Genomic DNA, 45,129 nt, shown 5'->3' with positions numbered 1-45,129 from the left:
CTTTGTGGCGCCAGGGCCGGACCGGCAAAACATCCGAGTAGATGCGAAGAGGGAGACAGTTGTTATCCTTTTTCGCCTGGCCGGGGCATGCGCTCAGGAAGGGAGACGAAAGGCTTTGTGTCCCGTTGTGGTGGCCTTTTCCTCTTTGAACAATCAACAGGTGTAATTTTAATATCGTTGCATACATATGTGATTGATGGTAATATAAATACGAACACGAGTTCTTGTGTGGAGTTGGATGTATTTAATAAACGAAATATTAAAAAAGAGGTGTCTTGATGATTTTAGGAATTTACCCTTATTTAGTTTTAGATGGTAATGGACAAGAAGCTGTTAAATTTTATGAAAATGCATTGGATGCAAAAATTCTTGGACTGCAAACTTTTGGAGAAATGCCTGAAAATCCAGATTACCCCATTCCTGTTGAAGCAAAAAACCGTGTATTAAATGCACATTTGAAAGTTGGTAATACAGACTTAATGCTTTCTGATACATTCCCAGGTCAACCATATCAAATTGGCTCACAAGTGACGGTAGCTATCACTATAAGCGATGTAGAAAAATCAAGAGAAGTATTTGGAAAACTGCAAGAAGGTGGTCAAATTATTATGCCGCTTCAAGAGACTTTTTGGAGTCCATCATATGGACAAGTAACAGACAAGTTTGGTGTAACCTGGCAAATTTCAACACAAGTTGCTAATAATGAATAACTTGATTATCAATGTTTTCAATTAAAGGATAGCATTGGTGGAAGAGGGCCTTTATCAACTTCTGTTGATGAATGGCCCTTTTGAGATAAATCATGTGCGGAATATCGAGGTACGTCAATCCTTGATTATACAGAGAGCTTCCAACCGTTTGTTTTAGTCTGCAAATTCCAAAGCTTGACGTAAAGTCCGCCGCTTTTGATTAGCTCCTCATGCCGACCCAGCTCTATGATTTTGCCTTTGTCCAGCACGATGATGTTGTCTGCCTTTACAACGGTTTTCAGCCGATGGGCGATCATGATCACGGTGCGCCCCTTAATCAGGTCGCTGATAGCCTTCTGCATTTCAACCTCATTTTCCGGGTCAAGGGAGGAGGTGGCTTCGTCCAGCAAAATCACTGGAGCGTTTTTGAGCATGGCCCGGGCAATGGAGATGCGCTGGCGTTCCCCGCCAGAAAGGGTGGATCCACCTTCGCCAACCATGGTGTCATAACCCTGTGGCAATTTCATGATGAAATCATGACAGCAAGCTTTTTTGGCAGCCGCCTCAATTTCCTCTTGGGTAGCGTCCTCCCGTCCATAGCGAATATTATTACGTATGGTGTCTTGGAATAAGTAAACATCCTGAAACACCATGGAAATTTTTTTCATTAGTTTTTCCGGATCCATTTCACGCTCATCCCTGCCGCCAAACAGCACTTTCCCTTCCTGTGGGTCGTAAAATCGTGCAATCAGGCGCAGCAGCGTGCTTTTTCCGCTTCCTGAAGGGCCAACAATTGCGGTAAGCGTCCCTTCTTTCATTTCCACGGAAACATTGTGCAGCACGATGTTTTTGTCGTAACTGAAGGTCACATTTTCAAGTCGGATATTGTGATTCTCCGGCGGTTCTTTCTCCCCTGTCATGACAGGCTGATTCAGCAGGCTTACAATGCGTTCACCTGCCATGGCGTCATATTTAAACGCAGGCAGGCGCATAATGGCAACTGATAGTGGATCAAAAATACGAGTGCCTACTAGCAAAAACATGGCAAATAAAGGAACCGTGATTTCACCACCTAATATGAGATAAACACCCACGATTGTCATCAAAGATAAGCCTGTTTGTGTAAGGGCAATTGCGACTAAAAAGAAAGGACCGAGTACGCCTTCCAGTTTGATGCTTTCTTTCATATAACGATAAAAGGCCTGCTCCAATCTTTTGAAATTTTCACCTCGCAGGTTGTAGGCTTTGATGACCTTCATGCCAAGGAGGTATTCCTGCAAACAATTTGCCTGAACGATTTTTGCTTTAGAATGACTTTTGCCGAGTTTGTGTTCCAAGCCAGAAACTCCCCATAGCAACAGCATGGATATAGGAAATCCTGCAAGCATGGCTACAGCCATTCGCCAGTCCATAAAAAGCAGACCAATAAAAGCCAGGATGGGTATAATAGTACCACTTACGAGTTGTGGTAAAAGGTTTGTCATGGCATTTTCTAAATGGGTAAAATCATTCATCATCATGTGGCCCAGTTCTCCAGGGTCCTTTTTCATGAGGAAGCCAAGAGGGAGTTTGCGCATATGCTCGGCTAGATGTGTTCGTCCTTCAGCAGAGGACTCGTACGCACCCCGGTAAGTGGCACGGTAAGACATCCGTTCGCATAGAAACACAAGGACAAGGAATAATACCATGCCTCCCCACGCCAGCCACAAACCTTGTGTATTCAAAGAAGGCTGTTCTTTTGCGTAGTATGCGTAAATCATGCTCACCGCCGCGGCCATACATCCGAACGGAAATATGTTGGCCAAATTGGCTAAAACCGCCCAAAGAATAGGCTTCAACATTTTTTTGGGGTCGCCTGCAGTGATGTTGCGCAGTTGCTCCATTATCACGCGAATTCCTCCTTCTCCTGTAAAATATCGATTTTCCAGTCTGTAGAAGATGTGTAGGCGTCCCACATGTTTTTATACAAACCGCCGTGAGAAAGAAGCTCGTTATGGGTGCCTATATCGTCGATTTGCCCATCCTTTAATACAACGATCTGATCCGCCTCACAGATGGTTGTCAAACGATGAGCGATGATGAGCACCGTTTTGTCCCTGATAAGTTCCCGTAACGCAAGCTGCATTTGATATTCGTTTTCTGGATCAGCATAAGCTGTGGCTTCATCCAGTATAAGAATGGGTGCATTTTTCAATATGGCTCTTGCTACGGACACCCGCTGTTCCTCACCACCGGAAAGATATACCCCGCCCTCGCCGATGAGCGTATCGTAGCCCTCGGGCAAACGCTCAATAAACTCATGGCATTGGGCTGCTCTTGCCGCTGCGTGTACTTCCTCTTTCGTTGCAGTCGGCCTGCCTGCCAGAATATTGTTGTAGAGTGTGTCTGAAAACAGGAAGGTATCCTGAAATACAAAGGAGAGGGTATCCATCAAATCGTGCATTCTCATGTCGCGAGTATCCACACCGCCAATAGCGATGCTTCCGTTATGCACATCCCAAAACCGGGGGATGAGCTGGGCAACGGTAGATTTTCCAGAGCCGGAGGGACCAACCAGCGCGGTGATTTTCCCCTGAGGTGCAGTAAAGCTGATTCCTTTTAATACCTCTGCGCCACTCCCGCCACCGTAAGAAAAGAAAACATCATGGAACCCGATGTCATAAGAAGAGGGGATTTGCCGAGATTCAGTCTCTTTTATGGTCGGTTCCTCGAATATTTCGTCGATGCGGTTGACCCCTTCGACAATGACATTAAGGGTGGAGGCAAAGCTGTTAAGTTTGAAAATTGGTGTGGAAATGCCTGGTGTTAAAACAAGAAAAAACAGCAGTGTTGCAGCAAAGGCCACATTATCAGGATCGTTGCTGATAAAAAACAGTCCGACAGGCAGGAAAAAGGTTGCCAGCGATAAAATGATGACCTTAAAGGATACATAACCGTTTTGAAAATTGTCCGTATACTTGACACTGAAATTACGGTAATGAAGCATGTCGTTATGGAACTTTCGAAACGAGTGAACTGTTTGCCCGAAGATTTTGATGGAGGGCATGCCTCGCACATACTGGATGGATGAGGTATTAATGTTTTCGAGTGCGTTAAAATACTCCCTTAGCCCCTCTTTTGCTTTTTTGCCGGCCATCATGGAGTATTGGGAGGCAAATCCGATCAGCATAGGAATGACGCATGCCAGGGCAAACCAGATATTCAATGAAAACATGATTATAATGATTGCCACGATCATGACGGCTGTGTTAATCAGATCGGGTAGCTGATGGGCGATAAAAAGCTCAATTTTCTCCACATCCTGCTCGACGATTTTTTTTATTTTTCCCGTGGCATTTTTATTGAAATAGCCAAGAGGGAGTGCTCCTATGTGATCCGATAGTTTTACCCTAATACCATACAGAATACGAAATGCGGCAATATGCGAGCACATCCCCCCGACATACATAAAAAAATACCCTAACACTATTCCCACAACACCCCAAATGGCCCACCGCAAAACATACGCAGCATCCACGGCTGAAATATCCGAAGCATGAGTCAAAAGCTCGACCATTACATAGTATACGGAGATATATGGAACCAGCATTAAAAATACGCTTACGGTAGACAAAATCCCCGACCACACCATAAGCGACTTCTTTTCACCTGCAAGCTCCAACAGCCTTGGGATTCCTTTTTTTCTTTTATGTTTCAACGGTGCTCACTCCCTTCTGCTGATTTTTCAGCTCGATAACTTGATCACATGCAAGTTTGGAAAGGATATCATCATGCGTAATCATGACAACGGTTTTTCCCGCCTGTGCAAGCTTTTTCACCCATGCAGCAACGTTAAGGACGCCGTCGCCGTCAAGTCCGCTGGTTGGCTCATCGAGTATAATCAATTCCGCGTCTGAGCAGTAAGCCGCAGCCATGGTAACCCGCTGCTTTTCACCGCCGGATAGGGACGCCGGGTGTCGTTCCCGCAACTTTTCCAGATCGAACGCAGCCATCGCTTCATAGGCTCGTAAGCGAAGTGCATCATGCAGACGCCTGCCCAAAACAATTTCATTCCCCACACTGTCGGCGTAGAGCTGGTAATCTGCATCCTGCATGACTAGATAGCTGGAGGCGCGTCTCTGGCTTGCAGACATGCGAATTCCCTGGTTAAAGATTGTTCCCTTGTGCTGGCGGAGAAGACCACAAAGAATTTTGCACAGCGTGGTCTTGCCTGTTCCGTTTTCTCCCGTCAATGCAGTAACGCTTCCCTTAGGAAATGTGATGTCCAAATTTTTAATCCCGTCGCCGTTCCTTTTGTAATGATAAGTAAGCCCTTGACCTTCCAGCACAGGTTTTATGGAAGGTATTTCTGCTGATTTGCTCATTGATTGGCTTTTTACCATATCCGGATGGCGCAGACCATACGGACGAACGTCTTCATAGGCAAGCCGGGAAAATTCCTCTTTTGTCCAGGTGCGGACGATTTTACCCTTTTCCATACATACAAAGAGATCGGCAATAGGTAATAGAGGGCGCAGCCGATGTTCGCTGATAAAGAGGGTAGTACCGTTTTGCTTGAACCTGCCGAGGATATCAATTAGGCTTTGTGTGGAACGATGATCCAGATTGGCAGTAGGCTCATCTAGTATGAGTAGCGGTGGTGAAAGAACGGATACGGCGGCAATGGCCACCCGCTGCTTCTGCCCACTGGACAGCATATGCAACGAGCGGTTGAGCAAATGCGAAATGCCAAGCTCTTTCGACTGCTTTTCAATCCGGTTCATAATCTTATCCGGCGAAATACCGAGGTTTTCGGCTGAAAACGCAAGCTCGTCCCGGACGTTATCCATAAAAAATTGGCTGCGCGGGTCCTGAAACACGACTCCCATCAGCCTCGTACGCTCCTCCGGACAAAGGCTGGAGGGACTTCTTCCGCCTATGTTTACCTGACCGGTGAGGTTTCCGACATAAAAGCTGGGTGCAAGTCCGTTGACAAGGCGCATGATCGTGCTTTTGCCGCAGCCTGAACGACCGCATAGTACGACGCATTGCCCGGCTTTCACAGATAAACTGATATTTTCCACACCGCTTTCATTCTCGATATCTCCGTCTTCATGACCATAACGGAAGGTAACATTGTTTAACTCAATCATAGGTTCAGGCCTCCCGTCCAATAAATGGCTGCTCCGATCAGTGCGTATAGTCCTATCGCCATGCCGTCTGCAGCCCTGAATTCTATAGGATGGATGGAGGTTCTGGCACAGCCGCACTCAATTCCTCGCAGTTCGGCAGACGAGGATAGTTCTGCCGACAGTTTCAGGCACCGGACGATCAGCGGCATAAAAAAGCATTCATAGGACATGGCTGGATGCAGCAGGGCGCTGTACCATTGCGGGAAAATGCCCCTGGCCCGGATGCCATCCCGAATGGCTTTCATTTCAAGCAGGACGACGGGAAAGAAACGGATTAGGATGCAGATCATAATCAGAACAGGTTTTGGCACGTAAACTCTCTCAAAAGCACACATGATGCTGCTAGGAGTCGAATGCATCAACACCATCCCAATCATAATCATTGGAATCATTCTGGCAAACGTATAAAGAATGATGGTCGCTGTTCCTGCGCCATTCGGTAAAATGGATAGAATCGCCATTAGAGCTATGTACAACAGCACAAAAGAAAGCGACTTTTTGGACAGTTTGTTACCTAGCATATACAATGCGCTTGCAAGCACCATCAAATGTGCTTGTAATTGATTGCTCACAAGCGTGGAAAGGATGCTTGCCAAAATCAGCACAAACAAATGTGTTTTGGGACCAAGTCTGTTCATACGAGCTTTGCCTTTTTTACATGTTTTTTCATTAGTAAGTTCCCGATAAAGCAACCAGCTAACCCACCGACCGCGGAGATGGCGCACATGAGAAGAATCATGCTTGGGGTATCAAAATAATAAAGCATTGTTTCAAGCTGCTCTGGCGAATAGCCTTTCTTTAAAATAGCCAAATACTGTTCCCGGAAGAAGATAAGCGGTACAACGCCGCAAAGTGACCAGCCCACATAAAAAATAGCGTAGCCGATGGCATTGCGGACAGGACTCTTATAGGAATCGCCTCCCCATAAGACAAGCTCGCAAATAATCCCGATTACAGCCAGTGTAAGCAGGTAATAGGCATAGCCAAAAGCTACAAAATACAAACCTGTAATGATGCACGTAAAAAACAAAACCCCGCGTTTGTCGATTTTATTGGACATAACCATATAAATAGGTCCATTGAATAGCGCAGCAGCTCCCCCTACAACCAGATAAGAAACAATTGTAAAAATCGGACAAATCGTCATAATAATGAGCATTACTACATTGAAAATGGCAAGTGTAATAAAATCTCGCATTTTCCATTTGTTTTGGATGGTTGCTATTTGTGTTTGCATGATAATACCTCCTTGTTTGCTATATAGCCTCTCGTTATTCGCTGATGCGTATATGAATACAAAAATGATAATGATAATCATAATCATTGTCAAAGTTTACTAAAGATGAAATTGCCTATATTTTGGTAAACAGTACCGCTATTTCTTTATTTATCTCAATTTTTCTTCGTTTTTCTTACTTGTGATCCATAATTTTACATTTTATTCTCATAAAAGCATATTTAACAACCTAAAAACACAGAATGGCGAGGGGCTACAAGGATGAAGGGGGCTCTTCGCCTGCTCAGCAGCTTGTATTTCAACAAATACGATTGCCTACTATATGGAATTTACTTAACGTAGTAACAAAAATTTAAGTGGTTTGAAGTAGGAGATTCGAAAAAATCATTATTACAGACCTTGGAAGAGATAATCAAAGAAATAACATTTATATTTACCAAAATTTTTAAAAAACAACCTATAGCATTATTTGTAAATGATTATCATTATCATTATTATATTTCTTATGAAGGAATAAGCGAAAAAGGACAGTGAAAAGTCACCTGCTGGAAGTTTAGGAGCAAAGAGGAGCAAAATACAGCGGAAACGATAAGGCAACATAGTTGTTGTTCAATAGGCTTTTCCAAAGTAGACTCGATGAAATAGCATGACTTATGTAGGAACGGAGGAATTTATAATGGGAACCCCAAAAATAGTTACGCCATGGCTACTAACCTGTCCCGAAGCTAAAGATAAAATTCGCCTTTTTTGCTTGCCCTACGCGGGCGGAGGCGCTTTTGTTTACAGGGAATGGATGAAGGCTTTTTCCGATGATGTAGGCGTATACCCAATACAGCTTCCAGGCAGGGAAAACCGGATAACGGAACCGCCTTTATGTGAAATGGGAAAGCTGGTGGATGCAATTTCCGAAGCGATCATTCCATATTTGCAGCGCCCCTTTATTTTTTTTGGACACAGCATGGGAGCACGAATTGCCTTTGAACTTGCACGAAGTCTTCGAAGAAAACGGAAGCCTCAGCCTTGCTGCTTAATCGTTTCAGGAAGCCGTGCTCCCCATATACCGGAACCAAAACCTCTTCATCATCTGCCGGATGATGAGTTTGCAAAGGAATTGCGTCGCTTTTCAGGCACACCTGAGGCAATTTTGCAAAGCAGAGAACTCATGGAATTTTTCATTCCGATTTTACGTGCGGATTTTACTGTTGACGAAACGTATGTTTATTTGGAGGATATGCCGCTTGATTGCCCGATTGTAGCATTTTGCGGTACAGAGGATATAGAAGCAAACCGGGAAGAGATTGAAGCATGGATACATCATACAAGCTGTGATTTTATGATTGAAATGATGGAGGGGGATCATTTTTTTCTACAAACGCGAAGGGAGCTTCTTTTGCGCTCCGTCTCACAAATCATTTCCCAGCAATTAAAACTATCACTATGAATAATGAGCCATCCTTTTTCTCTTTTTTCACCTCCATAAGCGGATGTATATACATCTGATTTGATAAATCGGCACATTTTTGCGTTTACCAAAATATTGGTAATGTATCTTCTGAAATATGTTGACAATGATTATCATTATCATTAATATGTGTTTATGCGCATCAGTGCGATGAGCTAAAAAATTGGAATTAAACAACAAGATCCGGCTTTAGCTATATGATGATTTCATTCGTATTTATTTAGGAGGAGGATAGAATGAAAGCAAACACGGAGTGGCTTGAACATGCTGTAACAAAATACGAGCAACTTGGCTATTGGGAACCGTTAACCCTTGGGCAACAATTAAGAATATGGGCTGAAAAATACCAGAACAGGGTTGCGTTTGTTGAAGATGATGTCAGACTCACATACATGGAACTTGACCACAAGGTCGATAAGCTTGCTTCTGGCTTTGTCAATATGGGAATCAAGAAAGGCGACAATGTAGTTGTACAGCTTCCGAACAGCATATCCTTCGTGCTCACTTGCTTTGCCCTGTTTCGTATTGGAGCTTTACCGGTTCTTGCATTACCCGCTCATAGAGAGGCCGAACTGGACGGAATTTTTAGCCTTGCTAATCCGGTTGCATATATTATTCCTGCTGCATTTCTAGGTTTTGACTACAAAAAAATGGCGGATCAATTAGTTAAAAAACATTCTTCTGTAAAATTCGTCATTACAGATGGTAAAACCGAAAGCGGCATCAATCTTGCTGATATCAGCATGCCCCCAGTGGATTTGGAATCGCCTTCATACAAAGATACCGCTCTTTTGCTCTTATCCGGCGGAACGACCGGTACTCCCAAGCTAATTCCAAGAACACACGCCGATTATGCATACAATGCAAAAGCATCTGCAACACGCTGCAAACTGAACTCACAAAGTGTCTATCTTGCCGTTCTTCCAGTTGCCCACAATTTTCCGCTCTGCTGCCCTGGAATCCTTGGAACTTTATCAGTCGGTGGCAAGGTCGTTATGTGCAAAACCACAAGCTGCGATGAAGCTTTTCCACTTATTGAAAAAGAGAGAGTGACCATAACCGCTCTTGTTCCTTCCGTTGTGACTTTATGGCTTGAGGTGCTGGAGTGGGATACCACAAGTGACATTTCAAGTCTTGAAGTTCTTCAGGTGGGCGGTTCTATGCTGGATGAAAATCTTGCAAAACGTATCATACGGGAAATGAAATGTAGACTTCAACAGGTTTTTGGTATGGCGGAGGGCCTCATTTGCTGCACTTCGATTAGCGATCCTGATCCGATTATTTATAGCTGCCAGGGACGTCCGCTTTCGGATGCTGATGAAATAAGAATTGTTGATGCGGATGGGAACGATGTCGCGGAAGGAGAATATGGAGAACTGCTTGTGCGAGGTCCCTATACAATAAGCGGTTACTACAAAGCGCCCGAACAAAATCGCAAGGATTTTACTTTTGATGGGTTTTATCGTTCAGGGGACAGGGCGAGAATCACACCGGATGGCAATATCCAACTTGGGGGGCGCATCAAAGAGCAAATCAATCGGGCAGGCGAAAAGATCATGCCTTCTGAGGTAGAATCTTATCTACGTTCACATCCGGATATAAAAGACGCTGCCTTGATCACCCTTCCTGATAAAACCCTTGGAGAGAAAAGCTGCGCATATTTGATAACTGATAATAGGGAAATCAGCCTTTCGGATATTCATAAATTTTTTAATGATATGGGGGTTGCACGCTATAAAATGCCGGATCAAATCAAATTCATAGATTTCTGGCCGCTTACTAGCGTTGGCAAAGTCAATAAAACAAAACTGAAAGAGATGGCGGTAGAACTTGATCGCAAAGAAGAGGATTACCAGACATCCTACCTTGAAGAAACTATCAATTTTGGGGGGGATGCTCATTTTGCGGCATCACAAATAGTAGAACTAGGCCTTTTTGAAAACTACCTTCTTTACGAAAACGGGGAAGAGTTGTCTTTGGGGATGGGGGTTCATGCCTTTTTATCCGTTGATGCTGAATATACAACACTAAAAATAGACAGTAGGACGCTTCAGTTTGAAAATAGCATATTAAGTGAAAACATTGATAGAGCCTTTTCGTCAATTATGCTCAAAAACTGGCGTGCCTATGGAACAGCTAATTTCGGATTGTCCCGTTATAATCATAAACTACCGCTTCTATCTGAAGATAATTGCCTGCTGAAACTATTCATTCCTGAAGTTGAAGTGCGATTTACGAAAGGCTCTATCCTTTTGAGAGTCTTGGGAGGGGAGCGATTCAAAGAGTTTAGCAAACTAGTAAGGAATATATTGGATATTGGTCATAACGAGGGCGCTGAAAATAGTCTTGCGAAAAGGGTGGACAAGAAAAAGCTGGAGGTCCCAGAGGTAAATACTTATGATTCTAAAACGTATATGAAGAGCGTGGCGGATGCTGTGAAGGAAATTCGGGGGCGCAAATATCATAAAGTGATTTTATCCAGAAAAATCCCGCTTCATCAAGAGCTTGATATGGTTGCCAGTTATATTGCAGGAAGAAAGGTCAACTCTCCGGCAAGATCATTTCTTCTCAGTCTCGACGGCTTGAGCGCGGCCGGCTTCAGTCCTGAAACGGTTGTCGAAGTCGACAGCCAGGGATGGGTAAGCACTTTTCCGCTTGCAGGAACACGCGCAAGCGGCTGCAGTGAGGAAGAGGGGAACAAGCTCAGGGATGAGCTGTTGAATGATCCAAAGGAAATTGCTGAGCATGCGGTTTCCGTGAAACTGGCGTTTGAAGAGCTGATAAGCGTGTGTGATTCTGAAACTATTGCTATGAGCGATTTCATGTCAGTTGTAAATAGAGGAACTGTTCAACATATTGCTTCAAGATTGAAAGGGAAACTTAAACCTGGCTACAACTCATGGCATGCATTTAATGCCCTTTTCCCTGCTGTAACAGCTTCAGGTATTCCAAAAAAAGAGTCCATTGATGCCATAGGAAAATTTGAATCCCATCCCAGAAATCTCTACAGCGGATGTGTCATAACTTTTGACAGCGACGGTACTATGGACGCCGCCCTTGTGTTACGGACCATTTTTCAGAAAGATAAGAGCGCATGGCTTCATGCTGGAGCAGGTGTAGTTGAGATGTCCGTACCATCCAGGGAGCTGGAAGAAACGTGCGAAAAGTTGAGTAGCTTCTCCAGGCAGTTGGTCATCTCCAGCCGTGAAACGGAATACGAGAGGCAAATATAGGGTCACTATCAGGGAAAGGAGTTGTTGTGATGAAACGTACGCTAAATGGTACTCAATCTTCAACCTATATATCCTCATTAAGTTATGAGGAGGTGCGGGCGCAGATTAAGGCCGTGCTGCCTTCGCCTGTAGAGTTTGATGATGATCAGAATTTGATCGAGCTTGGCTTGGACTCATTACAAATGATGAGGCTGGTCAACAAGTGGCGACGGGATGGCTCCACCGTTACGTTCGCTGAGTTAATTACCGCGCCTCGCCTGAGTGAATGGTGGCCTTTATTGAACAAGGACAACACAGCAAATTCAGGGGCCGATGAGTGTACAAAAGGGATTGAAAGGTATGAGAATGTACAGGGCCCCTTTCCACTTACAGATGTCCAATATGCATATTGGATTGGACGCCGGGACGATCAGCCTCTTGGCGGAGTCGGGTGTCATGCCTATTTGGAGATAGATGGAAAGGACGTTGAGCCTGAGCGCCTAAGGGCGGCATGGGAGCAATTATTGATGCACCATTCTATGCTTCGGGCGAGTTTTCTGGCTGATGGGCAACAAGAAGTGCTGGATTTCCCTTTCACAAAAGCAGTACCCGTACATGATTTGCGTCTTTATATGGAGGATGAGCTCACACTAGAACTGGATCGTATACGTAATCGGTTATCGCATCGTCGTTTGGCTGTAGAGGCGGGAGAGGTAGCTGGTCTTGAATTGAGCCTATTGCCAGGAGGACGTACTCGACTTCATTTTGATATTGACTTGCTTGTAGCTGATGTGCAAAGTTTGCATATTATTTTACGAGATTTGGCTGCAGCTTATGCCCGTGGTTGCCGGCCTGCAGCGCCGCTCAACTGGAGCTTTGCCGAATATGTAGAGCAAGAAGCACGACGTCGGATTTCAGACAAAAAACGGGCCGCTCAATATTGGAGTGAACGTCTGTCAACAATGCCTGCGGCCCCGGGATTACCATTAAAGGAAAAACCGGAAACGATAAAAACACCGATTTTTAATAGAAGAAATTATTTCATAAAAAGAGCGGATTGGATTCTTTTGCAAAAACGGGCCGCAGCTTATCGAGTCACACCAGCGATGGTGCTATTAACCGCTTATGCGGAAGTCCTAGATCGATGGAGCACTAATTCGCAATTCCTCATTAATATGCCATTATTTGATCGTCAAACCGGAAAAGCCGGCATTGAAGACGTTGTAGCCGATTTTACAAACTTGCTTTTGTTGGCTGTTGACTGCAGTTCCCAGCAATCCTTTTTAGAACGGGTACGCAGCGTTCAGGCACAATTTCATCAGGATGTAGCTCATGCGGCGTATTCCGGAGTGCAGCTTCAACGTGATCTGGCGCGTGTCCGCCAGGGAGAACGAGATTTCGCGCCTGTCGTTTTTGCATGCAATCTAGGTACCCTACTTATCAATGATGAATGCCGTAATACCTTGGGTAAGCTGTCTTACATGATCTCGCAAACGCCTCAGGTATGGCTTGATTTTCAGACATATGAAATGGATGACGGCCTCTTGCTGGCATGGGATGCCATTGATCAGTTGTTTCCCGATGGTATGATTGATCAAATGTTTACCGCATATATCCAGCTTATGAATTGGCTGGTGGCGGATAACAATGACTGGCAATCTTCGCCGAATATTCTTCTCGCTTCGAAACAGAAAAGCAGGGACATGGCTGCTGAATGGTCGCCTTCACAGCCAGCCCAATGTTTACATACATCCTTTTTTGCTGTTGCCGCTGCGAATCCGCAAGCAACGGCACTTATAGACAGTTATTCGAATACGTATTTTTCGTATGGCGAACTATCCAGCTACGCATTGCGGGTAGCGGCATTCCTCAAGGAAGAAGGGGTAAAGGAGGGCGATCCTGTTGCCATCACCCTGCCGCGAGGAATAGAACAAATAGCCGCAGTGCTTGGCATATTGGCAATCGGGGCTTGCTATGTTCCGATCGGCATTGAGCAGCCAACTGCCCGTCGGGAGCGTATTCACAAAAAAGCGGACATCCGTTATGTTCTTACCGATTATGAACGAGCCCAAACCTTGGACTGGCCTGCCAACACCGTCGTACTTCATATTGCCGATGCAGCGAATATAGCCCCCTTAGCCGAACCTGTTGAAATATCTGCGGAGCACTTGGCCTACATCATATTTACTTCAGGTTCCACAGGAGAACCAAAAGGGGTTGAAATCAGCCATTCTGGGGCATGGAATACTATTTCAGATATCAATCGACGCTATAAGGTCGGCTCAGCCGACCGCATTTTAGCAGTTTCATCCCTTGATTTTGATCTTTCCGTCTATGACATATTCGGGCTGCTAAGTGCGGGAGGCTCACTTGTGCTGATGACGGAAGACACACGCCGTGATGCAGTACATTGGTTAAAGCTGCTAAATAAGCATGAGGTTACGCTATGGAATTCAGTGCCTGTATTGCTCGATATGTTGCTGACAGTTGCGGAAAGCGGGCGGCACAATATGTTGCCGCTTCGCCTAACGATGCTTTCCGGCGACTGGATTGGCCTGGATTTACCATCGCGGTTGAAACGTGTAGCCGAGCATAGTCATCTGGTTGCAATGGGGGGAGCCACAGAGGCTTCTATCTGGTCGAACTTTTTTGATGTTGCTTTGCCACTGCCTGTGCAATGGAAATCCATTCCATATGGTCGCCCGCTAGCCAACCAGGTCTATCGGGTTGTGGATAGAAAGGGGAGGGATTGCCCCGACTGGGTAGCCGGAGAATTGTGGATTGGCGGGGCCGGTGTCGCGCGAGGGTATCGGGGAGATCCAGAGCTTACCGCAGATCGTTTTGTAAGTTGGAATGGTTCCCTTTGGTATCGAACTGGCGATCTGGGGCGATATTGGCCGGATGGCAATATTGAATTTCTGGGTCGTGAGGATTTCCAGGTCAAGATCAGGGGTCACCGTATTGAGTTGGGCGAGATTGAAACGGCATTGAGGCAACATCCAGGTGTACGTGATGCTGTGGTTTCAGTGGTGGGCGATCCCCGGGGAAATAAGCATCTTGTAGGCTATGTGGTTCCTGTGAGGGAAAGTGAATTATCTTTGTTTGACAGCGAAAATATTGACCTGGAAAGGGCAAAAGATTTCTGGGCCGGTTTGGTGAGTACGGGCCGCAAGCAGGTACGGCAGGCTATGCCTCAAGGGATTAACTTCGAGGATTTTTCTGTGTTTTGGGAATATATAGAACGCTTAAGTGTTTGTTATATTTGCCGTACTTTGAAAAAAGCAGGTGCTATCCTTCCGCCGGGGGAGAGGTACACCCTTGAGACTCTGATGCATCGTTGCGGAATTCAACATCGTTATCGTGAGCTGATTAAACAGTGGCTTGGAATCCTGGAAGGTGAAGGATTATTAAGAAAAGAAGAAATAGATACCTTCGTTAACATCAGTATTTTACCGACAGAGCTATTCGAAATGTTAAAAGAAAGCAGGGCATATCCTGCATGGGAACAATATACTCAGGGCCTTTTACGCTACTTACAGCAGCTCGACAATGTCAACATGAATCTGCTAACTGGTGATATTGAACCGCTGGAGTTTTTCTTTTCAGATGACCTTTCTCTGTCTCCGACTGATCTTATGCAGACTCTCCCCGGAGTGGATTACAGAAACAGCATTGCAAGAAGAATTATGGAAACAATCGCTCACGGGTTCCCCAGGTCTGGACCGATACGCATATTGGAAGTCGGCTCAAGGAGCGGGGATTTAACTGAGTCTTTGTTATCCTTACTAACGCCTGACAGGGCCATTTATACTTACACAGATAATTCTACCTTCTTTACGAATGCGGCTAAAAACAAATTCAAGAATTATTCGTTTGTTCAATATCAACTGTTGGATATAGACCAAAATCCGCAAGCCCAGGGATATGATACTCATTGTTATGACGTCATTATTGCATCCGATTCCTTGCACCGTGCGCGGAATATTGAAACCGCTCTGGCGCATACACAATCCCTTTTGGCTCCCGGAGGCCTGCTGATTCTGCTGGAGATGACCCGCAATAGCCGTTTGCAACAAATAAGCACAGGATTTCTCGAAGAAGGCTTTACCCGTTTTGAAGACAAAAGATGTGCAGAACACCTTCCACTTCTTTCGACGGAAACATGGCAGAACGTTTTGCAGTCACAAAAATTCGCTGAAGTTGCATCCTTCCCCGAGCACGGCGATCCGACAAGCATATTTGGCCAGCATGTCATAGTAGCTCAGGCGCCTTATCATATAAAGCGCTTCAAGCCGGAAGAACTTTCCGTTTTTTTGAACCGGAAGCTGCCTGCTTACATGCTTCCTTCTGCCTTTATACCTTTGAACGAACTGCCGCTTACTTCTAACGGTAAGGTTGATCGACAAGCGTTGCCGACTCCTGACAATCTAATAAAGGCTAAGTCAAAAAAAGTCTTTACAGCTCCGCGGACGCCGCTTGAATCATCTCTTGCGGCTATCTGGTGCCAGAGTTTTGGAATGGATCAGGTAGGGATTACCGACAACTATTTCGAGCTGGGAGGAGATTCGTTACTCGCCACCAAGCTAAGTGTTATGGTACGCAAAAACCTTGGGGTGGAGCTATCGTTGGGGAGTATATTTGAAAGGCCAACTATCGCTGAATTGGCTGAACATGTTCAGATGCTTATGGAAAAGAAAGTGGAAACTACCGATTCTGCCGTCTGCTTGCCTCAAATCGTTCCAGTTCCCGAGCAGCGCCACCTTTCTTTTCCACTGACCGATATTCAACAGGCCTACTGGGTTGGCCGAAGCGGAGTTTATTCGTTAGGCAATGTAGCCACCCATTGCTATTTTGAGATTGAAGGTACGGATTTGAACCTTGAGCGGATTAATAGAGCCTGGCAGCGTCTGATTGATCATCACGAAATGATGAGGACTGTAATTATGCCTGATGGTCAGCACCAGAGAATTTTGGATCAGGTCCCCTCCTACCAAATCAAAATCAAGGACTTACGGGGGAAAGATCCTGAAAGCGTTGAGGCTGAGCTGAAAAAAATTCGTGAAGAAATGTCCCACCAGGTTCTTTCTACTGACGAGTGGCCGTTGTTTGATGTTCGGGCATCCCGCTTTGGAGAACAATATGTTCGCCTTCATATTAGCTTTGATAACTTGCTTTTTGACGGATGGAGTATGTTTCATCTTCTCAGTGAATGGACCAGGCTCTATCATAATCCGGATATTTCTCTGTCTTCCCTTGAATTATCATTCCGAGATTATGTCTTGGCCCTGGAACGACTCAAAGAATCCGATGTATACCGGCGTGACAAGGAATATTGGGTTAACCGTCTGCCTGATTTGCCACCAGCTCCAGAATTGCCTCTGGCTCAAAATCCAGAAGCTATTTTCGAGCAACGCTTTAGTCGCTTGGATGCAAGGCTTAGTTGCCAAACATGGCAACAGCTCAAGAAGCGAGCGGCGGAGATGGGCCTGACCCCTTCTGGAATACTGCTGACAGCGTATGCCGAAGTTCTCGGTGTTTGGAGCAAGCGCCCTAGGTTTACGATTAATCTCACACAATTTAATCGGCTGCCATTGCATCCTCAAGTTCATGATATTATAGGTGATTTTACTTCGTTGACTTTGCTGGCTGTGGATCATTCATCAGGAAAGACATTTCTTGAACGGGGCCGGAATTTGCAGCAACAACTTTGGCAGGATTTAGATCACCCTTATGTTGGGGGGATACAGGTACAGCGCGAATTAGCCAAACAAAACGGGGAACACCATGGTGTAGCGATGCCGGTCGTGTTTACAAGCGCTTTGGGGGTCGACCAGTGGAGTGGAGAGGATTCCGACGAAAAGTGGCTGGGAAAACTCGTCTACAACATAACACAAACACCGCAAGTGTGGCTTGATCATCAAGTCGTAGAACAAGATGGGGAACTACTGTTAATTTGGGATGCGGTAGAAGGGCTTTTCCCGGAGGGACTTCTTGCTGACATGTTTGAAGCCTATTGCCATCTTTTGCAGCGTCTGGCCGATGAAGAAGCGGCATGGCGGGAAACAGTACCGAACCTTGTTTCCGTTCCTTGGCTTGAAACAAGAATTGAAGCCAACCATACGGATGCGCCTGTATCTTCGGAAACGCTCACCCGTTTATTCGGTAAACAGGCTGCCCGGCAATCGGAACATTCGGCAATCGTTTCTCCTGATCGTACATTGACCTATGGGGAGCTGTCCTTTCTTTCTGCTAATGTAGCAGGTTGCTTGCGAGAAAAGGGGGTGCAGTCGAATACACTGGTTGCAGTAGTAATGGAGAAAGGCTGGGAGCAGGCTGTGGCATCGCTTGGGATTCTGGAGTCCGGAGCCGCCTATCTACCTATAGATCCGGCTCATCCTGAGGAGAGGCGTTGGCAGCTTCTGCGTGACGGACATGTACGTATTGTTCTTACCCAGTCCTGGCTGGATGGGAGATTGAACTGGCCTGGGAATGTCGAGCGATTGTTTGTTGATCGGATGACATTAAGAGACAAGGCAATGCGTCCGCTACCATTTGCAGGACAACCGGAAGATTTGGCCTACGTTATTTATACTTCTGGATCGACAGGTTTACCTAAGGGGGTTATGATTGACCACCGGGGCGCTGTCAACACCATTCAGGATGTGAACAAGCGTTTTTCCGTAGGGCCAAAAGATCGGATACTAGCCCTTTCCAACCTGAATTTTGATCTTTCGGTGTATGACATTTTCGGCATCCTTGCAGCGGGTGGAACGATTATCATGCCTGAAGCGGATAAAGCCAGAGATCCTTCTCACTGGATTGAATTGATGCAGCAAGAGCAAGTCACGGTGTGGAACACGGTTCCGGCATTGATGCAGATGCTGCTAGAGTATGCTTCTGACCGGGACGTAGTAATGCCACAATCCCTTCGTTTGGTATTGCTAAGCGGTGACTGGATACCTTTGGATCTGCCGGACAAGATTAAGGCCCATTTTCGTGGTGTCCAAGTGATCGGTCTGGGAGGGGCTACAGAGGCATCGATTTGGTCTAACTTGTATCCGATTCAAGAAGTTAATCCGAATTGGAAAAGCATTCCTTATGGTCGTCCCATGGTCAATCAGCGCTACTATGTGCTCAATGAATTTATGGGAGATTGTCCCGTTTGGGTGCCGGGTCAGCTTTATATTGGTGGGATTGGTCTTGCCAAAGGCTACTGGAAAGATGAGAGTAAGACCAGAGATAAGTTTATTCATCATCCCCGTACAGGTGAACGGCTCTATCGTACAGGCGATTTAGGACGTTATTTACCGGATGGGAATATAGAGTTTCTGGGACGTGAAGACTTTCAGGTGAAAATTAGGGGCCATCGTATTGAATTAGGCGAGATCGAAACAACGCTGAAGCGTCATGACGGGGTAAAGGATGCTGTAGTTACCGTATCAGATGAATCATACGGAGAGAAGCGCTTGGTTGGATATGTGGTTCTTGATCATCAGAAAGGCTCAGAACTATTTGAAACTGAGCACGTAGATCCTGCCATCTGCGCATCACGTTGGCAGGCCATTAGCAGCACCGGCCAGCTTCAGGCATTGCGAATTCCAGATTTCGTAGATGTTGAGGCGATCCGGGTATTTATGGATGATGCAGAACGTTTAAGTTTTGTATACATTTGCCGCACTTTGTATAACATGGGGATTTTCTTGTACGAAGGGGAGCAGTATTCCATTGATGAGCTGATGTGTCGCTTTCAGATACATCCCCGCTACAGGACCTTGATTCTTCATTGGTTGAATGTACTTATAGAGGAGGGATTGCTGGAAAAAAATGAAGCCGGTATGTATCTGAATCACCATTCTTTGTATGAAGAACTGCCTGATTTCACCCAGGATGGCGAGCTATTAGTATCTCCGCGCTTATCAAAAAAGGCATTGGCGCTTGCTGCCTTTTTCTGGCGCGATCATTCATCGTATATTAGTTTGCTTAAAGGTGAAATTGATCCACTTGAGCTTTTTCTTACGGAAGATTCCTTTTTGACACCTGAGGGATTGAGCCAGTTTGACCTTGCTCGTGAGTATTACGTTAATCTTGCCCGTGAGGTGTTCAGTACCATTGTGAATAGTCATCCGTCAGATAAGGAGATACAGGTGCTGGAAATCGGAACAAGGGCGGGAAGCCTGACAGAAGCCCTTGTGTCTATTCTGCCCATGGATCGAGGCCGGTACCTTTACGCTGATGAGTCTTCATTTTTTGCAGACAGGGCAAGAAAGATATTTGGAGAGATGGCTTCCCTTGAATACGGTTTATTTGATATGAACACAACGCCGCTTCAGCAAGGGTATGAGCCCCACTATTTTGATGTGATTGTTGCAGATAATACCCTGCACCGTACTCGTAATATAGAAACGACACTGGGATACTTAAAAACAATGCTGGCACCCGGAGGGTTTCTGCTCTTAATCGAAGCAACGCGTAACAATCGCCTCATGCTAACTACAGTCGGGTTTTTCGAGGATGGATTCAGCCATCTTGAGGATGAGAGGAAACTGAATCATCTTCCCTTAATTACGGCAGAAAAATGGCGTGAAGTGTTAAATAAACAGGGATTTTCAAACGTGGTGGCGTTTCCGGAAAGCGGTCAAGCCGCAGATAGATTCGGCCGGCATGTAATCGTGGCGCAGGCGCCTGAAACAGTCAGGGTATTCAAGCCGGAGATTTTGTCCGATGCCATGCGGCGAAAGCTACCTGATTACATGGTACCGACCACGTATGTGTTGCTGGATAAGCTGCCTCTTTCAGCTAATGGGAAGGTAGACCGCAAAGCACTTGCGGAGCTTGGTAAGGAAAGGGAGAACCTGCCTAAAAAGACGCACGTTGCACCTTTTACCGAAACGCAAATGAAAATAGCAAGTGTTTGGGAAGAGATACTTGATTGTAACAATGTGGGAATTCACGACAGTTTTTTTGCATTAGGGGGGGATTCGCTACGTGCGATTCAATGCATCAATCTTCTAAGAGAGCGATACCAGATAGATTTATCTTTGCAAAATCTGCTTGAGTCTTCTACGATTCATCTGCTTGCTCAGTTTATCGAGGCGGGTGATCCAGAAACAGAGCAATTAGCAGCGAATTATGAAGAAGGAACAATATAAAATTCATGTTTGGCTAGGTTGTTTGCCAAGGGCACATTGGAGTCATAAAGAAATGTGAGAACAGAAGCCCCATCGTCTTCAAGGAGAACGAACAAGCATTTGAGATTGGTCAGCCTTGTTTTCTCTTTGGAGGCTATTAGGGGTAAGCAGGTTAAGAGGGGGGAGAGCATTGGATAAGAAAACGATCGGCATTCTGGGAGCCACGGGATATGTAGGCAGAGCAGCGGTTCAAACGATTCTTTCTTTTACGAATCACCACCTTCTGCTTGGAGGGCGGAATCAGGAGAAACTTTGCAAACTTTTCCCAATGATAGAATCAAGAGCGGATTATTTACAAGTGGATATTTACAACAGGGAGCTGCTTTATCACTTTTGCGGCAAATGCGATATTGTCGTAAATTGTGCGGGTCCTTCAAAACAAATGTTAGATAGGGTTGCATCTGCATGTATTGAACAGAGTGTTCATTACGTAGATGTTTCAGGCGATGAGCATCTCTATAAGCAGTTGATGAAGAGAAAGCAGGAAATAGAAGAGAAAGAGCTGCTGTTTATAATCTCTGCGGGGGTATATCCTGGTTTATCCGAAATATTCCCCGCTTACGTCGCCGAAACCTATTTTGACAATATTGATTTGCTCGAATTATTTTTTGCAGGCCAAGGCGGATTTTCATTGAATGCGGCCTACGACATTGTGTGCAGCATTGAAGAAGACACCGGCTTAGGAATGACCTATTGCAAGCATGGTGAGGCCAAAAAAATAGATGGGCCATTTCACCGGAATTATTCACTGCCTGTTCCAGCGGGTAAACGCGACACGTATCCGGTTTTAAACGAAGAATTTACGCAAATGGCAAAAAGAAAGAAAATCAAATCCGCATACTTTTACAACACATACCAAAATAATTCTATACTAAACCAATTTGTGATGATCAAGGCTTTGGAACAATATAAAACCGAAGAACAGAAAAGAGCGTCTGCCAAGATGTTGACAGAACAATTCGGTGAAAAGAAAAAGGAAACGAATGATTTTACCATGCTTCATCTAATCGCAACCGGAAACAAAAATGGTAAGAAATTGCAATTGGTTTCAACTTTCCTGTATCAAAACGATTGGAATACGTTGTCCGGTATTATTGCAGCAAATGTTGCTAGATTGATGGTGGAAGGGAATAGAAGAAAATCTGGGTGTTTTTTTGTAGCGGAAGGAGTTCATGTTACCAAACTGATCGATAGAGTCGGGAAACAAAATATTGACCTTAAGCACACATTAACGGAATTAAGGTAGAGGGTGAAATATGGTAGAGAATACTAGGTTACGGACCGTGGTATGTGGTTCACGATTTGGACAGTTCTATCTTGAAGCTGTAAAAGCACTGCCAGAACAATTTGAATTGGCAGGCTTGGTAGCTAAGGGCAGCGAGCGCTCCCGAAAATGCGCAGAACGCTACGGAATTCCGTTATATACAGAGGTTGATCAGCTTCCTGCTAACATTGATTTTGCCTGCGTCGTATTACGGTCCGGGGTTATGGGCGGCAACGGCAGCGAGCTGTCGCTCAAACTGCTTGCCCGCAACATTCACGTTATTCAGGAGCAACCGATCCATCACAAGGATTTGGCTGCTTGCCTGAAGATGGCACGACAGCACGGGGTACATTTTCGAACAGGTGATCTATATGTGCATTTGCCTGCTGTGCGCCGTTTTATTGCCTGCACCCGCGCGATGCTGGAACAGCAACCTGCCCTTTACATTGATGCGGCTTGCGCGACTCAGGTTTCTTACCCATTGATGCATCTTTTACAGGAAGCCTTGCCGACCATTCGTCCGTGGAAGATTAGCCATGTGATAAAGGGTGAGGGACCATTTCAAGTGTTAGCCGGCTTGCTTGGGAAAATTCCGATCACATTGAGGGCCCACAATGAAGTTGATCCACAAGATCCGGACAACCACCTTCATTTATTGCACCGGGTAACGATTGGTGTCGCAGGCGGTAGTTTGTCACTGGTTGATACGCATGGTCCAGTTGTATGGCAACCCCGTTTACACGTTCCGGACTGCCACAATATTCATGGCGCGCTTTCAACTGCACCGCCAGTACATTTACTTGAGAATAGTACACAAATACTAGGAACAGCGGCCCCTACTAGCTATAAGGAAATTCTATTGAAGCAGTGGCCACACGCCATTGGCCGGGATCTATCAGCGATGAGAGAGATAATTATGGAAAATGCTGCAAATTCTGCTATGGATACAAGAGCACAGCAGGAGCTTTTGTGCTCTCGCCAGTGGCAAGATTGGACCCAGGCATTGGGCTATCCGGTTTTGCAATCTAATTGCAGTCATCAACCATTATCGGTAGACATTTTAAAAGACGCCGCTTTAAAAATAGTTGAAGATTCCAAGGAGCATTCTGGGCCGATGCCACATCCAAAGGCGGAAAGCGATGTGTTTACTTGCACAGCGTATGCCGAGGATGAAGTTTTAGGCGTTGATGCCAGACAGGTGAAAGAGTGTGTTGCTCGACTGGATGAAGCCGCTTTGTCCTCCATGCTATTTGCCCTACAATCACAAGGAACACTGATAACGGCGGAATATGAATATAGTGAGGCTGACATTTTCTCTGCCGTAAAGGTGGCACCTTGCCATCAGCACGTGCTTTTGCGCTGGCTACAGATTTTGAAGGAACGCGGATATCTTGTGCAACGCGGTGAGAATTACCAATGTGTGCATCGGATGACGCCGGAACGTGTATACGAGCGTTGGAATGCGGTAAAGGGAGTATGGAATGGTAAACTGGGTTCTTCGGTCGTCATTGACTACCTCATGACCAACGCGGAACAGCTCCCACAGCTTATGAGTGGCAACCAGCAGGCTGTCATGCTATTATTCCCCGAGGGTCGCATGAACGTCGCCAATGCTCTATATTGTGATACGAGAATTGCACGGTATTTGAACAAGTCAGTAGCAGAAGCGGTGATTCGTATTGCCGCCGGAAAACAGGCTTCGTGCAATCCTTTGTCAAATGCCGCATCACAAGATTCCCTGCGTATCCTGGAGGTGGGTGCAGGTACCGGAGCAACTACTGATGTGGTCGTTCAGCGGCTAAGAGCTTCTGTTTTCGGGGGAGTGAAACCAGACTATTTGTTTACAGATATCTCTAATTTTTTTCTTGCAGCAGCTCGTGAACGCTTCAAAGATTGTCCCTGGATGCGTTTTAAAATTGTCGATATTGATAAAAACCTTTTTGAGCAGGGCCTGAAACCCGGAAGTGTACATATCGTGATTGCAGCAGGTATGCTTAACAATGCGCGCGACACGGATAAGGTTATACAAGGCCTCATGCAGATCCTCGTTCCAGAGGGATGGATGTTAATCACGGAGCCCACTAGGGAATTTCCTGAAATGCTCATTTCACAAGCTTTTATGATGACTCATCCCGAGGATGATAGGAGAAACACACAAACCACTTTTATGTATACCAAACAGTGGCTGGATGTATTCTATCGGGCAGGCGCCCAAGAAGTTATGGCACTGCCGGATGAAGATCACCCACTTGCTCCTCTTGGACAAAAACTATTTGTAGTGAAGAAGGGAACAACTTAATCCGTAACTCATATGGCCAAAAACAAGAAAAATAGGAGTGTGAACATATGTCCCAAAACCTTGCGGCCAATTGTGCCGAGTTGCTGATGCGACTCCGCAGAGAAGGAATGCTTCTATGGGAAGAAAATGGGAATCTTCGTTATAGAGCACCTGAAGGAATGCTTACAGATAGCGATTTACAGGCATTAAAAGATTATAAAATGGATTTTCTGGATGTGTTGCGGGCTGAATCCCAGCCAGTGACCGTCATACCTGATCCTCAATCTCGCTTTGAACCTTTTCCGCTCACAGATGTACAGTCCGCTTATTTGTTGGGACGCCATGAGTTATTTGGCTATGGAGGTGTAGCTTGCCACATTTACATAGAACTAACCTATCCTGAGCTTGATCCTAACCGGACAGAGGCAGCCTGGAATCAACTCATATTGCGCCACGATATGCTTCGGGCAACGATTGATCAGAATGGACACCAGCAAGTTATGCAGAGCGTACCGTACATGAAAGTGACTTACACCGACACAAGTAGCTGGGAAGAACAGAAAGCAGAAGCTAGGCTTGATGAAATTCGGGAAGAAATGGGGCATCGTATTTATGATACGGCTCGCTGGCCTTTATTTGATATTAGCGTGACCAAAGCACATAACCGTGCTGTTCTGCATTTTTCCATGGAATTTCTCATTGCCGATTGGGCGAGTATTTGGTTGCTTTTGTCTGAATTTGAGGCGCTTTACAAAGAATCAGGGCGGCAATTGCCTGATCTTAATCTATGTTTCCGGGACTACCTGCTCGCTGAACGAAGCTTAAAGAAGACTACTGCTTATTTTACGGATAAAGATTATTGGCTTCGCCGGGTGGATACGTTACCTCCAGCACCGGACCTGCCTTTAGCCAGGCAACAGGATAATTCTGAAACGGTACGCTTCCGGCGCCGTTTCCTTCGGCTAGACAATTCTGCCTGGGACAAGCTTAAGCAGCGTGCTCAAAAGCGGGGATTGACACCAACAGCTGCAGTGATGACTGCTTATGCCGCTGTTATCGAAAGGTGGAGTCGAAGCAAAACATTTTGTCTAAATCTAACGTTGCTGAACCGGCTACCGTTGCATGCTCAGGTCCATGATATTGTCGGTGATTTCACATCGGTTAATTTGCTTGCCGTAGATTGGCGCATGGAGAATTCATTTCATGAACATGCGAAGGCTTTACAAAAGCAGTTGTTTGAAGATTTGGATCATCGCCTGTTTTCCGGGGTAGAGGTCTTGCGAGAAGTCGCTCGCAGGCGTGGGCGGGAAGCTGCTCTGATGCCCGTGGTGTTTACGAGTGCGATTGGTCTTGTTGAGCCGGCTCAAGGCAATCAGCTGATAGGCAAAATTGATAGGCACGGAATCAGCCAGACACCGCAGGTTTTCATCGATTGTCAGGCCATGGATAGCTCAGCAGGGCTACAGGTCAACTGGGATGTGCGCGAAGGTGTCTTCCCTGACCGGATGGTTGACGATATGTTCGATACCTTTGAGGAATTATTGCGTTCATTAGCTAAAACCGATCAAAGCTGGGACACAGGTGAGGTTATAACTTTACCTGCCTGGCAGTTAACAGAGCGGCATCACATCAACGCTACAACAGCACCCTTGCCGGATCAATCATTGCACCAGCAGGTACTGGCACAAGCAACAGCGACACCGGATCTCCCTGCTGTGTTTGATAGCGAAGGTCAAGTTACTTACGGCGAGTTAGTTCAACGGGCAGCAGCAGTGGCCGAAAAGTTAAAAGAATTACATTGTGCAGCCCAAGATCAAGTTGCCGTAGTTATGGATAAATGTGCACATCAAGTTGCAGCAGTATTGGGGGCTTTGTCAGTTGGAGCCGTCTACGTCCCTATTGATACGAGGCAGCCGGAGTTGCGGCGCTTGGCTATGCTAGAGCAGGCGAATGTTCGTTTTGTCTTAACATGCTCAACAACCCAAATACAATGGCCAGACAAAATAAAGACCATTGAAGTAGATAAATTACAGCCACATCAGGAAAATACGCTCATATGTGAGGGGAATCCGAATCTGCCTGCTTATATCATTTACACCTCGGGTTCCACCGGGCAACCTAAGGGAGTCGTCATCAGCCACCGTGCAGCCGCTAACACCATTGCAGATATTAATCGCCGCTTCAATATAAATCAAGGTGATAGAGTACTGGGTCTTGCACAACTGAGTTTTGATCTGTCCGTCTATGATATCTTCGGTCCTCTATCGGTAGGTGGTGCTCTAGTTTATCCAAGCGCTGATCGACAAACCGACCCATCTCACTGGGCCGAGTTAATGGTTGAACATGAGGTTACCGTGTGGAATTCTGTACCGGCATTGATGCAAATGCTGGTCGCTTATTTAAACTCCGAGCTCAAAATAGCCCTGCCAAACCTGCGCCTGGCCCTGCTTTCCGGAGACTGGATTCCGCTGACTTTGCCAGATGCGATTATCAAGCGCTTGCCTGCTGTGCAGGTCATTGGTCTCGGCGGCGCTACAGAAGCATCCATCTGGTCTATTTATCACAATTACAAAGAGCTGAAGGCGGACTGGCGCAGTATTCCTTATGGTCGGCCGCTCGCAAACCAGGGATTTCGAGTGCTGGATTCACAGATGCGTGATTGCCCCGTGTGGGTTACCGGAGAGTTGTATATTACCGGACATGGTCTATCCGAGGGCTATTTAGGTGATCAAGCAACTACTCAGGAGCGGTTTTTGTTGCACCCTGCGGATGGACAGCGGCTTTATCGCACCGGTGATCTGGGCCGCTACACTCCCGGCGGCGAAATTGAGTTTCTTGGTCGCCGGGATAATCAAATTAAAATTAAGGGGCATCGGATCGAACTTGGGGAAATCGAATCAGCACTGCTCAAACACCCTGCTGTTGCCGCAGCCGGGGTTGTGGTAGACGATTCAAGTGATGATAAGGTTTTGTTAGGTGTCGTAGAAACAGCCCGCAAGAAAGAGCGGGATATAGACACAGAAAAATTAGAGTTTAACACATTGGTAAATGGTATCGGTGAACAGGCGAGTGCCATGGCAGATGGAATAAGCAGAGCGGAAGTGAAGTCGGCGATAGCAAACCTTGATCAAGCGGTTCTCAACTCTATGCTGTATGCGCTACAAAAACGGGGATTGTTTTCCGATGGAAAAAAATATTCAATGGAAGATATCTTGCAATGCGACGGGATCGTTCCTAAATTTCATTGGTTAGTTCAGCGATGGGTAGCAAAGCTAACCGAAGCCGGTTTGCTACTGGAGCATCCCGTTAAACATTTTAGCTGCTCTCAAAAACCGGACGGGAAAAGATTAAACGAGTATTGGAAGCAGGCCGAAACATCGTGGACGAAAAAGCTTGGTTCAACGGGATTCACAGCGTATGTAAGAAGCAATGCTGAAAAGCTGCCAGAACTGCTGAGTGGACAGCAGGATCCGGTTTCACTTCTTTTTCCAGAGGGCAAGCTTGACCATGTTCGCTCCTTATACTTTGATCATATTATGGCCAATTACCTGAATCATTGTATTTGTACACTTCTGCAACGCATTGCCGAGAACCAATCAGACAAGCCTTTGCGAATTTTAGAGGTTGGAGCTGGTACGGGAGCAACTACGGAAAAAGTGCTAAAATCCCTGGAAGGCTTCGAAGTAGAGTATTTATTTACAGATGTTACAACCTTTTTTATTCCGGGGGCCAAATCCCGTTTTGGACAATTCCCAGGGATACGCTTCGGCATTTTTGATGTAGATAAGGATTATCGAACTCAGGGACTGGCGCCGAATAGCTTTGATGTTGTGCTGGCTGCCGGGGTATTGGAAAACGCACGTGATATCCCTGCAAGCATGAACAGGCTGGAAGAACTTATTTGTCCCGGGGGTTGGCTCGTATTTACTGAACCAACAGAGGAGCACATGTGGATATTGGCTTCACAGGCGTTTATGATGACGGAACCCGGCGACCATTTACGGTTAGAAGCTTCTTACCTAGACCGGAGTGGATGGATACAGCTATTAAAAGAATTTGGGGATGAACCTGTTTTATCTTTACCTGAAGAGCAGCATAAACTCTCTTCTTTAGGCTTTCATCTGTTTGCCAAGCGTTTTAAACAGGATAGGTTAGCAGTAAGAGCCTCGGAGCTGGAAAACTTTCTCTCATTACGTCTGCCTGCTTATATGCTTCCTTCCCATTTGCAAATTGCTGATGCACTGCCATTGACCGGCAATGGTAAGATCGATCGGCGAGAGTTGGCAAAATGGCGCCCTAAATCGGTAATAAAGAATTCCACCATAGAAACGGATGAGGAAAGGTTAGACACGCTGGAAGCGCAACTTGCTCAGTTATGGGCTGAATCATTGAGTATCCCTAGTATTGGAAGATTACAAAGTTTTTATGAACATGGTGCTGATTCACTCATTATGGCACAAGTGGCTGGTAAGTTGCGTGACAAATTGGCTGGGGATTCTTCACAAGAAGGAATTCCTTTTGATGTATTGCTCAGGCAAATGCTCAATTATCCAACTGTGGCTGCACTGGCAGAATTTATACGCTCTTACAGTCAAGAGGCAGAACATGTGCCTGATGTCTCTTTGCCGGATCTGCAAAGTAAGTCAAGCAATGCTGTGCTCACTTCTTATGGAGGAAATGGGACAGGACCTCTTAGCGTTGTTTTTCACGCTGTTTTAGGTACAATGGATAGTTTTCGTCCACTCCTAGAACATCTCAAGTCTCAAAATGTTGGATGCATAATTGGAATTACAATAGCGGATATTGAACAATATTGCACGATTGAACCATCCGAACTTATTGAAACTGTTGCTGATGATTATGTCGAGCGCCTATTGGAGAATAGTCATAAACAAATGCAACTCATCGGCTATTCCTTAGGCGGATTAATTGCTATTGAAGTTGCCAGGCGCCTGGTTGAAAGGGGAGTACTCCTTACAGATGTGGTTTTGATTGACATTCCCCCGATACTTTTTGATGTTGACGATGATATACTCATTGAAACATTGTTTATTTCCAATCTGAATATCACCCTCGAGCAGGCAGGTTTTGGCGGAGTAGATCAAGATGATTTAGCACGGGGGATTATGCAGATCATCGAAAATAACGGTAATCGTATTCCAAAAGGAGCTTTATGCGAAATTGAAGGGGATGATGGTCTTAATAAAGTGGGCGATCTATTTCGAAGACTGGCAACCTTCAATATGAGAGATCGTTTCACAGCTTATGTCAATGCACTTGCAAAAGCCACAGGGGAGCAGATGCCGGTCGAGATGGCAGAAGGTTTATTTAAGGTCTTTCGCCAAAGCTTTAAGGCTGCCCGATTTACACCTCTACCGTATATGGGAAATATCCGTTTTTTCCTAGCACGTGAACCATTTAGTTTTTTCCCGCGTACCGATGAAATGACACTTGATTTTTGGCGAGAAGTTTGCCTCGGCGAATTTGAAGTGACAGAAATTGAGGGAAATCACTTTAGTTGTATTAAAGAACCAAATGTAACTAGTCTTGCCAGGTTGATATCGGTGCCACTTATTAAGAAATGAGCATTCTTTCAGGCCTACCTCGGGAAATTAAATTTGAAGGGGTTAAAATTAAAAAAGTTCCCCACGATTAGATGATTGGCTCCTGTATTAACATAAAATATCAAGAGTGTTGATTATCCAGTATAATCCAGAGTGTAGCGTCATCACACCGTGCCCCAAACGGGCGTCGGTTCGTCTCCCGCACCGAGAGGCCCAGATGTTTTGCCGGTCCGGCCCTGGCGCCACAAAGCGGCCGTGTCTCTTCCTCGTGAAAAGACGAGGGAACACGCCGACGCGTGCACCTTTTACTTTCTATTGCAAAGGTTTGTACAGACAAGATGATTGACAAAATAGTGGAATGCTAATTTTGCGTAGTAAAAAGGGAGAGACTGCTCCTGTCCTCTCCCTGTATAAAAACTAGCTTGTTTTGAAGCGATTCACCATGGCAGTGAGGTCCTCTGACATCGTTTCCAGCTGTTCTGTATTTTTCATCAGATTTTTTACCGTCGACAATTGCTCTTCTGAAGAAGCATTAATTTCCTCAGCACCCGCCGAGAATTGTTCGGTTATGGAAGAGACGTTTTCTACGTTTTGAGAGATTAGTATACTTTTCTCGGCAAGAGAGGCTAGAAGTTTACTAAACTGCTGTATACTTTCATCAATCTTGCCAACCTTATCTGTAATCGCGTGGAATGTATCATTCATTCGTTGTACAGATTGTGAACCCTCTATAACCTCTGACATGCCCTCTTCAGATACCGCTACAACATGCCTGATCTGACGCTGGTTTTCTGACACAATGTCACTTATGCCGTTTACCGCTGCAGCGGTTTGCTCTGCAAGCTTGCGTACCTCATCAGCTACTACGGCAAAACCTTTTCCCTGTTCTCCAGCCCGGGCTGCTTCAATGGTTGCATTTAAGGCAAGTAAATTAGTTTGATTTGCAATACTGGTAATTACGGTCACAATGCCCTCAATGTCTTTTGTTTTCTCGTTCAGTTGGCGAATCGACTCCACATTATCTTCAATCGTTTTTGCCACTCGTTGAATACGGGTAAATGTAGCTGATGCATTTTCAAGTCCTTCAGCCGAAGCAAGCTGTGCTTGCTTGGAACCATTTTGGATGTCGGAAAATACATTGCTCATCGCTTGAATACTAAGATTCATATCTTCGACATCGCCCGCAGTATTTTGAATAGAAGATGCAATTTCATTTGTGCCATTCGTAAATTCATTCATAGTTATCGCAACCTGCTCAGAGGAGGCTTTCATCTCTTCGTTAGCAAGATGCAGTGCATGCGCCGAATCGCCTAGCGTATAGGTGGATTGTTTTACTTCAGAAAGGACAGTAGACATATGCTCTGCCATTTGTGAAAAACCCTGCGTTAGCTGCCCAACTTCGTCCTTTGATGTACTTGATGCAATTGGATAGGATAAATCGCCATTTGCGATATGTCGCACGCTTTCATTAAGCGAGCGAATCGGTCGTACGATTTTGCTTGCCATCCAGCTCATGACAATGATGAAAATCAAAAGGCCTACACTGCTTATAAGAAGATTTCGGTAGAATAGTTTATAAACGCCTTGTTCAGCCTCACCTACTGGAAGCGTGATTGCAATACCCCAATCTACTTTTTTTGCTTTAGAGAAGTACCCATATTTTCCTTCACCATCTTTTACATACTCAATCTTTCCAGTTTCACCTTTCATGGCCCGGTTTGCCATCGTTGCGAGTTCAGGGATGTCTGTTTTATACATGTTGCGTTTCATAACTTGTTCGTTGTTTTTATGTGCGATCTGAAGACCGCTTTTAATGAACACAAAAGGATAGCCGGTTTCCCCGAGTTTTTCCTCCATCACCAAATCCATAAGAGCATTAAGGGGAATGGATGCTGCTATACCCCCAATAACTACACCATCCCTTTTCACAGGTGCTGTAAGAATAATGGCAAGATTTCCAGTACCCTTAGACACCATAGGGTCCGTAATTACAAATTCCCCCTGCATGGTGCGCTGAAAGTGACTACGTTCAGAGATGTTAAGTTGCTTATATGCTTCGTTAATTTTTGGGGGAAGGAAAATCTCCCCCTTATTATCAAAAAATGCGAGACTTTCGTACAGTGGGTTTTGTTTTAAAATTTGAAGAAGATAACTGTTCCGAGAGTCAATACTTTCAGCATGTGTAACCTTGCTATCTTCAGCTACGATAGTAATAACATGCTGGTTTTCAGTAAGCCAAGCATCAATGCTTGTTATAAGCAGTTTGAGCTTCGTATAGGCTTGTTCGTCATACCCTTTCATAATTTCTTTTCGAGATTCATTATGGCTAATGATTGTTACAGCAAAAAGAAATGCAGTAACTAACAAACACATAACCACATTTAGTTTAACCTTTAAAGATTTCATTCCATTCCCCTCCAATACCAATGTTCCCACAGTTATGACTGTAGAATTCTCTTTTCTTTTGTTATCGTCCCCTCCATGTCTTTCCTGTACTGTATATTTCTATAATATACATAATAAATTTGAAAAATTGATCCAATAAAGAAGAAGCAGGTCGTAGAAGCTTTCGAAATGGCTGGGAGCATGCCCTTTTAATTGGCTGGAGACGGTTATAATTTATGGCATTATAGTAAAGGTGAATCATTTACATAAGGATGGTGAATTTTATGAGGCTGAAAGACTTTAAGCTAGAGGTTTATTTCAACCAGTATGAGTTTACTGCACCATATTTGCTAACCCAATCTGATTGTGAATCAATGACAATTCAGGACTTGATGAGTTTCGAGAGTGGAGCAGAGGAAAAATTAAAGAACGTTTGGTTAGGATATACAGAAGTCCCGGGAAATCCAGAACTGCGTGTTGAAGTTGCAAAGCTTTACTCCAAGATAAATGCAGATGACATTTTAATACATGTAGGTGCTCAGGAAGCAATATTTAATTACATGAATGTTGTTCTTAATCCTGGAGATCATATCGTTTGCCAGTTTCCTGTCTATCAATCCCTCTATGAAGTTGCACACTCTATAGGTTGTGAAGTTTCCAGGTGGGAACTAAAACAAGGAAAGAACGGATGGGTAGTAGATATTGATGAACTAAAAAATTTAATAAAACCAAATACTAAACTTATTGCAATAAATACTCCAAATAATCCCACCGGTTATGTGCTCAGCCTGGATGAAATGCAAGCAATTACTGAAATAGCTAGAAAAGATAATATTCATGTATTCTGTGATGAGGTGTATAAAGGTCTGGAATATGATGGGAATAAATTACCCTGGTTCTCTGATATGTACGAAAATGCAGTATCCTTAGGGGTAATGTCCAAAGCATATGGACTTTCGGGGTTGCGAATTGGTTGGGTTAGCACTCAAAATAAGGAGATTTATGACAAGATGGTCCGGTTTAAGCACTATACGTCTATTTGCAGCAGTGCTCCCAGCGAGTTTTTAACAGTGATTGCATTAAGACACGGCGAGAGGATACTTAAACGTAATCTTGAAATTATAAAAGATAATTTAGCAATAGCGGATGATTTTTTTATGAAATATGAGCATGTATTTATCAATAATAAACCAAAATCAGGTCCCATTGCTTTTCATAAAATAAATATCGCTCAACCTGTAGCAAATTTTTGTGAAAAGCTAGTCTCAGAGAAAGGCGTTCTTCTTTTGCCTGCAAGCATTTACGACTATGATGAAAATTATCTTCGAATGGGATATGGCAGGAAGAATTTTAGGGAGTCTCTAGCGATATTTGAGGAATACCTTGTAGAAAATCGGATTGTATAAAGGATGGCAACACAATGCACACAAGGGTATTAAGCAGAATTGACGTAGAAAAAATACTGACGATACAGGATACGCTCACATCTGTCAGAGAAGCTTATATGATGTTCAATCAAGGAAAGGTAGTTCAGCCGCCCATTATGTCTATTGATGTTCCTGAATATAACGGAGAGGTAGATATTAAAGCCGGGTACTCGCCAAATAAAGAAATCATTAGTGTAAAGACTGCTGGTGGCTTCTGGAATAATCCTAAACAATACAATCTTCCTACAGGACTTGCAGTTATTTCTTTGTATGATGCAAAAAGTGGATTTCCCGTTTGCATTATGGATGGAACGCTTATTACTGAATATAGGACAGGGGCCGCTGGCGGAGTCTCGGCAGAAGTTTTAGCACGACAAGATTCCAGTGTAGTGGGGGTTATTGGCGCAGGCAGGCAGGCCCAAATGCAGGTGGTAGCATTAAAAGAGATTTTGCCTATTCAAACAGTCAAGGTCTGGAGTCGATTAAAAGAACAAGCAATTTTTTATAAAAAAATAATGGAGGAGCTTTTAGGAATAGAAGTTTTACCGTGCAGCAGTGCGGAAAAAGCAGTAGTTGATTCACATATTGTTGTAACTACAACACCTAGTAAAAAACCAATTGTCATGAATAAATGGATTAAGCCTGGTACACATATAATCGCTATGGGTGCGGATATGCAAGGAAAGCAGGAACTTGAAGAAGCAATTTTCACTCGTGCAAAAATTGTTGTCGATAGTTTGCAGGAATGTATCAAGCGTGGTGAAACTCAGAGTCCGATCAAGTTAGAATTAATTGAAAAGTCAGACATACATGCGGAGATTGGTGAAATACTGCTCGGTAGAAAAGCTGGTAGGGTAAACGATGATGAGGTTACAATTTTTGATTCTACAGGTATGTCAATTCAGGATATCACGACAGCTTATATGGTATACAAGAAGGCAACTGAAAGGGAAATAGGCAGCAAAATTAGGTTAATATAGCAAATGAATGGAGTTTAATTTGGCAGACTGTGTACCATTGATGATAGGCACCAGCAGGTATGGAAAACCATGAGGATTCCATACCCGCTGAATAGCCGATAAATTCCTATTTTCTCAACAATAAATACATGAAATATGGTGCGCCGATTAATGCGACCATAATACCTGCTGGAATACCATCAGGATCAACCAAATTACGTCCGATTGTATCAGCGAATAATAATAGCCATCCACCAATTAGAATTGCAACTGGAATAAATAGTTGATTTCTAGGTCCTACTAGAACTTTTGCAATATGTGGAGCCATTAATCCGATAAATGCAATTCCTCCTGTGACCGAAACGGCGGAAGCTGCGAGGGCAACAGCTGCTAAGAGTAATACGATACGTTCTGTTTCAATTGATACGCCAACGCCGATTGCTACAGATTCGCTTAATCCGAGAAGATTCAAGCGATTTGCTTTGTATAAAGTAAACGGAATAAGTATAACTAACCATGGAACGATGGCCCAAATAAAAGGCCAATCCGTACCCCAGATATTTCCGGCTAACCATTTGGCGATAAAATCAACTTTTGAACGTTCAGCAGATGAAATAAGTACAATCATTATCCCAGAAAGAGCCATTGAAAATCCAACACCAATTAACACTAATTTTACCGGTTGAAGACCTGTTTTTCTGTTATATGAAAGAATATAGATTAAGTATGCAGTTATTAAAGCACCGCCAAAAGCTACAAGTGGAAGCAAATAAACAAATGAGCCAACTTTTATAGGAAAAAACAAAAAGAATAACGCAATTGCAACACCTGCTCCAGAATTGATACCTAAAATGCCAGGGTCAGCTAAATCATTCCGTGTGATCCCTTGTAAAATAGAACCAGATAACGCAAGCGCCATACCTGCTAACAGTGTAATTATGATTCGTGGTAAACGAACTGAAAATAAAATAAATTCCTCTTTAAAAGTCCCTTGACCAAGAAAGGTTGGGATCAGCCTGTCATAAGATAAAGAGGAGTATCCCATTCCCATACTGATAAAGATAGTAGTCATGATAAGTACCAGTAAAGTACATACAATCATACGTTGTTTTTTTATTAAAGCCGGTTGTATCATGATAATGTTTTTCCTCCTTTATGTACGATGAACAGGAAGAAAGGTAAGCCCATTATCGCTACAATGGCTGCTACCGGTGTTTCATATGGAGAATTGATTGTACGACCAAGCGTATCGGCAAATAGCATAAAAGAAGCGCCTGCAATTGCGGACATAGGTATAATTAAGCGGTAATCGGTTCCAACAATAGCCCGAACGATATGTGGGACCATTAAACCGATAAAGGTCATATTACCGACAAGTGCAACAGAAGCACCGGCAAGCAGAATGATGACAACGAAAAGAACGGTCTTTATTTGTGTTGTCTTTTGGCCTAATCCAGCTGCCACTTCTTCACTTAAACTAAGAATCGTTAGTTGTCTGGAAAGTAATAGAGAGGTAAAGATACCAATTAAAATAAATGGAACGATTACTTGAAGTTGGCCCCATGAAGTTCCAATCAAACCTCCTGCAGTCCACATGGATACATCTTTTGAAATTTTGAAGTAAATGCCAACTCCCTCTGCAATAGCGTATAAAAACGCCGAAACGGCAGCACCAGCTAATACAATTCGAAGAGGAGAAAAACTGCCCTTCTTCATTGCACTAATACCAAAAACCATAAGGGCTCCGATAGCTGCTCCAACAAAACAAGCTATCATAATATAAAAATAGTTTGCTGAAGGGAGCAGGGCTATCGTTATTGCTAATGTAGCACTGGCACCGGCAGTTAATCCAAGTAAACTCGGATCAGCAAGGGGATTCCTTGTTAATCCTTGCATAATTGCACCGGAAACGGCTAATGCCGCTCCAACAAAAATACCTGCAACTTCACGCGGTAAGCGAATTTCACGGATAAGAGAAATCTTGTCATCGGTAGCATGAGAAGTAAGCGCTAGCCACACATCTTTGAAAGTGGTGTCTGCTGCCCCAAATCCCATGGCAACCACAAACATAACCATAAATAAAAGGATTCCTACAATCATCTTATATACAAATGGGATGGAACGTTGCTTTTCTTTAGTCATTCGTCTCTCATCTTTTCTTTTATGGAGTAGGAGGGATTATTGAGATAAGAATCCCTCCTTTAAAGCGTTTTAGCTATGAAGAAAGCTTTTGATAAAGAAGTCTAATTGAAAATCCAGTGTTAATGCATCATTAAAGTAGAACTCTTTTGAATTTACTTCAAAAACCCGATTGTTTTTAACAGCTGGAATACTTCTATACCTATCTGTTTCCTGGAATGAGTTGTCAGTATCATTGCTTTTACTAAAAATTATATAGTCCCCGGCAAAATCGGGAAGAACTTCCAAAGACAACGGATAATACCCATTTTTAAGCGCCGTTTCCTTAACTTTTTCCGGCATTTTTAATTTCATTTCCTGGTAAAGAATTTCTGTGCCGCGGCCCCAGTTATCGCCAAATACGTAAATTTGTTTATCGGACTTTTCAATAACAGAAACGGTTGCGTTTTCGCCGATTTTTGCTTTAATATCTTTCCTTGCCTTTTGAGCACGTTCTTTAAAGCTATTAATCCAGGTTTGTGCTTCTTTTTCTTTATTTAAAAGCTTACCAATTTCTAGGTGCTGCGTTAAGTAATCTACTTTTCCGTATGTATATGTTACGGTCGGAGCAATTTCCTTTAATTTATCAACGTTTTTAATCGTTGTTAACCCGATGATTAAATCTGGATTTAACTCAATAATCTTTTCTATATTTTCATCTGTTACTTCTTCGACCCCCTTTAATTTTTCATGAAAACGTGGATTCATTTTAGCCCAAGGATCTACGCCAACAAGATTTACACCTAATGACATTACATCACCTGCAAATGTTGAGAGAACTACAACGCGCTTGGGATTAGCCGGAACTTCGATGGGTCCACTTTCAGATTGGTATGTAATTGTATCTGTTTTGTTTTCCTTTGGGGTTAAGCTGTCCTTTTTTTCTATCGATTGGCTACTGCAGGCGCTAATAATAAGTACAAACAATAGCATTAAGGAGAGAAATGGTTTTTTCATTTTCTATTCTCCATTCACTAGGTTATATGTGATACATATTGGTTTGTTTGTGCGAGGATCTCGTCCGATTTCAGCATCGATATGAAAGACTTTTTTGAGAACGTCAGGATTCATCACATCTTCACAATTCCCAACCTTCACTATCTCTCCGTTTTTTAAAGCGATAATATAATCGGCAAAACGGGCAGCCTGGTTTAAATCATGAAGAACCATAACAATCGTACGCTCTTGTTCTATATTCAGCTTTTGCAATAATTCCAAAACTTCTAATTGATGCGCCATGTCCAAGTAGGTTGTCGGTTCATCAAGAAAGATAATTTCCGTTTCCTGTGCGAGGGCCATGGCAATCCAAACGCGTTGACGTTGTCCCCCTGATAGGGCATCTACAGGACGAAACTTAAAGTCTTTTGTACCTGTGACTTCAAGGGCCCAGTCAATGACTTCATAATCCTTTTTTGTTAAGCGTCCAAAGCCTTTTTGATAGGGGAAACGACCATAGGATACAAGTTCACCAACTGTTAATCCGCTTGCACTTTCGGGTGTTTGTGGAAGAATGGCCATTTTTTTAGCGAGTATTTTTGTGTTTTCTTTTGTGATATTTTTACCATCCAAAATGACCCTTCCTGATTGATGTGAAATAATACGGGTAATAGCTTTTAACAGCGTTGATTTCCCGCACCCATTCGAACCGATAATTATGGTGATTTTTTTATCTGGAATTTCTACACTGAGATTTTTTACAATTAAACGTTCACCATAGCCAATACTTAAGTCATCTGTATATAGGCGAGCCATGATGTAACCTCCATTCCACAAAATAGGTGATAACGATTATCAATATCACATATTAAAATACTATAAATTATTCCTTTCTGTATTGTCAATAGTTATTTTGAATGCGGAATCACTTGACGTATTAACGAAAGCTCGGATGGTTGGAAGGGGGTGATTCGGAAAAAAGAGATGGATACGCCCTGTGCTTCGGCAGAAAAAGAAAGACCAGCGTGTTTCTTTCTTACCTCCCACCACAAAAATGTGCCGATTTATCAAATCATATGTATATAAATTAGATGCCTATGTTTTCTGCTAGAATAGAAGGGAAGAAAAATAGAGTCAATTGCAGAAAAGGGGCAGAGATGACATTGATTACAATTGAAGAGTTATGTACAGAAGAAGAAGTGGTACAGATTTTTCCGCTGATGAAAGATTTGCGTCCGTACCTGGATGAAATGCGTTTCCGCGAGATTTGGCGTGCGATGCAGCCGGACGGCTATCGGATTTATGTGATGTATGACAAAGGAGAGATTGTCGCCTTTACTGGTATTCAGATTCGGACAAATATGTATTATTTCCGCCATGTTTTTGTACACGAGCTGGTGACACGGGCAGATATTCGTTCAAAAGGATATGGCAAGAAGCTGCTTACGTTCGTACACGAGTGGGGGCGGGAGAACGGGTGCGTAACAGTAGCACTGGAGTCCGCGCTGACACGGGCCGATGCACATCGCTTTTATGAAGAGAAGATGAGCTATGACCGCTTTTGTTATTCGTTTAAGGCAGAACTTTGCTAACAGGAATGGATGTATCTTTTTTAAAAATTGCATGAAAAATCCCATTAATACATAAATATAAAGCAAAATGAGGGGTAGAAGGTAAAAAGGAAGAAGCAAGAGCCAATTAAAGCCCCCGCTGAAAAACATACACATCCGTTCATTTCTTAAAGCCGATAAATAGTTGCTTTATTTTTTTATTATTTATGGCAAAATAACTTTAAATTTTCAGAAGGTATCAAAAAAAGGATTGACTTTAATTCAATTATTCTATAAGATTACTACATTATTTAAAACGTTAAGCAGTTGAGCCAAATTAAATATTTTCAATTTTTCTATCCAGAGAGGTGGAGGGACTGGCCCGATGAAACCTCGGCAACATTATTGTGCCAATTCCAGCAAGCATAGCTTGAAAGATAGAAAGAGCTTACTTTTTATTTGTTGTGATAACAATATGAAGTAGTCATCTCTTTCCATCTTTTTGGGAAGAGATTTTTTTTGCTTTATTTTATAAGTTATTAGATTTGAATAATAGGATTTAAATTTGAAACAAACGAAAGGAGCAGCAGAGAATGAATGTTTTAGTTACAGCACCATATAACGAAGCGGGCCTTTTACAATTAAAAGAATTATTTGGAGCGTATACTTACCGTTCCTGGAAGGAGAATGGCAAAGCATACAATGAAGCAGAATTAATTTCTCTATTAAAAGAATCAAAGGCTGAAGGTTTAATTGCTGAGTTAGATAAAGTGACAGAAAACGTATTTGCTGAAGTACCGGAATTGAAATTTGTAGGTGTATGTCGTGGTATGCCTTCCAACGTTGATGTTAAAGCTGCAACAAAAAGAGGAATTCCTGTATTTTTCACCCCTGCACGTAACGCTCAAGCGGTTGCTGAATTATTTATCGGAAACCTTATTACATTTTTTAGACATACAATTCCTTCTATTGAATGGCTCAAGCAGGAGAAATGGGATGGGGACTACTTGCAAGCTTATTTAAAGTTCAAAGGAAACGAGATTGCAGGAAAAACAATTGGAATGATTGGATTCGGAGCCGTGGGACAACGAATTGCAGCCGTTCTTGAAGGGTTTCAATGTACAGTACAATACTATGATCCATATGTGGAGAGTCAGAATCCTAATCATACTCGTGTATCTTTAGAAACTGTTTTTTCGACAAGTGATGTAGTTTCCATTCACCTGCCTCGAACAGAAGAAACAATTGGGATGATTAATGAGCACTATTTAGGACTCATGAAAGAAGATGCTATTTTAGTAAATACGTCAAGAGCTGTAGTAGTTGAAAGAGAAGCACTTGTTCATGCCTTAAAGGAACATAAGATCAGGGGAGCTATTTTGGATGTGTTTTACCATGAGCCGCCTGAGCAAAGTGACTACGAAATTATCAAACTACCAAATGTGCTAGCTACTCCTCACCTTGCCGGTGCAAGTTATGAGGTTGAGGATCATCATGTATGTATTATGAATCAAGCGTTAACGAAATGGTATACACAACGTAATCTTCAGGTTCCGACCTTATACAATAGAAAAGCTCTGGAAGCAATGTCATAAGAAAGAGGTGAAAAAGGTGTCTATAAAACAAGGTTATTTAGTATTTGATATTGGTACTGGAAATGCGAGAGTAGCGATTGTTGCAACTACAGGTGAAGTTGTACATGTTGAGCGAGAAGATGTTCGTTATGAAACAGAAACCCTTTATCCTGACAGTCGTTATTTTTTGCCTGATTTACTCTGGGATCAACTTATTCAATTAGCAAAAAAAGCACTGGTCAGTGTCCCCCATGTTGCAATTAAGGCTATTACATCGACAAGTCAACGACAGGGAATTGTCCTGCAAGATCAAGATGGACACTCGTTTATAGGTTTACCGAATATCGATAACCGGGGCCGTGAATGGGAAAAGGAGATACAAGATCCTGATTTTATTTATGAAACGACGGGCCGATTACCTTCTGCCTTGTTTTCGGCTTTAAAGCTAGTCGTTCTCAAAAAAAGACAACCATTGTTATGGGATAAGCTCGTAACATTTACTAGTATCAGTGATTGGGTTACGTATAAATTGAGTGGTGTACTTGTCTACGAGCCATCACAGGCAACGGAAACATTGCTATACGATGTTCAGAAAAAAGAATGGTCTGAAGCAATGTGTGCCCGAATTGGGATTTCCCCAGATTTATTACCCGAAATAAAGGCGTCTGGCTCCATTCTTGGTAAAATTACCCCCTTTATGGCAAATGAGTTGGGATTAAAGGAAGATGTTCTGATTATTGTAGGTGGAGGTGATACACAGCTAGCGATTGAAAGTACGTTTGCCGAAAATCGTGATGTCGTCATCGTATCCGGCACGTCTACCCCTATTTGTAGAATTATAGATGAATGTAGTATGGATATCGAAGGAAGGACATGGACAAATTCTCATACACATAAAAGCCGATGGCTGTTGGAAACGAATCCAGGTATTACTGGACTTAATTATCAGAAACTAAAGAACATCTTCTATCCAAATGAGAGCTATGCACAAATGGAAGAGGAAATGAGCAAGCTCGAGATGATTGATTGTATATCGGTACTAGGTATGTATCTTACAGATGAAAAAAATGCCTCTAAAAAGGGCGGCTTCATTTTTAATGCCCCATTGGAACAAAATTTAAGTCGTGCTCATTTTGTAGCTTCAGCTCTATGGGAAATTGCTTGCACAATTAGGTGGTATTTTGATCAATTATGTGAAGTAACTTCTTATGATTTACCATATGTGTGGGCTTGCGGCGGCGGTTTTCAAAGTGAAACCTTAGCTAAATTTGTAGCCAATCTTCTTCAAAAAGAAGTACACATTCGTCAAGGGTTTAGTCAGGCATCCGTTGTTGGAGCTGCTGTTATATGTAATCAGGCATTAGGGTTCAACGATGCATCATCAGGCGATATCAAGGTGATTGCGCCTGACCATGGACATGATGATTTGTTGTATGAAGAGTGGAAACAGGCACAACGCTTTTTTTCAAAGATAAATTTGTCCTATAGTAACTAAAATCAACAATGAAAAGAGATGAGGAGAAAAACATGGTAGATAGAATCGGAATACCTAAAAAATTAAGCTGGGGTTTTTTGGGTGTTATGCTTTTTATGATGGGAGATGGACTTGAAGCTGGCTGGCTGAGTCCTTTCCTAATTGAGAACGGATTGTCTGTCCAGCATGCAGCGGCCATTTTTACTGTGTATGGGATCACAATAGCACTTGCTTCCTGGTTTTCGGGTGTTTGTTTAGAAGCGTTTGGTGCAAAGCAGACTATGTTAATGGGATTATTATTTTATATTATCGGTACCGCAGGATTTATTTCCTTTGGATTTGAAAGTATGAATTATCCGGTTATGTTGCTTACGTATTTTATAAAAGGCTTTGGCTATCCTCTTTTCGCTTATTCCTTTTTAACATGGGTTATTTACCGAACACCTAAAAGCAGATTAAGTACAGCTGTCGGATGGTTTTGGGTTGCTTATTGTGCAGGAATGATGGTGCTGGGCGCCTGGTATTCAAGCTATGCAATTCAATATTTAGGGTATATAAATACATTGTGGACCTCTATTTTCTGGGTGTGCCTAGGTGCGTTTTTTGCTTTAGTTATTAACCGAGATAAATTCGAAAAGAAGCAAGCATCTAACAAAAGAGAAAAATTAAATGAAATAGTAAAAGGCATTACCATTTTAAAGTCAAACCCAGGTGTAGCTGTGGGTGGTGTTGTGAGAGTTATTAATACTCTAGGGACATATGGATTTCCGGTGTTCTTACCGATGCATATGGCGGAACATGGGATTGAAACGACCGTATGGCTACAGTTATGGGGAACGATTTTCTTAGGTAACATTATTTTTAACCTGATTTTTGGTGTTGTTGGAGATAAGCTTGGTTGGAAAAATACAATCATTTGGTTCGGCGGAGTCGGTTGTGCCATTTTTACAATTTTGCTGTATTACACACCAATTATCACAAATGGAAACCTCATTATAACGAGTATTGTAGGATTTATTTGGGGTGGCTTGTTAGCTGGTTATGTTCCAATCGGTGCATTGGTTCCATCTATTGCGGGTAATAATAAGGGAGCGGCCATGTCCATTCTAAATCTTGGTGCCGGTTTGTCTGCATTCGTTGCACCAGCTTTAGCTCTGGCCTTTATCGGTATCGTTGGAGCGGAAGGTGTTATATGGATTTTTAGTTTGCTTTATTTAGCTAGTGCAATTATGGTTACTTTCATTCGTGTTCCAAAAGAGGGTGAAACGCAAAAAGAAACAAATTCACTTGTTTCATAAAGAAATGTGGATGAAAAAGGTCGAATGTAGCAGCAGATTATTGGCAGAATATTATGCGGATAAACAACTTGGTTTTACAAGCATTTCATTTTCGCTGTAAAGGTTGTATACCAAATTAAGCCGCCTTTTAGTAGACATTAAAAAACGTAAGAGTTATGCTGCATATTGACGCCTGTATTTGACAAATAATTAGCAGGAGGATGAATATGGATATTGTTATCAGGGAGCTAATGCCCGGGTATAAGGACAGTTGGTTTGACATAGATAGTAGTTTTACCGTTGATTCAACCCTTGTCCTGTCCTTAACAGATCAACAGATTGGATATACGGTGAAAGAGATACCAAGCTATAAGAAAAGCTATTCGCAAGAACAATATGAAGAGGAAAAAGATGAAGTAGAATATTCCAGGTATATCAAAAACCCGGAGCAAATCATATATTTGGCTTTTATTGGTAACAAAGCTGTGGGGTATATAATATTGAGAAAAAACTGGAACAAATATGCTTATGTAGAAGACATCAGGGTAGATAAACATTATAGAAGGCATGGCGTCGGCCGAAAACTAATTGAACAGGCAGTGTGTTGGGCGAAAGCTGGTAGTATGCCCGGAATTATGCTAGAGACGCAAAGCAATAACGTAAAAGCATGTAAATTTTATGAAAGCTGCGGATTTGTAATAGGCGGATTTGATTTTCAAATATATAAAGGTATTCATAAGCACAGCGATGAAATCGCGATATTCTAGTATCTGATGTTTGAATAACTCCAAATGAAAGAAAACCTTATATACAGGAACAGTTTCAATGTATGTTGTATATTGGAAATTACTCTCAACTGATGCTAATACGAATGTATTGTCTATAACGGTGATACCTCAAATCTTACCTTCAAGAAGCGGATAGTCGTTTTTTCTTGTAAGGTATTTTTTTAATTCAGATGTATCAACTATGTACTAAACAACAGAAATTTGGGTCGTTTTTATACATGACAAAACTGTAAGGAAAATGTAAGGCAAATCTCGTGGATGCAATTGGTTCGTTCATGTAAAGTAGAATATGTCAGGATAAAATTTGTAGAGGGAAGAAAAAAATGATAATCATTCCGTTGGGAAATTTAGTTCTTGGTTTATATTCCATTCTTTTTGCGCTAAAAGGAGAAATTGAGTATGCCGTGCTGTTGCTGTGGGTTGGATTGCTATTAGATGGCCTCGACGGCTATATAGCAAGAAAGTTAGATCGGAAGAGTGACGTCAACTACCCACCACTTAGATTCTACCGAATCT

General features: G+C 43.4%; 25 protein-coding genes and 1 riboswitch. Of the genes, 15 read left to right on the top strand and 10 right to left on the bottom strand.

Annotated features, from left to right (window positions below):
• Nucleotides 1–278: 278 nt before the first annotated feature.
• Nucleotides 279–710 carry a VOC family protein gene (locus HMPREF0083_RS20370; RefSeq protein WP_021623630.1) on the top strand — a complete coding sequence of 144 codons (432 nt, stop codon included), beginning with the start codon at nucleotides 279–281 and terminating at the stop codon, nucleotides 708–710.
• A gap of 125 nt (nucleotides 711–835) precedes the next feature.
• Here HMPREF0083_RS20370 and HMPREF0083_RS20365 read toward each other — a convergent pair whose 3' ends face one another.
• Genes HMPREF0083_RS20365 through HMPREF0083_RS20345 form a run of 5 tightly spaced genes read right to left on the bottom strand, consistent with a single transcriptional unit; the run spans nucleotide 836 to nucleotide 7,097 of the window.
• Nucleotides 836–2,572 carry an ABC transporter ATP-binding protein gene (locus HMPREF0083_RS20365; protein WP_021623629.1) on the bottom strand — a complete coding sequence of 579 codons (1,737 nt, stop codon included), beginning with the start codon at nucleotides 2,570–2,572 and terminating at the stop codon, nucleotides 836–838.
• A 2-nt stretch (nucleotides 2,573–2,574) separates the two neighbouring features.
• A complete protein-coding gene (locus tag HMPREF0083_RS20360) occupies nucleotides 2,575–4,386 on the bottom strand; it encodes an ABC transporter ATP-binding protein (RefSeq protein ID WP_021623628.1) in 1,812 nt (603 codons plus the stop codon).
• Entirely contained in the window at nucleotides 4,376–5,821 is a 1,446-nt protein-coding gene (locus HMPREF0083_RS20355) for an ABC transporter ATP-binding protein (protein WP_021623627.1), read from the bottom strand. Before HMPREF0083_RS20355 ends, HMPREF0083_RS20360 begins: the two co-directional genes overlap by 11 nt.
• Nucleotides 5,818–6,498 carry an energy-coupling factor transporter transmembrane component T family protein gene (locus HMPREF0083_RS20350; protein WP_021623626.1) on the bottom strand — a complete coding sequence of 227 codons (681 nt, stop codon included), beginning with the start codon at nucleotides 6,496–6,498 and terminating at the stop codon, nucleotides 5,818–5,820. The genes HMPREF0083_RS20355 and HMPREF0083_RS20350 overlap by 4 nt, the downstream gene beginning before the upstream one ends.
• Complete coding sequence (locus HMPREF0083_RS20345) at nucleotides 6,495–7,097, bottom strand: MptD family putative ECF transporter S component (RefSeq protein WP_040304129.1); 603 nt, start codon at nucleotides 7,095–7,097, stop codon at nucleotides 6,495–6,497. The genes HMPREF0083_RS20350 and HMPREF0083_RS20345 overlap by 4 nt, the downstream gene beginning before the upstream one ends.
• Before the next feature lie 676 nt (nucleotides 7,098–7,773).
• Here HMPREF0083_RS20345 and HMPREF0083_RS20340 point away from each other — a divergent pair.
• The 6 genes from HMPREF0083_RS20340 (at nucleotide 7,774) to HMPREF0083_RS20315 (ending at nucleotide 30,086) form a co-directional block, all read left to right on the top strand.
• The gene (locus HMPREF0083_RS20340; protein WP_040304127.1) at nucleotides 7,774–8,538 is read left to right on the top strand and encodes a thioesterase II family protein; all 765 of its coding nucleotides are present in this window, start codon (nucleotides 7,774–7,776) and stop codon (nucleotides 8,536–8,538) included.
• A gap of 257 nt (nucleotides 8,539–8,795) precedes the next feature.
• Nucleotides 8,796–11,792: a salicylate synthase gene (locus HMPREF0083_RS20335; RefSeq protein WP_021623622.1), complete on the top strand. Its 2,997-nt coding sequence runs from the start codon at nucleotides 8,796–8,798 to the stop codon at nucleotides 11,790–11,792.
• Nucleotides 11,793–11,821: 29 nt separating this feature from the next.
• The gene (locus HMPREF0083_RS20330; RefSeq protein ID WP_021623621.1) at nucleotides 11,822–20,920 is read left to right on the top strand and encodes a non-ribosomal peptide synthetase; all 9,099 of its coding nucleotides are present in this window, start codon (nucleotides 11,822–11,824) and stop codon (nucleotides 20,918–20,920) included.
• 169 nt (nucleotides 20,921–21,089) lie between these two features.
• A complete protein-coding gene (locus HMPREF0083_RS20325; protein WP_021623620.1) occupies nucleotides 21,090–22,205 on the top strand; it encodes a saccharopine dehydrogenase family protein in 1,116 nt (371 codons plus the stop codon).
• Between the two features lie 10 nt (nucleotides 22,206–22,215).
• Nucleotides 22,216–24,522: a bifunctional Gfo/Idh/MocA family oxidoreductase/class I SAM-dependent methyltransferase gene (locus tag HMPREF0083_RS20320; RefSeq protein WP_021623619.1), complete on the top strand. Its 2,307-nt coding sequence runs from the start codon at nucleotides 22,216–22,218 to the stop codon at nucleotides 24,520–24,522.
• A gap of 47 nt (nucleotides 24,523–24,569) precedes the next feature.
• Nucleotides 24,570–30,086, top strand: coding sequence for a non-ribosomal peptide synthetase (locus tag HMPREF0083_RS20315; RefSeq protein WP_021623618.1), 5,517 nt, complete (start codon nucleotides 24,570–24,572; stop codon nucleotides 30,084–30,086).
• Nucleotides 30,087–30,482: 396 nt separating this feature from the next.
• On the opposite strand, the gene HMPREF0083_RS20310 is transcribed toward HMPREF0083_RS20315, so the two are convergent.
• Nucleotides 30,483–32,471, bottom strand: coding sequence for a methyl-accepting chemotaxis protein (locus tag HMPREF0083_RS20310; protein ID WP_040304125.1), 1,989 nt, complete (start codon nucleotides 32,469–32,471; stop codon nucleotides 30,483–30,485).
• Between the two features lie 263 nt (nucleotides 32,472–32,734).
• Between HMPREF0083_RS20310 and HMPREF0083_RS20305 the strand changes: the two genes are divergently transcribed.
• Entirely contained in the window at nucleotides 32,735–33,856 is a 1,122-nt protein-coding gene (locus tag HMPREF0083_RS20305) for an aminotransferase class I/II-fold pyridoxal phosphate-dependent enzyme (RefSeq protein WP_040304123.1), read from the top strand.
• A 14-nt stretch (nucleotides 33,857–33,870) separates the two neighbouring features.
• Complete coding sequence (locus HMPREF0083_RS20300) at nucleotides 33,871–34,857, top strand: ornithine cyclodeaminase family protein (protein WP_021623614.1); 987 nt, start codon at nucleotides 33,871–33,873, stop codon at nucleotides 34,855–34,857.
• Between the two features lie 106 nt (nucleotides 34,858–34,963).
• Here HMPREF0083_RS20300 and HMPREF0083_RS20295 read toward each other — a convergent pair whose 3' ends face one another.
• The 4 genes from HMPREF0083_RS20295 to HMPREF0083_RS20280 form a co-directional block, all read right to left on the bottom strand.
• Nucleotides 34,964–35,971, bottom strand: a complete 1,008-nt coding sequence (locus HMPREF0083_RS20295) for a FecCD family ABC transporter permease (protein WP_021623613.1) — start codon at nucleotides 35,969–35,971, stop codon at nucleotides 34,964–34,966.
• Nucleotides 35,968–36,978, bottom strand: coding sequence for a FecCD family ABC transporter permease (locus HMPREF0083_RS20290; RefSeq protein WP_021623612.1), 1,011 nt, complete (start codon nucleotides 36,976–36,978; stop codon nucleotides 35,968–35,970). Before HMPREF0083_RS20290 ends, HMPREF0083_RS20295 begins: the two co-directional genes overlap by 4 nt.
• Nucleotides 36,979–37,047: 69 nt before the next feature.
• Nucleotides 37,048–37,971 (bottom strand): iron-hydroxamate ABC transporter substrate-binding protein, encoded by a 924-nt coding sequence (locus HMPREF0083_RS20285; RefSeq protein WP_021623611.1) that lies wholly within the window; start codon nucleotides 37,969–37,971, stop codon nucleotides 37,048–37,050.
• A 3-nt stretch (nucleotides 37,972–37,974) separates the two neighbouring features.
• On the bottom strand, nucleotides 37,975–38,766 hold the full coding sequence (locus tag HMPREF0083_RS20280) for an ABC transporter ATP-binding protein (RefSeq protein WP_021623610.1): 792 nt from the start codon (nucleotides 38,764–38,766) through the stop codon (nucleotides 37,975–37,977).
• A gap of 341 nt (nucleotides 38,767–39,107) precedes the next feature.
• Between HMPREF0083_RS20280 and HMPREF0083_RS20275 the strand changes: the two genes are divergently transcribed.
• The 6 genes from HMPREF0083_RS20275 to HMPREF0083_RS20250 all read left to right on the top strand — a co-directional run.
• Nucleotides 39,108–39,542, top strand: coding sequence for a GNAT family N-acetyltransferase (locus tag HMPREF0083_RS20275; protein ID WP_040304120.1), 435 nt, complete (start codon nucleotides 39,108–39,110; stop codon nucleotides 39,540–39,542).
• A gap of 311 nt (nucleotides 39,543–39,853) precedes the next feature.
• Nucleotides 39,854–39,944: riboswitch (SAM riboswitch) on the top strand.
• Nucleotides 39,945–40,093: 149 nt separating this feature from the next.
• Nucleotides 40,094–41,095, top strand: a complete 1,002-nt coding sequence (locus HMPREF0083_RS20270) for a 2-hydroxyacid dehydrogenase (RefSeq protein WP_021623606.1) — start codon at nucleotides 40,094–40,096, stop codon at nucleotides 41,093–41,095.
• 16 nt (nucleotides 41,096–41,111) lie between these two features.
• Nucleotides 41,112–42,569 (top strand): FGGY-family carbohydrate kinase, encoded by a 1,458-nt coding sequence (locus HMPREF0083_RS20265; protein WP_040304118.1) that lies wholly within the window; start codon nucleotides 41,112–41,114, stop codon nucleotides 42,567–42,569.
• Nucleotides 42,570–42,601: 32 nt separating this feature from the next.
• Nucleotides 42,602–43,846 (top strand): RbtT/DalT/CsbX family MFS transporter, encoded by a 1,245-nt coding sequence (locus HMPREF0083_RS20260; protein WP_040304117.1) that lies wholly within the window; start codon nucleotides 42,602–42,604, stop codon nucleotides 43,844–43,846.
• A gap of 206 nt (nucleotides 43,847–44,052) precedes the next feature.
• Nucleotides 44,053–44,592 (top strand): GNAT family N-acetyltransferase, encoded by a 540-nt coding sequence (locus tag HMPREF0083_RS20255; protein ID WP_040304115.1) that lies wholly within the window; start codon nucleotides 44,053–44,055, stop codon nucleotides 44,590–44,592.
• Between the two features lie 344 nt (nucleotides 44,593–44,936).
• On the top strand, nucleotides 44,937–45,129 hold a 193-nt coding region (locus tag HMPREF0083_RS20250), incomplete at its 3' end, for a CDP-alcohol phosphatidyltransferase family protein (RefSeq protein ID WP_021623602.1).

Source organism: Aneurinibacillus aneurinilyticus ATCC 12856 (assembly GCF_000466385.1).
Classification (GTDB): domain Bacteria; phylum Bacillota; class Bacilli; order Aneurinibacillales; family Aneurinibacillaceae; genus Aneurinibacillus; species Aneurinibacillus aneurinilyticus.
Note: the sequence above shows the minus strand (reverse complement) of the source record. Positions and strands in the feature narration are given on the sequence as shown.

Bases quoted from the DNA above. Each gene is read 5' to 3' on its own strand.
- HMPREF0083_RS20290 (WP_021623612.1), bottom strand. From the start codon at position 36,978: ATGACTAAAGAAAAGCAACGTTCCATCCCATTTGTATATAAGATGATT.
- HMPREF0083_RS20300 (WP_021623614.1), top strand. From the start codon at position 33,871: ATGCACACAAGGGTATTAAGCAGAATTGACGTAGAAAAAATACTGACG.
- HMPREF0083_RS20370 (WP_021623630.1), top strand. From the start codon at position 279: ATGATTTTAGGAATTTACCCTTATTTAGTTTTAGATGGTAATGGACAA.
- HMPREF0083_RS20315 (WP_021623618.1), top strand. From the start codon at position 24,570: ATGTCCCAAAACCTTGCGGCCAATTGTGCCGAGTTGCTGATGCGACTC.
- HMPREF0083_RS20330 (WP_021623621.1), top strand. From the start codon at position 11,822: ATGAAACGTACGCTAAATGGTACTCAATCTTCAACCTATATATCCTCA.
- HMPREF0083_RS20255 (WP_040304115.1), top strand. From the start codon at position 44,053: ATGGATATTGTTATCAGGGAGCTAATGCCCGGGTATAAGGACAGTTGG.
- HMPREF0083_RS20355 (WP_021623627.1), bottom strand. From the start codon at position 5,821: ATGATTGAGTTAAACAATGTTACCTTCCGTTATGGTCATGAAGACGGA.
- HMPREF0083_RS20275 (WP_040304120.1), top strand. From the start codon at position 39,108: ATGACATTGATTACAATTGAAGAGTTATGTACAGAAGAAGAAGTGGTA.
- HMPREF0083_RS20280 (WP_021623610.1), bottom strand. From the start codon at position 38,766: ATGGCTCGCCTATATACAGATGACTTAAGTATTGGCTATGGTGAACGT.
- HMPREF0083_RS20320 (WP_021623619.1), top strand. From the start codon at position 22,216: ATGGTAGAGAATACTAGGTTACGGACCGTGGTATGTGGTTCACGATTT.
- HMPREF0083_RS20365 (WP_021623629.1), bottom strand. From the start codon at position 2,572: ATGGAGCAACTGCGCAACATCACTGCAGGCGACCCCAAAAAAATGTTG.
- HMPREF0083_RS20345 (WP_040304129.1), bottom strand. From the start codon at position 7,097: ATGCAAACACAAATAGCAACCATCCAAAACAAATGGAAAATGCGAGAT.
- HMPREF0083_RS20295 (WP_021623613.1), bottom strand. From the start codon at position 35,971: ATGATACAACCGGCTTTAATAAAAAAACAACGTATGATTGTATGTACT.
- HMPREF0083_RS20310 (WP_040304125.1), bottom strand. From the start codon at position 32,471: ATGAAATCTTTAAAGGTTAAACTAAATGTGGTTATGTGTTTGTTAGTT.
- HMPREF0083_RS20350 (WP_021623626.1), bottom strand. From the start codon at position 6,498: ATGAACAGACTTGGTCCCAAAACACATTTGTTTGTGCTGATTTTGGCA.
- HMPREF0083_RS20305 (WP_040304123.1), top strand. From the start codon at position 32,735: ATGAGGCTGAAAGACTTTAAGCTAGAGGTTTATTTCAACCAGTATGAG.
- HMPREF0083_RS20285 (WP_021623611.1), bottom strand. From the start codon at position 37,971: ATGAAAAAACCATTTCTCTCCTTAATGCTATTGTTTGTACTTATTATT.
- HMPREF0083_RS20335 (WP_021623622.1), top strand. From the start codon at position 8,796: ATGAAAGCAAACACGGAGTGGCTTGAACATGCTGTAACAAAATACGAG.
- HMPREF0083_RS20270 (WP_021623606.1), top strand. From the start codon at position 40,094: ATGAATGTTTTAGTTACAGCACCATATAACGAAGCGGGCCTTTTACAA.
- HMPREF0083_RS20260 (WP_040304117.1), top strand. From the start codon at position 42,602: ATGGTAGATAGAATCGGAATACCTAAAAAATTAAGCTGGGGTTTTTTG.
- HMPREF0083_RS20340 (WP_040304127.1), top strand. From the start codon at position 7,774: ATGGGAACCCCAAAAATAGTTACGCCATGGCTACTAACCTGTCCCGAA.